The organism is Streptomyces sp. AM8-1-1 (assembly GCF_032229325.1).
GTDB classification, from domain to species: Bacteria; Actinomycetota; Actinomycetes; order Streptomycetales; family Streptomycetaceae; genus Streptomyces; species Streptomyces achmelvichensis.
This window is the reverse complement of record NZ_CP135086.1, coordinates 2912882-2970552: the sequence shown is the minus strand read 5'-3', so window position 1 is coordinate 2970552 and position 57671 is coordinate 2912882. Positions and strand designations below refer to the sequence as shown.

At 70.2% G+C, this 57671-nt stretch carries 50 protein-coding genes (2 of these 50 running past the window's edge); 34 read left to right on the top strand and 16 right to left on the bottom strand.

Annotation, left to right across the window (positions count from 1 at the left end):
* Positions 1-1199 carry the 5' portion of a glycosyl hydrolase family 95 catalytic domain-containing protein gene (locus RPQ07_RS13235; protein WP_313944330.1) on the bottom strand. 1369 nt of this gene lie to the left of the window's left edge, so 1199 of the gene's 2568 nt are visible here — the first part of the coding sequence; it begins with the start codon at positions 1197-1199; its stop codon lies beyond the left edge, outside the window.
* An 82-nt stretch (positions 1200-1281) separates the two neighbouring features.
* Here RPQ07_RS13235 and RPQ07_RS13230 point away from each other — a divergent pair, with 82 nt between their 5' ends.
* From RPQ07_RS13230 to RPQ07_RS13220, 3 genes are all read left to right on the top strand, one after another.
* Positions 1282-1767: a cupin domain-containing protein gene (locus RPQ07_RS13230; protein WP_313944329.1), complete on the top strand. Its 486-nt coding sequence runs from the start codon at positions 1282-1284 to the stop codon at positions 1765-1767.
* 451 nt (positions 1768-2218) lie between these two features.
* Positions 2219-3793 carry a S8 family peptidase gene (locus RPQ07_RS13225; protein ID WP_313944328.1) on the top strand — a complete coding sequence of 525 codons (1575 nt, stop codon included), beginning with the start codon at positions 2219-2221 and terminating at the stop codon, positions 3791-3793.
* Positions 3794-4023: 230 nt separating this feature from the next.
* Entirely contained in the window at positions 4024-5139 is a 1116-nt protein-coding gene (locus RPQ07_RS13220; protein WP_313944327.1) for a DUF4190 domain-containing protein, read from the top strand.
* A 135-nt stretch (positions 5140-5274) separates the two neighbouring features.
* Here the strand turns inward: RPQ07_RS13220 and RPQ07_RS13215 are convergent, their stop codons facing one another.
* A complete protein-coding gene (locus RPQ07_RS13215) occupies positions 5275-6627 on the bottom strand; it encodes a glycoside hydrolase family 18 protein (protein ID WP_313944326.1) in 1353 nt (450 codons plus the stop codon).
* A gap of 236 nt (positions 6628-6863) precedes the next feature.
* On the opposite strand from RPQ07_RS13215, the gene RPQ07_RS13210 reads away from it, so the two are divergent.
* From RPQ07_RS13210 to RPQ07_RS13185, 6 genes are all read left to right on the top strand, one after another.
* On the top strand, positions 6864-7616 hold the full coding sequence (locus tag RPQ07_RS13210) for a GntR family transcriptional regulator (RefSeq protein ID WP_313944325.1): 753 nt from the start codon (positions 6864-6866) through the stop codon (positions 7614-7616).
* A 169-nt stretch (positions 7617-7785) separates the two neighbouring features.
* On the top strand, positions 7786-9561 hold the full coding sequence (locus RPQ07_RS13205) for a hypothetical protein (RefSeq protein ID WP_313944324.1): 1776 nt from the start codon (positions 7786-7788) through the stop codon (positions 9559-9561).
* A 177-nt stretch (positions 9562-9738) separates the two neighbouring features.
* Positions 9739-9918, top strand: a complete 180-nt coding sequence (locus RPQ07_RS13200) for an SPOR domain-containing protein (RefSeq protein ID WP_313944323.1) — start codon at positions 9739-9741, stop codon at positions 9916-9918.
* Positions 9919-9952: 34 nt separating this feature from the next.
* On the top strand, positions 9953-10372 hold the full coding sequence (locus RPQ07_RS13195; protein ID WP_313944322.1) for a (deoxy)nucleoside triphosphate pyrophosphohydrolase: 420 nt from the start codon (positions 9953-9955) through the stop codon (positions 10370-10372).
* Positions 10373-10598: 226 nt separating this feature from the next.
* A complete protein-coding gene (locus RPQ07_RS13190; protein ID WP_313944321.1) occupies positions 10599-11015 on the top strand; it encodes an ATP-binding protein in 417 nt (138 codons plus the stop codon).
* Between the two features lie 148 nt (positions 11016-11163).
* Positions 11164-13794, top strand: coding sequence for a SpoIIE family protein phosphatase (locus tag RPQ07_RS13185; RefSeq protein ID WP_313944320.1), 2631 nt, complete (start codon positions 11164-11166; stop codon positions 13792-13794).
* 113 nt (positions 13795-13907) lie between these two features.
* On the opposite strand, the gene RPQ07_RS13180 is transcribed toward RPQ07_RS13185, so the two are convergent.
* The 6 genes from RPQ07_RS13180 to RPQ07_RS13155 all read right to left on the bottom strand — a co-directional run bounded on the left by RPQ07_RS13180 (position 13908) and on the right by RPQ07_RS13155 (position 20818).
* Complete coding sequence (locus tag RPQ07_RS13180) at positions 13908-14621, bottom strand: PspA/IM30 family protein (protein ID WP_313944319.1); 714 nt, start codon at positions 14619-14621, stop codon at positions 13908-13910.
* 62 nt (positions 14622-14683) lie between these two features.
* On the bottom strand, positions 14684-16798 hold the full coding sequence (locus tag RPQ07_RS13175; RefSeq protein WP_313944318.1) for a TPM domain-containing protein: 2115 nt from the start codon (positions 16796-16798) through the stop codon (positions 14684-14686).
* Between the two features lie 235 nt (positions 16799-17033).
* Positions 17034-17804 (bottom strand): succinate dehydrogenase/fumarate reductase iron-sulfur subunit, encoded by a 771-nt coding sequence (locus tag RPQ07_RS13170; protein WP_313944317.1) that lies wholly within the window; start codon positions 17802-17804, stop codon positions 17034-17036.
* The gene (locus RPQ07_RS13165; RefSeq protein WP_313944316.1) at positions 17801-19729 is read right to left on the bottom strand and encodes a fumarate reductase/succinate dehydrogenase flavoprotein subunit; all 1929 of its coding nucleotides are present in this window, start codon (positions 19727-19729) and stop codon (positions 17801-17803) included. Before RPQ07_RS13165 ends, RPQ07_RS13170 begins: the two co-directional genes overlap by 4 nt.
* 18 nt (positions 19730-19747) lie before the next feature.
* Complete coding sequence (locus RPQ07_RS13160; RefSeq protein ID WP_313944315.1) at positions 19748-20569, bottom strand: hypothetical protein; 822 nt, start codon at positions 20567-20569, stop codon at positions 19748-19750.
* 9 nt (positions 20570-20578) lie between these two features.
* A complete protein-coding gene (locus RPQ07_RS13155) occupies positions 20579-20818 on the bottom strand; it encodes a hypothetical protein (protein ID WP_313944314.1) in 240 nt (79 codons plus the stop codon).
* A 320-nt stretch (positions 20819-21138) separates the two neighbouring features.
* Between RPQ07_RS13155 and RPQ07_RS13150 the strand changes: the two genes are divergently transcribed.
* The 14 genes from RPQ07_RS13150 to RPQ07_RS13085 all read left to right on the top strand — a co-directional run bounded on the left by RPQ07_RS13150 (position 21139) and on the right by RPQ07_RS13085 (position 39985).
* Positions 21139-23379 carry an ABC transporter substrate-binding protein gene (locus tag RPQ07_RS13150; protein WP_313944313.1) on the top strand — a complete coding sequence of 747 codons (2241 nt, stop codon included), beginning with the start codon at positions 21139-21141 and terminating at the stop codon, positions 23377-23379.
* Positions 23380-23663: 284 nt separating this feature from the next.
* Positions 23664-25571, top strand: coding sequence for a translational GTPase TypA (typA, locus tag RPQ07_RS13145; protein WP_313944312.1), 1908 nt, complete (start codon positions 23664-23666; stop codon positions 25569-25571).
* 471 nt (positions 25572-26042) lie between these two features.
* On the top strand, positions 26043-27680 hold the full coding sequence (locus RPQ07_RS13140; RefSeq protein WP_313944311.1) for an ABC transporter substrate-binding protein: 1638 nt from the start codon (positions 26043-26045) through the stop codon (positions 27678-27680).
* A 169-nt stretch (positions 27681-27849) separates the two neighbouring features.
* Complete coding sequence (locus tag RPQ07_RS13135; RefSeq protein WP_313944310.1) at positions 27850-28782, top strand: ABC transporter permease; 933 nt, start codon at positions 27850-27852, stop codon at positions 28780-28782.
* On the top strand, positions 28775-29728 hold the full coding sequence (locus RPQ07_RS13130; protein WP_313944309.1) for an ABC transporter permease: 954 nt from the start codon (positions 28775-28777) through the stop codon (positions 29726-29728). The genes RPQ07_RS13135 and RPQ07_RS13130 overlap by 8 nt, the downstream gene beginning before the upstream one ends.
* A 14-nt stretch (positions 29729-29742) precedes the next feature.
* Positions 29743-30801 carry an ABC transporter ATP-binding protein gene (locus RPQ07_RS13125; RefSeq protein WP_313944308.1) on the top strand — a complete coding sequence of 353 codons (1059 nt, stop codon included), beginning with the start codon at positions 29743-29745 and terminating at the stop codon, positions 30799-30801.
* Complete coding sequence (locus RPQ07_RS13120) at positions 30794-31951, top strand: dipeptide ABC transporter ATP-binding protein (RefSeq protein WP_313944307.1); 1158 nt, start codon at positions 30794-30796, stop codon at positions 31949-31951. The genes RPQ07_RS13125 and RPQ07_RS13120 overlap by 8 nt, the downstream gene beginning before the upstream one ends.
* 191 nt (positions 31952-32142) lie before the next feature.
* A complete protein-coding gene (locus RPQ07_RS13115; protein ID WP_313944306.1) occupies positions 32143-33099 on the top strand; it encodes a GNAT family N-acetyltransferase in 957 nt (318 codons plus the stop codon).
* A gap of 68 nt (positions 33100-33167) precedes the next feature.
* On the top strand, positions 33168-34796 hold the full coding sequence (locus RPQ07_RS13110) for an ABC transporter substrate-binding protein (RefSeq protein ID WP_313944305.1): 1629 nt from the start codon (positions 33168-33170) through the stop codon (positions 34794-34796).
* A 71-nt stretch (positions 34797-34867) separates the two neighbouring features.
* A complete protein-coding gene (locus RPQ07_RS13105) occupies positions 34868-35791 on the top strand; it encodes an ABC transporter permease (RefSeq protein ID WP_313944304.1) in 924 nt (307 codons plus the stop codon).
* A complete protein-coding gene (locus RPQ07_RS13100) occupies positions 35784-36764 on the top strand; it encodes an ABC transporter permease (RefSeq protein ID WP_313944303.1) in 981 nt (326 codons plus the stop codon). Before RPQ07_RS13105 ends, RPQ07_RS13100 begins: the two co-directional genes overlap by 8 nt.
* Positions 36765-36773: 9 nt before the next feature.
* A complete protein-coding gene (locus RPQ07_RS13095; protein ID WP_313944302.1) occupies positions 36774-37775 on the top strand; it encodes an ABC transporter ATP-binding protein in 1002 nt (333 codons plus the stop codon).
* On the top strand, positions 37768-38793 hold the full coding sequence (locus RPQ07_RS13090; protein ID WP_313944301.1) for a dipeptide ABC transporter ATP-binding protein: 1026 nt from the start codon (positions 37768-37770) through the stop codon (positions 38791-38793). The genes RPQ07_RS13095 and RPQ07_RS13090 overlap by 8 nt, the downstream gene beginning before the upstream one ends.
* A 238-nt stretch (positions 38794-39031) precedes the next feature.
* Positions 39032-39985, top strand: coding sequence for a hypothetical protein (locus RPQ07_RS13085; RefSeq protein WP_313944300.1), 954 nt, complete (start codon positions 39032-39034; stop codon positions 39983-39985).
* A gap of 24 nt (positions 39986-40009) precedes the next feature.
* On the opposite strand, the gene RPQ07_RS13080 is transcribed toward RPQ07_RS13085, so the two are convergent.
* On the bottom strand, positions 40010-42145 hold the full coding sequence (locus RPQ07_RS13080) for a S9 family peptidase (RefSeq protein ID WP_313944299.1): 2136 nt from the start codon (positions 42143-42145) through the stop codon (positions 40010-40012).
* Positions 42146-42301: 156 nt separating this feature from the next.
* Between RPQ07_RS13080 and RPQ07_RS13075 the strand changes: the two genes are divergently transcribed.
* From RPQ07_RS13075 to RPQ07_RS13060, 4 genes are all read left to right on the top strand, one after another.
* Entirely contained in the window at positions 42302-42496 is a 195-nt protein-coding gene (locus tag RPQ07_RS13075; RefSeq protein ID WP_142213873.1) for a hypothetical protein, read from the top strand.
* Between the two features lie 139 nt (positions 42497-42635).
* Positions 42636-43526, top strand: a complete 891-nt coding sequence (gene mshB, locus RPQ07_RS13070) for an N-acetyl-1-D-myo-inositol-2-amino-2-deoxy-alpha-D-glucopyranoside deacetylase (RefSeq protein ID WP_313944298.1) — start codon at positions 42636-42638, stop codon at positions 43524-43526.
* The gene (locus RPQ07_RS13065) at positions 43523-43933 is read left to right on the top strand and encodes a DUF6113 family protein (RefSeq protein ID WP_313944297.1); all 411 of its coding nucleotides are present in this window, start codon (positions 43523-43525) and stop codon (positions 43931-43933) included. Before mshB ends, RPQ07_RS13065 begins: the two co-directional genes overlap by 4 nt.
* A gap of 235 nt (positions 43934-44168) precedes the next feature.
* Positions 44169-46331: a hypothetical protein gene (locus tag RPQ07_RS13060; RefSeq protein WP_313944296.1), complete on the top strand. Its 2163-nt coding sequence runs from the start codon at positions 44169-44171 to the stop codon at positions 46329-46331.
* Positions 46332-46533: 202 nt separating this feature from the next.
* Here RPQ07_RS13060 and RPQ07_RS13055 read toward each other — a convergent pair whose 3' ends face one another.
* Both RPQ07_RS13055 and RPQ07_RS13050 read right to left on the bottom strand, forming a co-directional pair.
* Positions 46534-47358, bottom strand: coding sequence for a transglutaminase-like domain-containing protein (locus tag RPQ07_RS13055; RefSeq protein ID WP_313944295.1), 825 nt, complete (start codon positions 47356-47358; stop codon positions 46534-46536).
* 17 nt (positions 47359-47375) lie between these two features.
* Positions 47376-48371 (bottom strand): GNAT family N-acetyltransferase, encoded by a 996-nt coding sequence (locus RPQ07_RS13050; RefSeq protein WP_313944294.1) that lies wholly within the window; start codon positions 48369-48371, stop codon positions 47376-47378.
* A gap of 114 nt (positions 48372-48485) precedes the next feature.
* Between RPQ07_RS13050 and fdxA the strand changes: the two genes are divergently transcribed.
* Positions 48486-48806 (top strand): ferredoxin, encoded by a 321-nt coding sequence (gene fdxA / locus RPQ07_RS13045; protein ID WP_018089397.1) that lies wholly within the window; start codon positions 48486-48488, stop codon positions 48804-48806.
* Positions 48807-48921: 115 nt separating this feature from the next.
* Positions 48922-50019 carry a bifunctional succinyldiaminopimelate transaminase/glutamate-prephenate aminotransferase gene (locus tag RPQ07_RS13040; protein ID WP_313944293.1) on the top strand — a complete coding sequence of 366 codons (1098 nt, stop codon included), beginning with the start codon at positions 48922-48924 and terminating at the stop codon, positions 50017-50019.
* 90 nt (positions 50020-50109) lie between these two features.
* Here RPQ07_RS13040 and RPQ07_RS13035 read toward each other — a convergent pair whose 3' ends face one another.
* On the bottom strand, positions 50110-50562 hold the full coding sequence (locus RPQ07_RS13035) for an ATP-binding protein (protein ID WP_313944292.1): 453 nt from the start codon (positions 50560-50562) through the stop codon (positions 50110-50112).
* A 307-nt stretch (positions 50563-50869) separates the two neighbouring features.
* The gene (locus tag RPQ07_RS13030; RefSeq protein ID WP_313944291.1) at positions 50870-51826 is read right to left on the bottom strand and encodes a hypothetical protein; all 957 of its coding nucleotides are present in this window, start codon (positions 51824-51826) and stop codon (positions 50870-50872) included.
* 38 nt (positions 51827-51864) lie between these two features.
* Here RPQ07_RS13030 and dapE point away from each other — a divergent pair, with 38 nt between their 5' ends.
* Together dapE and RPQ07_RS13020 are read left to right on the top strand one after the other, a co-directional pair.
* Entirely contained in the window at positions 51865-52944 is a 1080-nt protein-coding gene (gene dapE / locus RPQ07_RS13025) for a succinyl-diaminopimelate desuccinylase (protein WP_313944290.1), read from the top strand.
* Between the two features lie 79 nt (positions 52945-53023).
* Positions 53024-53773, top strand: coding sequence for a TIGR00730 family Rossman fold protein (locus RPQ07_RS13020; RefSeq protein ID WP_313944289.1), 750 nt, complete (start codon positions 53024-53026; stop codon positions 53771-53773).
* Positions 53774-53828: 55 nt separating this feature from the next.
* Here the strand turns inward: RPQ07_RS13020 and folP are convergent, their stop codons facing one another.
* Entirely contained in the window at positions 53829-54689 is an 861-nt protein-coding gene (gene folP / locus RPQ07_RS13015; protein WP_313944288.1) for a dihydropteroate synthase, read from the bottom strand.
* Between the two features lie 102 nt (positions 54690-54791).
* Here folP and RPQ07_RS13010 point away from each other — a divergent pair, with 102 nt between their 5' ends.
* Together RPQ07_RS13010 and RPQ07_RS13005 are read left to right on the top strand one after the other, a co-directional pair.
* Positions 54792-55226 (top strand): DivIVA domain-containing protein, encoded by a 435-nt coding sequence (locus RPQ07_RS13010; RefSeq protein WP_313944287.1) that lies wholly within the window; start codon positions 54792-54794, stop codon positions 55224-55226.
* On the top strand, positions 55223-55825 hold the full coding sequence (locus tag RPQ07_RS13005; RefSeq protein WP_313944286.1) for a DNA-3-methyladenine glycosylase I: 603 nt from the start codon (positions 55223-55225) through the stop codon (positions 55823-55825). The genes RPQ07_RS13010 and RPQ07_RS13005 overlap by 4 nt, the downstream gene beginning before the upstream one ends.
* A 9-nt stretch (positions 55826-55834) precedes the next feature.
* Here RPQ07_RS13005 and RPQ07_RS13000 read toward each other — a convergent pair whose 3' ends face one another.
* Positions 55835-56635 carry an enoyl-CoA hydratase/isomerase family protein gene (locus RPQ07_RS13000; protein WP_313944285.1) on the bottom strand — a complete coding sequence of 267 codons (801 nt, stop codon included), beginning with the start codon at positions 56633-56635 and terminating at the stop codon, positions 55835-55837.
* Positions 56636-56944: 309 nt separating this feature from the next.
* Here RPQ07_RS13000 and RPQ07_RS12995 point away from each other — a divergent pair, with 309 nt between their 5' ends.
* On the top strand, positions 56945-57112 hold the full coding sequence (locus tag RPQ07_RS12995) for a DUF3117 domain-containing protein (RefSeq protein WP_003966491.1): 168 nt from the start codon (positions 56945-56947) through the stop codon (positions 57110-57112).
* 188 nt (positions 57113-57300) lie between these two features.
* On the opposite strand, the gene RPQ07_RS12990 is transcribed toward RPQ07_RS12995, so the two are convergent.
* A protein-coding gene (locus RPQ07_RS12990) for an O-methyltransferase (RefSeq protein WP_313948879.1) crosses the window boundary here: on the bottom strand, positions 57301-57671 show its 3' portion. It continues 307 nt past the right edge of the window; only the last 371 of its 678 coding nucleotides appear in the window; its start codon lies off the right edge, out of view — the gene reads right to left on this strand; the stop codon is at positions 57301-57303.

Sequence of the window (57671 nt, the reverse complement as noted above, 5' to 3'; positions counted from 1 at the left end):
CCGCCGCTGGTCCAGGGGTAGAACAGGCCCTTGAAGCCGAGCTTCGCGGCGTTCTCGGCGGCTGCTTCTCGGGTGCGGTAGCGGTATTCGACGACCGGGCGTGCCAGCTCCGGGCGGGTGGCGAGCAGGCCGGGGTACATCCAGGTCTCCGCGTCCCAGAAGACCAGTCCCGCGTAATTGTCGCTCGTCAGACCGGTCGGGGCGAGGCTGTCGGAGGAACCTCGGCGAGAACTCGCCAGCAGGCCGTACTGCGCCGAGCGCAGCCAGGTCTGCAGCTCCGGCCGCCCGGGGGTGAGCACGTCCGCCGTCCACAGCGTCGACCAGGCCGCGGAGTTGGCGTCCATGAGCCGCTGCCAGCCGCGGTCGGCGGCCCGCCGCGCGGCGGCCCGTGCGGAGCGCCGGGGATCGGGCGAGGTGAGCGAGGTGTCCACGCCGACGTACTTCACGTACTCGCGGACGCCGCCGTGTCGCGTGCGGCGAAGGGCCGTGGCGACCGCGCCGTCCGTCGCCGTCCCGTCCGTGCGGAAGGTGTTCTCACCGGTGCGCGTGACCCGGCGGGCACCGCGCCAGTCGAGCCGGTCGGTGACCTCGGGCTCGCCGTCCCAGTGCGGCGTGAGCCGCAGCCGTACCGCCCCGGTGTGGGGATCGGACCGGTCGGTGACGACGTCGAGGACCATCTCGGTCGTCCGGCCGTCGGCGGTCGTCCAGGTCAGGGAGGTGCGCACGAGACCGCAGCGCCGGAAGACGGTCTGGCGGTAGCCGGAGATCCGCGAGGCCGGTCCGAAGGTCTCGTCGCCCACGCGTACGTCGAGCGTCGTCCAGGTGGGCAGGGCCGCGAGGACCTGACGGTCGGCCGTGGTGGCGGGGTTGTGCGCGTACAGACCGGCGGCGAAGGCACCGTCGTAGCGGGGCGTGAACAGCGGCCAGCCGGTCTTGGCCGCACTCTCGGCGTAGCCTGAACCGAGAGGCGGCACCCGGATGCCGAGGTAGCCGTTTCCGGTGTACGCGTGGTTGTCCCCGGCCGCCTCGGGCGTGGTGGACGTGGGTGCCCAGGCGGGATCGGTGTCGCTCTCGCAGGCCGCGGACGCGGGCCGGGCGGGCGCCGTGCCGGTCCCGGCGTGCGAGACGGCCGGGAAAGCCGTGGCGATCAGGGCGCTCGCGACCAGTGGTGCGAGGGGGGAGATCCGCGAGAGGGTCATCGCAGGACCCTATTTTTCGGACGGTCCCGAGCGGTGGAGGACGCGCTGGGCGACCGGTCGACCGTGAGGAGACGTGAGGGACATGTCGTACCCGGACCCGAAGTACCTGGGCGAGAAAGGCGAGATCTCCGCGACGTTCCGCCCCGTGGACACCGCCGCCGACGTGGTGTCCGGGAGCGGCAGCCGTACGCACTACCTCGCCACGGGCGCGGCCACCGGCGGTGAGTTCGGGCTCTACAGGATGGACATGGCGCCGAGGGGCGGCGGTCCGCGGACGCACTTCCACAAGTCGATCTCGGAGTCGTTCTTCGTCATCTCGGGGACGGTGCGGCTGTTCAACGGCGAGAGCTGGATCGACGGGACGGCCGGTGACTTTCTCTACGTCCCGCAGGGCGGACTGCACGCCTTCCGCAACGAGTCGGACGATCCGGCGTCGATGCTGATCCTGTTCACGCCGGGGGCGCCGCGCGAGGAGTACTTCGAGAAGGTCGCGGAGGTGGCGACCGAGTGGTCGCCGGAGGATCAGGCGGAGTTCTACTTCCGGCACGACACGTTCTGGACGGAATGAACCGGACGGGACTGCGGACGGAATGAACAGGCGGCAGGAACAGGCGAGCTGAACAGACGGCGTGAACAGCCGGACTGAACAGCCCGACTGAACCGGCCCACTGAACTCACGATCGGGACAAGCTCGGGGGCGGGCAGGGGTGTTGCCCCGCCCGCCCCCGGTCGTGTGCGTCCGGCGCCACCGGGCTCGTGCCGCAGGCCCGCCGCCCACCCCCCGCCACATGGCGCGCACATGAGGTCCGACGGCGTTGCGTGGCAGGCATGTGTGCCCCAACGGCGTTGTGTGGCGCGCGTGTTACGTCCCTCCGTGAACTCTTGTGGGGACTCCTGCGGGTCCGACAATCTTTCGCTCGGCAGGCGGCACATCGGCACAGGGGATTCAGCAGCCGGTGATTGTCATGTGCCTGCCCGACCCCCACAGCAGCGCACCACCAATGAGGAGGACCCCTCACATGTCAGTGATGCGTCATTCGCGTCGAAGACTCGCCGCGGTCAGTGCGACAGCCGTCGCGGCACTCGCGTTCGGCACCGTCTCCGCCCTCCCGGCCGGTGCGGCCGAGCCGGCGCCGTCAGGTGTCATCCAGAACGCGGGCGCCCCCGGCGCCGTCAAGGGCAGCTACATCGTCACGCTGCACGAATCCGTGGCCGAGGCCGGCTCCACCGCCGGCAGGGCGCTCGCCGCCGAGTACGGCGCGAAGATCCGCAAGACCTACAGCGCCGCGCTGAACGGCTACTCCGTCCAGCTCTCCGAGGCGCAGGCCCGGAAGTTCGCCGCGGACCCGGCCGTTGAGTCCGTCGTACAGAACCGCGTCTTCAAGGCGACCGCCACCCAGCCCAACCCGCCGTCCTGGGGCCTGGACCGGATCGACCAGCGCGCCCTGCCGGTCAACCGGAGCTACACCTACCCGGACACCGCGGGTGAGGGCGTGACCGCGTACATCATCGACACCGGTGTACGGATCACCCACAGCGACTTCGGCGGCCGGGCGTCGTACGGCTTCGACGCCATCGACAACGACAACACCGCGCAGGACGGCAACGGTCACGGCACACACGTCGCCGGGACCGTCGCGGGTACCGCCCACGGTGTGGCCAAGAAGGCCAGGATCGTCGGCGTGCGCGTGCTGGACAACAGCGGCTCGGGCACGACCGAGCAGGTCGTCGCCGGCATCGACTGGGTGACGCGCAACGCCGTCAAGCCGGCTGTCGCCAACCTGAGCCTGGGCGGCGGCGTCGACCCCGCCCTCGACACCGCGGTGCGCAACTCCATAGCCTCCGGCGTCACCTATGCCATCGCGGCGGGCAACGACGGTGCCAACGCCTCGAACTACTCGCCCGCACGCGTCACCGAGGCCATCACCGTCGGCTCCACCACCAGCACCGACGCGCGCTCCAGCTTCTCCAACTACGGCACGGTGCTGGACATCTTCGCGCCGGGCTCGTCCATCACCTCGTCCTGGAACACCGGTGACGCGGCGACGAACACCATCTCCGGCACCTCGATGGCCACTCCGCATGTCGCCGGCGCGGCCGCGCTGTACCTCGCGGCCAACCGGACCGCGACCCCGGCCCAGGTCTCCACGGCCCTGACCACCGCCGCCACCAGCGGTGTGGTGGGCAGCCCGGGCACGGGTTCGCCGAACCGCCTGCTGTACGTGGGCGGCACCGACACCCCGCCCCCGGGGAAGAAGTTCGAGAACACCGCCGACTACACGATCACCGACAACGCCACGGTCGAGTCGCCCGTCACGGTCAGCGGCGTCACCGGCAACGCGCCCGCGGCGCTGAGCGTTCCGGTCGACATCAAGCACACGTACATCGGTGACCTGCGCATCGACCTGGTCGCACCCGACGGCACGGTCTACAACCTCAAGGCGTACGGCACGGGCGGCAGCGCGGACAACGTGATCACCACGTACACCGTGAACGCGTCGTCGGAGGTCGCCAACGGCACCTGGAAGCTCCGGGTCGGCGACAACGCCGCCCAGGACGTCGGCAAGATCGACTCGTGGGCCCTGCAGTTCTGACGCCGTGACGCCGGCACGCGCCGCGGTTGTGACGCGGTGACGTTGCGACGCTCGTCCGACAGATCCGCAGTCCGGTACGACGGCCCCTGAGGGGCCGGCAGGGGCGGTCGCCACGGCGGCCGCCCCTTTCCGTCGCCCGCATTCCGTACGCCCTCCCGAGCCACGTATGATCCGCACGCCCGTTCGCACGGACCGGCCGAGGTCGACGCATCCCGAGGAGCACCGCAGCCGTGTACCCATCGCAGCAGGGCGGCGGGCAGCCGTACCAGCCGTACGGGGGGCAGCCGCCCCACCAGCAGTTCCCCGGGTATCCGGTGCCGCCGGCCGTGCAGCCGGTCAACGGCCTGTCCATCGCCTCCCTCGTGCTCGGCCTCGTCTGCTGTCTGCCGCCGCTCGGCATGATCTTCGGCTTCATCGCCCTGGCCCAGATCAGGAAGAAGGGTGAACGCGGGAAGGGCATGGCGATCGCGGGCACCGGCCTCTCCGCCGTCAGCACCCTGCTGCTCGTGGTCGTACTCGCCACCGGCGGGATCGGCGAAACGTGGGACGGCGTCAAGAAGGGCGTGGATCAGGCGTCCCGGCACCGCAGCACCCTGGATCTGCGCAAGGGCGACTGCTTCAACCTCCCCGGCGCCGCGGTGCCGGAGGAAGAGGAGACCTCGGGCGTCGAGGTCGTCGACTGCGAGCTGAAGCACGAGGCGGAGGTGTCCGGCGGCTTCGAAGTGACGGGCTTCGACGACTACCCGGGGGAGAGCCGCCTCGACACCCTGGCCGTGAAGCGCTGTCAGGAGATCAACGATGCCTACGCCCTGGACGCCTGGGACCGCCCCAAGGGCATGGAGGCGTACTACTACCTGCCGACCGACGAGAGCTGGCGGCTCGGCGACTCCGCGGTGACCTGCAGTTTCGCCTCCGTCAGCGGTGCGAAGGTGACCGGTTCGCTCCGACGCGACGCGACGAGCCTGAACCCTCATCAACTCGCCTATCTGAAGGCCGAGTCTGCCGTCACCGGGCGGTCGGCGAGCGAACCCGATGAGGAGTTCCCCGAGAACGCCCAGGGTCACCGGGACTGGGCCCGGCAGACGTCCGCCACACTCGCCGCGCAGGCACGCGCCCTGCGGGAGCACGCGTGGCCCGCTGCCGTCGCGACGGCAGCGGAGCGGCGGGCGGGGGAGTTCGACCGGGCACGCGCCCACTGGGACAGGGCCGCCCGCGCCCAGGAGGAGGACTCCTTCTGGGACCACGCCCTGCAGGGCGAGGACACACTGGTCCGGGCGACCGAGGTCTCGGTACGGCGTGCTCTCGGGCTGACGTCGGTGCCGCCGCCGGACGATCCGGGGGCGTGACACCGGGCGGCAGCCGGCCGGCCGGGACGACGAACCATGACGCACCACGATGAACCCGGCCGACGCGAGCACGAAGCCGGCGCCCGGACCGCCATGGCCCGGGCGCCGGCTTCCGCGTGTTCCGCCTGCGCGCCGCTAGCGGCGCGAGAGCCCGCGGTCGACGGCCGTCATCAGCTCGCCGTTCGCGGTGTCCCCGTCCAGGGACCAGAACATGGCGCCACCCAGACCCCTGTCACGGATGTACGAGGACTTGGTCCGCAGTACCTGCGGGTCGTCGTACGTCCACAGGGTGGTGCCGTCGAAGAGCCAGGCATGCCCGCCGCGCCGGTCGCGGTGCACGGTGTACGTGCCCGCGTCGGCCAGCTTCTTGAGGGCCTTGTAGTCCTCGTACCCGGCGGCCCAGGTCGCGGGCGCGGGAGCGGTCGCCGGCTGGTTCAGGCCGTCACCGCCGCCCGTCACGCCCGTCCAGCCCTGGCCGTAGAACGGCATGCCCACCACCAGCTTGCGGGCCGGAGCACCGCGCCGCTGCCAGTCGCGCACCGTCTGGTCGACGCTGAAGTCGTTCCTGGCGAACAGCGCGGACTGCTGCGCCGTGGTCTTCTCCCCGGACACATGGAAGTCGTATCCCTGGAGGTTGACGAAGTCGAAGTCCCGCATGATCTTGTGGACCTCGAAGCCCGCGTCGATTTTCTCGGGCGCGGTCGGCACGAAGGCGCTCAGCTCGTAGTGCTTGCGCTTCTTCTGCGTCTTGGCGTACGCGTCCAGCTGGGTCCTGAACTCATGCACCAGGGCGGTGAAGTTCCGCTTGTCCTGCGGGCGGTAGACCGTGTCGGTGTCGCCCGCCGATCCGGGCCACTCCCAGTCGAGGTCGATGCCGTCGAAGAGCCCGGCCGCCGCGCCCGCGCCGCCGCGCGCGCCGTCCACCGGCAGATTGCCCTTGATGTAGAGGTCGATGCAGGAGGAGACGAACGCCTTGCGGGAGGCGGGTGTGAGGGCCGCGTCGGAGAAGTGGGTGGACCAGCTCCAGCCGCCCAGGGAGATCATCACCTTGAGGCCGGGGTGCTTGGCCTTGAGCTCCCGCAGCTGGTTGAAGTTGCCCGCGAGCGGCTGTTCGGCGGTGTCGGCGACGCCGTCCACCGAGTTCTCCGCGTCGAGCGGGCGGGCGTAGTCCGCCCAGGCGTCGGCCTCGCCGGGGATGTTCCCGGTGAAGCACCTGCCTTCGGCGTTCACGTTGCCGAAGGCGTAGTTGATGTGCGTGAGCTTGGCGGCCTGGCCGCTGGTGTCCATGTCCTGGACCTGGAAGTCCCGGCCGTAGACGCCCCATTGGGTGAAGTAGCCGACGCGCTTGTACGAGGGGCCGCCGTGGCTCTGGCCGGCCGCGGCCGGCGCCGATGTGCTGGTGCCGGCCGACGCGGCGGGGGCGAGCGCCGCGAGGAGTGAGAGCGAACAGGCTGCAACAGCCGTCCGGACAAAGGTTCTTCGACGCATGGGACTCATTCCTGTGCGTGTGCCGGAAGGTTCCGTGAACGGAGTTGTGCTGCCAGGAACGTATTGGTCTGGACCATTGTGGTCAATGGGTTGGCACGGAATGATCGGCCCCTGTCCGCGACAAACCGCGATGCACCGGCGACTCATCACTTCGAGTGAATCTTTGGCCCACAGTTGCGGTCAACAACCGTCGGTTGCGAGGCTGTTGCTGTCTGTCAATGCGATGGGAGTGGCCAGTGACATTCGGTGAGCAGCCCGCGTATCTCCGCGTTGCGGGCGATCTCCGCCAGAAGATCGTCAGCGGCTCGCTGCCGCCGCACACCCGGCTCCCTTCGCAGGCCCGTATCCGCGAGGAGTACGGGGTGTCCGACACGGTCGCCCTGGAGGCGCGCAAGGTCCTGATGGCGGAAGGTCTGGTCGAAGGCCGCTCCGGCTCCGGGACGTACGTCCGCGAGCGGCCCGTGCCGCGCCGCATCTCCCGCTCGGGCTACCGCCCGCCCGTGGGTGCGAACCCCTTCCGTCAGGAACAGGCGGCGGACGGCACCCGCGGCACCTGGGAGTCCAGCAGCGAACAGGAGGGCGCGAGCCCGGAGATCGCCGAGCGGCTCGGTATCGAGCCGGGCGCCCGGGTGATGCGGACCCGCTATGTGTTCCGCGACGCCGGTGAGGTCACCATGCTCTCCACCTCCTGGGAACCGCTCGAAGTGACCGGGCGCACCCCGGTGATGCTGCCGGAGGAGGGGCCGCTGGGCGGCTGCGGTGTCGTGGAGCGGATGGCGGCCATCGACATCGTCGTGGACAACGTGGCGGAGCAGGTCGGTGCGCGCCCGGGGCTGGCGGAGGAGCTCCTGGCGCTCGGCGGTGTGCCCGGCCATGTGGTCATGGTCGTGGAGCGGACCTACTACGCCTCGGGGCGGGCGGTCGAGACGGCCGATGTGGTCGTCCCTGCCGACCGCTTCCGGATCGCATACCACCTGCCGGTGAAGTGACCGCTACCCGAACAGACCGTCCGGGGTCCGTGATCACGAGTTAACGCCGCCCGCCGTGCCGTAACCACCGGGCAATCGCCCCCTGCTCCGCCCTGTCATGTCCGGCTCCTACCTTCCCGTCCGTGCACCGCATGTATCCGCACACGGACCGACGGACGGGAAGCCATCGATGACGGACACCGCCACATCTGTCACCAGGACGCCGGACGAAGGGGGTCGACCGGCGGCCGACGCGGGAGGAGCGGTCGCCGAGGGGCCGGGACCCCGCCGCAGCTACGCGAGACTGGCCGCCGACGAGAGCCGTGAGGACTACTCGCTGCGCTATGCGCCGCACTCGTTCCGGCGCTGGTCGCCCTCGATGGTCGCCGGCACCGCACTCGGCGGTATCGCGTATCTCGCCGACTTCGCCATCGGTGCGTCGATCGTCTTCACCTACGGCTTCACGAGCGGACTCGCCTCCATCCTCACGGCCGCGGCGATCATCTTCCTCACGGGGATCCCGATCGCGCGGGCGTGCGCGAAGTACGGCCTGGACATGGACCTCGTCACGCGCGGCGCCGGATTCGGCTACTTCGGCTCGACGCTGACCTCCCTGATCTACGCCTCCTTCACCTTCATCTTCTTCGCGCTCGAAGGCTCGATCATGGCCCAGGCGATGCACCAGGCCGTCGGGCTGCCGGTCGAGATCGGCTATCTCGTCACCACGCTGATCGTCATCCCGATCGTCTTCCGGGGCATGGGCGCGCTGGCGAAGGTGCAGGCGTGGACCCAGCCCATCTGGATCATCGGGATGGTGCTGCCCTTCGTGGTGCTGGCCTTCGAAGCCCCGGACGCCTGGGGCGCGTTCGGCTCCTTCGGCGGTACGGAGGGGGCCGGGTCGGGCTTCTCCTGGATCGGCTTCGGTCTGGGCACTGGAGTGGCGCTCTCGCTGATCGCCCAGATCGGTGAACAGGCCGACTACCTCCGGTTCATGCCGGCCAAGACCGAGCAGAACAGGCGGCGTTGGAATCTGGCCGTTCTCGCGGCCGGTCCGGGCTGGGTGATCATCGGCGCCGCCAAGCAGATCGGCGGCGCGTTCCTCGCCTTCGTCGCGCTGGAGGCCGTCGGCAAGACGCACGCCCTGGAGCCGATCGCGCCACAACTGGAGGCGCTGAAGCCCTGGCTGGGGTCGGTGGCGCTGCCCGCGGCCGCGCTCTTCGTCATCGTCTCGCAGATCAAGATCAATGTGACCAACGCCTACAGCGGCTCACTGTCCTGGTCGAACTTCTTCTCCCGGATCACCCACCGCCACCCGGGCCGGGTCTGGTACATCTTCCTCAATCTCGCCATCGCGCTGACGCTGATGGAGATGAACATGTTCGCCGCCCTGGGCAAGCTGCTCGGCTTCTACTCGAACGTGGGCATCGCCTGGATCGCGGCCGTGGCCGCCGACCTGGTCATCAACAAGCGGATCGGACTCAGCCCGCCGTACATCGAGTTCAAACGGGCCTATCTCCGCTCCGTCAATCCGGCCGGCTTCGGCGCGATGGTCATCGCCTCCACCGTCTCGATCCTCGCGTTCTTCGGACTCTTCGGCCGGTACGCCGAGGCCTTCTCCACCTTCATCGCCGCCGGACTCGCGCTCGTGCTGTGCCCGTTGATCGCCTGGGCGACGAAGGGCCGGTACTACCTCGCCCGGCCGAACCCGGTGAACGGCCCCGGCGTGGAGGTCGGGGACATCACCGCGACCCACACCTGCGGGGTGTGCGAGACGGCGTACGAACTCCCGGACATCGCCGACTGCCCGGTGCAGTCCGGCCCGATCTGCTCGCTGTGCTGCTCCCTGGACGCCGAGTGCGGTGACGTCTGCCGCAAGGACCCGGCGTCCGGACCGGTCCTGATGCCGGTGCCGACGGTCCGGCGAGCCCTGGCGGCGGTGCCGGCCGGTCCGTCCGCGGGTGCGTAGGACCTGCCGGAAACCAGCCGGAAGGGGGCGCATCCACGCCGGATGCGCCCCTCTTTCTTATCTCTTTGTGTAAACACGTATCCGCTGAGTAAAGGTCAGGCGTACGCTCGGGCATATGCGTAGTGCGGTTTCCTGGCGATCGTTACAGACACACCGACCCACCGAGGGAGGGGCGCGATGAACGACGGCGGCCCCGTGCTCCCGTGGCTGGTCATACGACAGGACGACAACGGCAACCGCTATCGCGTCGGCCGGTACGCCACGCAGGACGAGGCCCAGCACATCGCCGACACGCTCGACGGCAAGGGTCACAGGCAGCTCTACTGGGTCGAGCGTATCGGGCAGACCACGCGCTGACCGCCGGTTCGCACAGCGCAGTACGCTCCGGCGCATGACTGATCGTGTCGTGGTGGCCGGAGCCCTGTACGACGGGGGGCGCCTGCTGGCGGCCCGCCGCAGCGCCCCTGTCGAACTCGCCGGCCGCTGGGAACTGCCCGGCGGCAAGCTCGAACCGGGTGAGCTGCCCGAGGAGGCGCTGGTCCGCGAGCTGCGCGAGGAGCTCGGCGTCGAGACGGAGCCGCTGGCGCGCATCCCGGGGGAGTGGCCCCTGAAGCCGGGATATGTCCTGCACGTCTGGACGGCCCGGCTGGTCTCCGGGGAACCCCGGCCGCTGGAGGACCACGACGCGCTGCGCTGGCTGGGCCCGGACGAGACCGACACCGTCGACTGGCTCGACCAGGACCGCCCGGCGGTCGCGGAGGCGGCCCGTCTGCTGCGCGAGAGCGGCGGCCGTGTCGGTCGCCGGCTGTGACGGTGACATCGGTGGCGCCGGCGTCGGTGGTCGTGACCGTGGCATCGGTGGCCGAACCCGGCGAGGCGGTGGCGCGGGCATCTCGGCAGGCAGCGCACGGGAGTGATCTGTACGCCGTTCGTGCCACGGTGCACCCATTGCTGTCCCGAGTGGGATATCTCGGTTCGAATATCGGGTATGTGCTGATTAACCCCCCGAAATAGGGCGCCTGCTGCTGGTCTGGGAAGTGAGCGGCGTGATCGACACCGACGGCGACTGTGCCGAGTGGACCTTCCCTGCCGAGCCCAACGCCGTCCGTACCGCCCGTCATGCCGTCAGGGACACCCTGCGCGCCTGGGGACTGGACCACGCGACCGAGGACATGACGGTGCTGCTGGTCAGTGAGCTGGTGACGAACTCCCTGCGCCACGCATCAGGTCCGATCGGGGTGCGGCTCATCCGTCTCGAGCCCGCCGGCAGCGCTCCTTCGCTGCTGGTGGAGGTGTCCGACCCCGTTCCCGATCCGCCCACCGAGCGGTCGGCCACCACCGACGACGAGGGCGGACGCGGGCTCCAACTGGTGGCCGTCAGTGCCCGACGCTGGGGCACCCGCCGTGGCAGAACGGGCAAGACCGTGTGGTTCGAGCTGCCTCTCGCTGGTTAAAAGTCCGAAGGGACGACGATCACGGACCCCCTCGGCTCAAAATGAACGAGACCGGGCTGTGATCGTGAACGCCGTGTGCGTCAGGGCCGTAGTGCTGAATACTGCGGTCATGGCCGGTCCGGTGCGGTGAGCTGGAGGGGACGGTCGCGTGAGCGAAATACCTGAGACGACGAGCGATGTCGTATGGCAGAGCAGTCCGCCTGGCTCGATCTATGACTACATCAAGGTCGCTTCCTTCTCGATCGGCCCCGACGGCCTGGTCGACCAGTGGAGCCGGCGTGCGGTGGACCTCTTCGGCATGACATCGGCCGAGGTCAGGGGCAAGGACCCGGTCGAGGTCTTCATGCCCACCGAGCTCCGTCCGCGCGGGCACCGCCAGGTGGCGGAGATCCTCGACGGCAAGGAGTGGACGGGGCTCGTCCCGTTCCGCATGCCGGGGGAGGGCGGCGCGCACGGCGTCGCCGAGGTCTATGTGATGCCGAGTGAGACGGAGAGTGGCGAGAGGGCCGCGCTCTGCATCGTCGTCGACGTCCGCGCGCTGCGCGGGATTGAGACCGATCTGGCCGCATCGCAGGCGATTTTCGGCCAATCTCCTTTCGGGTTCCTCCTCTTCGGCACCGACCTCAAGGTGCAGCGCACCAACGAGCGGTTCGCCACGGTCTTCGGCGGCACCGCCGACGAGCACCGCGGACGGACCGTCCACGACTATCTGTCCCGCCCCGAGGCGGAACGGATGAATGCCTCGCTGCGCCGGGTGCTGGAGACCGGCGAGGCCGCGATCGATCTCCAGATCGTCGGGGCGGCACCGAACAGCACCGACCGTCGGCACTGGTCGATCAACCTCTACCGGGTGCACAGCGGATCCGGCCGGCCCATCGGGGTGGCCGGAATCGGTACCGATGTGACGCGCCGCCACGTCGCCGCCCGCGAGGCCGCCAGCGCCCGTCGCAATCTCGCCCTGCTGAACGAGGCCAGCGCCCGCATCGGCAACTCCCTGGACCTGGAGACCACCGCACGCGAACTCCTCGACGTGGCCGTGCCCGGCTTCTGCGACCTCGCGTCCGTCGACCTCTACCAGGGGCTGCTCACCGGTGACGAGGCACCGCCCGGACGCTGGGACGCGCCCCACCCGGAGAGCTACGGGGGAGGCAGCGCCGAACTGCGCCGCGTCGCCTTCGCCAGCGCCGTCTCCGACGCCCCCCTGATCACCACACCGGGCTGCAGCAAGCAGGACGGCACCCCCACCGCGGTCGGCGAGGTGCACCGCTACTCCTTCAACTCGCCCTGCTCGACAGCCCTGCGGAGCGCCCGGGTGCAGGCGATACCCGGCGAGGAGGGCACGCTCGTCCAGTCCACGCTCGCCGTGCCGATGGTCGCGCACGACACCGTCGTCGGGCTGGTGCAGTTCTCCCGGACCAAGGGGAGCGAGCCCTTCGGCGAGCGGGACCAGGCACTCGCCGTCGAACTCGCCGCGCGCGCCGCGGTCTGTATGGACAACGCCCGCCTCTACCGCAGGGAGCACGAGCGGGCCCTCATCCTCCAGCGCAGCCTGCTGCCGCCGGGCGACCCGGAGGCCGCCGGCCTCGACATCGCGTGTCGCTATCTCCCCGGGAACACCGCCACCGAGGTGGGCGGTGACTGGTTCGACGTCATCGAACTCCCCGGTCACCGCACCGCCCTGGTCGTCGGTGACGTGATGGGCCGAGGACTGCGCGCCGCGGTCGCCATGGGTGAACTGCGCACCGCGGTACGCACCTTGGCGCTGCTGGACCTGGAACCGGCCGAGGTGCTCTCGGCACTCGACGAGATCGCCCGCGGTCTCGGCAGCCCCAGCGGGACCCAGCAGGCCTCGCGCGTCGCCCACAAGTCCCGCGAGGCGGACCTCTCCGAGGTCTATCTCGCCACCTGCGTCTACGCCGTCTACGACCCGGTCACCCGGCGCTGCACCTTCGCCAACGCCGGTCATCTGCCCCCCGTCCTGGTCGAACCGGGCGAGGAGGCACTGCTCCTCGACGTCCCGCCCGGGATGCCGCTCGGCGTCGGCGGCGAGCCCTTCGAGGAGGTCGAGGTCGAACTCCCCGAGGGCGCGCTCCTCGCGCTCTACACCGACGGGCTCGTCGAGTCGCGGGACCACCCCCTCGACGAAGGCCTGCGGGCCTTCCGCTCGGCGCTAACCGACCCGGCCCGCACGGGACCCGGCCCGCACAGCTCTCCGGCGCTGCGCCCCGACGCGCCGCCCGCGATCGGCGCGGTCCGCTCGCTCGAGGACGTCTGCGACCACGTACTGACGACTCTGGACACCCGCCACGGCGAGGACGACATCGCCCTCCTGATGGCCCGGATACAGGGGCTGCCGCTGGAGGCGGTGGGCGACTGGCGGCTGCCGCGCGAGCCCCGTTCCGTGGGCAGGGCCCGCGAGCTGGCCCGGGCCCAGCTGGTTTCCTGGGACCTGGAAGCGCTCGTGGACACGGTCGAGCTGCTGGTGAGCGAACTGGTCACCAACGCCCTGCGGTACGGCGAGGGCGAGATCCGTCTGCGGCTGCTGCGGGACCGCACCCTCGTCTGCGAGGTCTGGGACGCGGGCCTCGTCCAGCCGCGCCGCCGGCGGGCACGCGACACCGACGAGGGAGGCCGCGGACTCCAGCTGGTCGGGCTGCTGAGCGCGGCCTGGGGGTCGCGCCGGACCCCGCGCGGCAAGACGGTCTGGTTCGAACTCCCGCTGCCCGACGGGGACTCGACCGCCGAGCCGACCGTGGAGCAGCTGCTCAGCATGTTCTGACAGCGGTGCGGGGACGCACGCCCCCGACAAGCGTGCCGGTGCGGGGACGCGCATGCCGGACCAAGGCGCAGGTGCCGGGACGCGCGCTCCCCGGAGGAGCCCACGTCCCGCCCTCAGGACGCGGCCTTCAGTGCCGCCAGCCGTGCCTCGACCTCCGCCGTGTCCCCCAGGCTGTCCAGCTGCTCGAACTGCGCGTCCAGCGAGGACGCCGCCAGCTCCTGCTTCCCCATGGCCCTGGCCTCCTCCCGGCGGACCTTGTCCTCGAAGCGGGACAGATCGCTCGTCGGGTCGAGGACATTGATGTTCTTCACCGCGTCCAGCATCTGGTTCTGCGCCTGCGCCGACTTCGCCCGCGCCACCAGTTCGTCGCGCTTGGCCTTCAACTCGGTGAGCTTGGTCTTCATCTGCTCCAGTCCGCTCTTGAGCTTGTCCACGATCTCCGTCTGGGAGGCGATCGTCGGCTCGGCGGTCTTCGCCTCCTTCTCGGACTGGAGCTGTCGCTGAAGGGCCACCTTGGCGAGATTGTCGAAGGTGTCCGCCTCCGCGCTCCGGCCGGCCGACCTCAGCTCGTCGGCCTTCCGGCTCGCCGCGAGCGCCTTGGTGCCCCACTCCTTCGCGGCGGCGACGTCCTCCCGGTGGTCCTCCTCCATCAGCCGCAGATTGCCGATGGTGCCCGCCACCGCCTGCTCCGCCTCGTTGATGTTGTTCGTGTAGTCCCTGATCAGCTGGTCGAGCATCTTCTGCGGGTCCTCGGCCTGGTCGAGGAGGGCATTGATGTTGGCCTTGGCCAGCTGGGTGACCCGGCCGAGAATCGTCTGCTTCGTCATCGCACTTCTCCTTGTGAGGGCTGATGTCAGGGATGCGCGCGCCGCACGCACCGGAAACCACGTCAGAACCGGCCACCACCCCTGCGGCCGCGCGTGCCCCCGCCGCCGAAACTGCCGGGCCCGCCGCCGAAGCCGCCACCCCCGAAACCCCCGCCGAATCCGCCCCCGAGGCCTCCGCCTCCGTAACCCCCGCCATACCCTCCGCCCCTTCCTCCGCCGAACAGTCCGCCGAGGATGATCCCGCCGAGCACCGCGCCCCCGAGCCCACCCCCCGCACTTCCCGCTCCTTGTACACCGCCCGGCCCGAACGGGTTCCCGAATCCGCGCACGTCCTCCTCGGCCAGGCTCTGCGCCTGCCGTGCCAGTGCGTCCGCCTGCTGCGCCTCGGCCAGCGCGCCCTGCACGTCGCCCGACGCGGCCAGCTCCTCCGAGCGGGCCAGCCTCCGCTGCGCCTCCGCCAGCCGGGTCCTCGCCTCGCTGCCCACCGCCCCGCGGTGCGTGGTGATGTAGTCGGCGGCCGCGCCGACGGACGACCGGGCACCGAGCGCCGCCCGGTCGAGCAGCGCGCCCGCCCGGCGTACCCCCTGCTCGTTCTCCCGGGCACCGGCGAGGGCCTCGTCGAGCGCGGCATCCGCCTCCTCGATCCGGCGCAGGGCGTCGATCGGGTCGTAAGGCCCCGTCTCCGTCTCCCGGCGCACCTCGCCGGCCACCGTCTCGGCGCGGGCGACGCTGCCCTGGAGACCGGCCGTCGACACCCCGGCCGACGTCCCCTTCAGCAGTCCCCGCGCCTCCGCCAGGTCCGCGTCCGTCTCCGTCAGCGCGCCCGGCAGCTTGCCGGCCGCCTCCGCGAGCTCCTGCGCCCGCCGGTCCACGGCCTCGATCAGTTGGCGCGCCTGGGCCAGAGCGCCCTCCGCCGCCCTTACGTGCACGGCCGCCCTGGCGTGGTCGGAGGCTGCGACGGCCTGGTCCGCCTCGTCGAGCCCCGCCCCGGCGAAACGCAGCCGGTCCCTGGCCTGTTCGACGCTGTTCGCGACGGGAGCGGCGGCGGAGGGGGCGTACCGCTCGCGCATCACCGTGAGCGTGGCCTCGGTCGTGACCAGTCGGCCCTCGAGGTCGTCGAAGGCCGTCCGGGCGGTGGCGAGGGCCTGGGGTGCGTTCTCTTCCAGGGCACGCAGCCGGTCGAAGTCCTCCGACTCGGCGTCGAGGCGCCGGTCGGCCTCCGTGCACCGGGAGACGATCTCGTCGAGCATCCGCCGACGGGTGGCGTCGTCCTCGGGATGGGCGTCGTCGAGCTGATGGCGGAGCCTGAACGCGGCCGTCAGCTCGCTCCGTGCGTGCTCGACCGCGTCCCGGAACGGCTTCGCCGCCTCGTCGCCGAACTGGGCTGTGGCGAAGCCGAGTTCCTCCTCGCTGGTGCGCAGCGCGTCGTCGGTGTCCACGAGTGCCTGCTTGGACCGGGCGTCCAGCGCGGGCAGCGGCACCGGCGACTGCGCCCCGTCACCCCAGCCCGCCCTGCCGCCCTGGGGCGTGGTGCGGGTGGCCGTGCGCCTGCGGCGTCTGACGAGGGCGAACGCCCCGATCGCGGCCGCGCCGCCGACCACCACGACCGGCAGGACCAGGTCGCCCGCGCCCGTCGCGTCGGATCCTCCGGGGTCGGGGTCGCCCGGCGTGAGGGCCGGCGCGGGCACCGGCCGCCCGTTCAGGACCGCGCCGTATCCGTCCGCCGCGCCGATCGCCGCGCCCGCCCAGTCGTTCTCCCGCAGCGCGGGCTCGACGGCCGTGCGCGCCACGTCCGCGAGCTGGGCGTCCGTCAGCGGGGAGGCGGCGTCGACGAAGTATGCGTACTGCCGGTCGTGCGTGGCGACGGCGAGCAGGATGTCGTTCTGGCCGAGGCCGTTCTTCTGCGCGGTGGCCTCGGCCCAGTCCTGCGCGGAGCGGCCGGAGAAGTCCCGTACGTACACGACGAAGAGCTGCTGCCGTGTCGTGTCGTAGAGCCGGTCGAGAGCCTGGACGACCGCCTGCTCGCGGTCGCCGAGCGCGTCCACCCGGTCGGTGATCTGGCCGTCGCGGGACAGGCTGACGGGCTCGTCGGCCAGGGCGTCGCGGGCGGCGGGCACGGCCAGCCACCACGTCGCCACCAGCACCGCCAGGAGCACTCGGGTGGCTATTCGCGTCACATGGGGAGGTTATGTCCGGCCTTGTCCTGGCGCGACCGGACCGCTACGCACGGTGCATGACCATCGCTGTCAGTGGCCGCGTCTACGGTCGAGGCGTACGGCGGTGCCTGCTGACCGTCCGGCCCACCCGCGCGGCCGCCCGGACGCCACCGAACAGCCATGCACCCCGCCCGCCGATCACCGGCACCTGCCCGTGCTGTGGGTGTCCGCGCGTGCGGACACCCACAGGACCCGGTCAGTCCTTCCGGCGGCCGATCTTGCTGCCCAGCCAGACCAGCGGGTCGTACTTCCGGTCGACCGCCCGTTCCTTCAGCGGGATCAGGGCGTTGTCCGTGATCTTGATGCCCTCCGGGCACACCTCCGTACAGCACTTGGTGATGTTGCAGTAGCCGAGACCGTGCTCGTCCTGGGCCGTCTTCTTGCGGTCCAGCCCCGCCTCGGACGCCGCGTCGAGAGGGTGCATGTCCAGCTCCGCCACCCGCATCAGGAAGCGCGGGCCGGCGAAGGCCGTCTTGTTCTCCTCGTGGTCGCGCACCACATGGCAGGTGTCCTGGCACAGGAAGCACTCGATGCACTTGCGGAACTCCTGCGAGCGGTCCACATCGACCTGCTGCATGCGGTACTCACCGGCGGCGACCCCCGGCGGCGGAACGAAGGACGGCACCTCCCGCGCCTTCGTGTAGTTGAAGTTCACGTCCGTCACGAGGTCGCGCACCACGGGGAACGCCCGCAGCGGGGTCACCGTGATCGTCTCCTCGCGGGTGAAGACGGACATCCGCGTCATGCACATCAGCCGCGGCCGGCCGTTGATCTCCGCGCTGCACGAACCGCACTTGCCCGCCTTGCAGTTCCAGCGGACCGCGAGGTCGGACGCCTGGGTGGCCTGGAGGCGGTGGATGATGTCGAGCACGACCTCGCCGTCGTTGACCTCGACGGAGAAGTCCTCCAGCCCGCCCCTGTCCTTGTCGCCGCGCCACACCCTGAAGCCGGCTTGGTACGAACTCACTCGTAGAGCTCCTCTTCGGCGAGGTACTTGACCAGCTCCTCCTTGTCGAACAGAGCGAGCAGGTCCGGACGGATGGGATCGGTCGTCCTGCGTTCCAGCGCGATCTGGCCGCGTACCGGATCGGTCGCCGCCAGTCCGCCGGTGGGGTCGACCAGCCGGCACATCAGATTGACCGGCCGCCAGTCGCGCTCCATCGCGGGGCAGTCCTCACGGGTGTGCCCGCCGCGGCTCTCGGTGCGTTCCAGCGCCGCCCGCGCGATGCACTCGCTGACCAGCAGCATGTTCCGCAGATCCAGCGAGAGGTGCCAGCCCGGGTTGAACTGCCGGTGGCCCTCGACACCCGCGCGCCGTGCGCGGACCCGGAGGTCGGCCAGCTTCTCCAGCGCCTGTTCCATCTCGCCCGCGCGCCGGATGATGCCGACGAGGTCGTTCATCGTCTGCTGGAGCTCCTGATGGAGGGTGTACGGATTCTCCGGCTGTGCGCCCTCCTCGGGACCCTCCGCGCTGAAGGGGCGCAGGGCCTCCGCCGCGGCCGCGTCGATCTGTGCCTCGTCGACAGCGGGCCGTACCGCGAGCCCCGCCGCGTGCTCGGCCGCGTACAGCCCCGCGCGCCGGCCGAAGACCAGCAGGTCGGAGAGCGAGTTGCCGCCGAGCCTGTTGGAGCCGTGCATCCCGCCGGCGACCTCGCCGGCCGCGAACAGACCGGGCACCCCCACGGCGGACGCGCTGTCGGACTCGACGGCGATGCCGCCCATCACGTAGTGGCAGGTCGGTCCGACCTCCATGGCCTCGGCCGTGATGTCGACGTCCGCCAGTTCCTTGAACTGGTGGTACATCGACGGCAGTCGGCGCCGGATCACCTCGGCGGGCATCCGCGTCGACACGTCCAGGAACACCCCGCCGTGCGGGGAGCCGCGACCCGCCTTCACCTCGGCGTTGATGGCACGGGCCACCTCGTCACGCGGCAGCAGCTCGGGGGGACGCCGGTTGTTGTCCGGGTCCTCGTACCAGCGGTCGCCCTCCTCCTCCGACTGCGCGTACTTCTCCTTGAAGACGTCGGGGATGTAGTCGAACATGAACCGCTTGCCCTCGGAGTTGCGCAGCACCCCGCCGTCGCCGCGCACGGACTCGGTGACGAGGATCCCCTTCACCGACGGCGGCCAGACCATGCCGGTCGGGTGGAACTGCACGAACTCCATGTTGAGCAGCGGTGCCCCGGCGAGCAGCGCCAGCGCGTGGCCGTCGCCGGTGTACTCCCAGGAGTTCGACGTCACCTTGAAGGACTTGCCGATGCCGCCGGTGGAGAGCACCACCGCGGGGGCTTCGAGGACGAAGAACCGTCCGGACTCGCGTTCGTAGCAGAACGTGCCGGAGACCCGGTCCCCGTCCTTGAGGACCCGGGTGACGGTGCACTCCTGGAAGACCTTCAGCCGGGACTCGTAGTCCCCGGTCTCCTTGAAGTCCTCCTGCTGGAGCGAGACGATCTTCTGCTGAAGGGTGCGGATCAGCTCCAGGCCGGTCCGGTCACCGACGTGCGCCAGCCGGGGGTACTCGTGCCCGCCGAAGTTGCGCTGCGAGATCTTTCCGTCGGCGGTGCGGTCGAAGAGCGCGCCCCAGGTCTCCAGCTCCCAGACGCGGTCCGGCGCCTCGCGCGCGTGGAGTTCCGCCATCCGCCACTGGTTGAGGAACTTGCCGCCGCGCATGGTGTCGCGGAAGTGGACCTGCCAGTTGTCCCCGGAGTTCACGTTGCCCATGGAGGCGGCGATGCCGCCCTCCGCCATCACCGTGTGGGCCTTGCCGAACAGGGACTTGCAGATGACCGCCGTACGGGCGCCCTTCTCGCGGGCCTCGATGGCGGCGCGCAGGCCCGCGCCGCCCGCGCCCACCACCACGACGTCCCACTGCTGGCGTTCGAGCTCTGTCATGTCAGGCGCCTTCCCTTGTCAAAACAGCCTCGGATCGTCGAAGGCGCCGGACGCGACGAGATAGACGTAGAAGTCCGCGAGCGCGACGCTGATGAGGGACGCCCATGCGAGCACCATGTGGCGCTCGTTCAGCCTGCCGACCCAGCCCCACAGCCGGTAGCGCACCGGGTGCTTGGAGAAGTGCTTGAGCCGCCCGCCGATGATGTGCCGGCAGGAGTGGCAGGAGAGGGTGTACGCCCAGATCAGCACGATGTTGATCAGGAAGACGATCGTGCCGAGGCCCATGTGGCCCCACGCGTAGTTCTCGTCGCGGAACGAGAGCACGGTGTCGTACGTGAGGATTCCGGCGACCGGCAGCGCGGCGTAGAAGAAGTACCGGTGGATGTTCTGCAGGATCAGCGGGAAGCGGGTCTCGCCCGTGTACTTCTTGTGCGGTTCCGCCACCGCGCAGGCCGGGGGAGAGGCCCAGAAGCCGCGGTAGTACGCCTTGCGGTAGTAGTAGCAGGTCAGCCGGAAGCCCAGCGGGAAGATCAGGATGAGGAGGGCGGGGGACAGGCCCCACCAGCTGCCGAAGATCTCCCAGTTGGGCCCGGACCGCATCGGCTCGCAGTTCTCGGCGAGACAGGGCGAGTAGAACGGCGAGACGTACGGCGCCGCGTAGTAGTCGGCGTTGGAGAACGCCCGCCAGGTCGAGTACACGATGAAGGCGAGCAGTCCGCCGGCGGTCAGGGCCGGCGCAAGCCACCATCGGTCCGTCCGCAGATGGCGGGGGCCGATGGCGGCTCGCGTCGCGCCGTGCACGCCTGTATTGATTTGTGGTGGTTCGGTGCCAGTGGCCAACGAGGTCTCCTAGGGAGCGTGCCGGTCTCGGACGCCCAGTCCCTCGTCGTCCGAGTCCGTCCACAGCGCGTTGTTGTACGGGACATCGGGGATGGTGACCAGCTCAGGGCGGTCCGGTGACTTCCGCGCGGCTTGCGCGGCCGGTCCGGCGCCACGCAGCTGATCAACGGTTCGCTCCAGCTCCCCGACCCGCTGGACCAGCTCGTCGAGGCGGTGTCGAATCGCTGTCAGTTCTTCCTGCTCGGACATGACTTGCCCTCACTTCCGCAGGGGGCGGTGGCGTCGCTCATGCGCCTGCGAGTGTTGCGCGTCACATCCCCGCTTGTGAAGGGACGTGCAGGGATTGCCGGTGCATGCGCTGGGAGCGCGCCCCTCCTGAGTCGGATCTCACTCCCCCCATTTTCCCCCTTTTCGCCCGGTTATGGGCGCTGCTCCATTGGGCCGAGCGGGTGGCATTCCAGCGGTTTGCGCCGTGTCTCCGCCCCCGGGCGCGCCCTTTCCACTTCAGTGGACCGGAATCGGTGTGATCATCTCCAAATTCCGCCAAACAGGACGAAGAGGTACCACTCATGTCCCAGGTCGACGCGCCACGCGGGAGGACCTGCTCCCGAACGCTCCGATCCGTTGCGCTGCTCACCAGCGGGGTTCTGGCCCTGCCGGCCCTGGCGGCCTGCAGCGCGGACGAGTCCGAGCGCACGGGGAAGGCCGCAGCCCCGGACATCGCCGCTGCCGCCCGGGACAAGGTCGCCGACGGGGGGACCCTTCGCTGGGCGATCGACGCGATGCCGACGACGCTGAACGCCTTCCAGGCGGACGCCGACGCCGCCACCACGCGCATCGCCGGGGCCGTACTGCCCTCCCTCTTCACGCTCGACAAGAGCGGCCGGCCGCAGCGCAACGCCGACTTCGTGGAATCCGCCGAGATCGTCGACCGCGAGCCCAAGCAGGTCGTGCTCTACAAGCTCAACCAGAAGGCCGTCTGGAGCGACGGCCGGGAGATCGGCGCACCCGACTTCGTCGCCCAGTGGCGCGCGCTCAGCGGCAAGGACAGTGCGTACTGGACGGCGCGCAACGCCGGGTACGAGCGGATCGAGGAGATCCAGAAGGGCGCCAGCGACCTCGAGGTCAAGGTCACCTTCACCAAGCCGTACGCCGACTGGCAGTCCCTCTTCACCCCGCTGTACCCGAAGGACGTGACCTCCGCACCGAACGCCTTCAACGACGGCGCGCGCGACGGCCTCAAGGCCACTGCAGGACCGTTCCGCCTGGGTCCGCTGGACCGCAAGGCCGGCACCGCCACGCTGGTGCGCAACCCGCGCTGGTGGGGCGAGCAGGCCAAGCTGGAGAACCTGGTCTTCACCGCCGTGCCGCGGGACAAGCGTGCGGACGCCCTGGCGGCGGGCCGGGTCGACATCGCCGAGATCGACCGGGGCACGGCGACCCGTATCGCCGGCGCCGCGGGCCCCCGGCACGCGAGCGGGCAGCCGAGCTCCCCGGCCGCCGGCCGGACCCCCTCCAGCGCCCTGAAGGGCGAGGCCGTGCCCCACGGCTCGGGTGACGGCAAGGCCCTGGCCGCCCGCAGCCGGTCCGTCTCGGCGTACGTCGCCGCACAGACCGCGCTGAAGGGCTATGTGGTCCGGAAGTCCCTGGAGCCCGCCTACACCCAGCTCGCGCTGAACGGAGAGTCGGGCCCGCTCGCCGACGCCCGGGTCCGCCGCGCCGTGGCGCGTGCGCTCGACCGCAAGGAGCTCGCCGAGACCGTGCTGTCGCCGCTCGGGCTGCCCGCCGACCCGCCCGGCAGCCATCTCGCCCTGGCGGGCCAGAGCGCGTACACCGACAACAGCGGCGCGCTCGGCGAGCAGAACACCGAGGAGGCGCAGGCGCTGCTGGCCGACGCCGGCTGGACACCGGGCGGACTGAAGAAGCCCGCTCCGGCCAAGGCGGGCAGCGAGGCGGGCGCGAGCGCGTCCCCCAAGGCCTCCGGGTTCCCCTCGTCCGCACCCTCGGGCCGGAAGGCCGGGGAGGGCGACGCCGCCTCCGACGACGGGCTCTACATCGTCGGCGACGACAAGCCCGCGAGCGCCGTGCACGGACCCGAGTCGGGCGGTACGCGCATCCTCGCGCCGGCTCCCGCCGCCGCCGGCCGGGAACTGGCCCTGCCGGGCCGCCCCGGCTCGGACGACGAGGCCCGCGGTGCGGGGACCCAGGACAAGAAGGGTGAGGTCGCCGGAGCGTATGCCCCGCGCGGCACGGCCGCCCCGGTCGTGGCCGGCGCGGTGGGCAAGAACGGCAAGCCGCTCTCCCTGCGCTTCGTCCTGCCGTCCGGCCCGGGCTCCGAGCCGCTGCGCGCGGTCGGCGCGAAGGTCGCGCGGATGCTGGACCGGGTCGGCATCCGTACCGAGATCACCAAGGTCGCCGACGCCGGCTACTTCAAGGACCACATCGCGTCGGGCAACTACGACCTGGCGCTCTACTCCTGGCCCGCCACCGCCTACCCCGCGACCGACGCGCGGCCGATCTTCGCCAAGCCCGAGCCCGCGTCCGACGGCTCGCTGCTGGTGGAGCAGAACTACACCCGGGTCGGCACCGACTACATCAACCAGCTCTTCGACCAGGCGGCCGCCGAGCTCGACCAGGACGCCGCCCGTGAGCTGGTCCGCAAGGCCGACGCCCGGATCTGGGCCGCGGCCGGGTCCATCCCGCTCTACCAGCGCCCCGAGCTGGTGGCGGCCAAGCCCACCGTCCTCAACGCCGGTGCGTTCGGTTTCGCCGCACCCCGGTACCAGGACATCGGGTTCAAGAAGGGGTAAACCCGCAAGACTACCGTGAGGCGCTCGCGCACAACCTCAGAACTGCCTCAAGTCCCTTGCCCGCCGGCGTCGCCGGCGGGCAAGATCATGACCACCCTTGACCCGGTTCTCCGCACCCCAGCGCACCCCGCGCCCCCAGCAGTGACTGCCTCTCGATCAGCCCGGGAAGCCCCGCACCCGGCGGCCCCGTACCATGGGACGAGCCGTGGCGTGTCCGCCCGGCGGGCGGACGAGGCCATGACGGTCAGACGCCTGATCCCCGATCGAGAGAAGCGCCAGCCAGCATGCCCACGCGCCACGACATCCGTAACGTTGCCATCGTCGCCCACGTCGACCATGGCAAGACCACCCTGGTCGACGCCATGCTGAAGCAGGCCGGCGCCTTCGCCGCGCACGCCGCCGAGCACCTCGACGACCGCATGATGGACTCGAACGACCTGGAGCGTGAGAAGGGCATCACGATCCTGGCGAAGAACACCGCCGTGAAGTACCACCCCAAGGCCGGCGGCGCCCCGATCACCATCAACATCATCGACACCCCCGGTCACGCCGACTTCGGCGGCGAGGTCGAGCGCGGTCTGTCGATGGTCGACGCGGTCGTCCTGCTCGTGGACGCCTCCGAGGGCCCTCTCCCGCAGACCCGCTTCGTGCTCCGCAAGGCCCTTCAGGCCCGGATGCCCGTCATCCTCTGCATCAACAAGACGGACCGCCCGGACTCCCGGATCGCCGAGGTCGTCGACGAGACCTACGACCTGTTCCTGGACCTGGACGCGGACGAGGACCAGATCGAGTTCCCGATCGTCTACGCCTGCGCCCGTGACGGCGTCGCCTCGCTGACCAAGCCGGAGGACGGCACCGTCCCCACGGACAGCGACAACCTCGAGCCGTTCTTCACCACCATCCTCGAGCACGTCCCGGCGCCCGAGTACGACGAGACCGCGCCGCTCCAGGCCCACGTCACCAACCTGGACGCCGACAACTTCCTCGGCCGTATCGCGCTGCTCCGTGTCGAGCAGGGCGAGCTGCGCAAGGGCCAGACCGTGGCCTGGATCAAGCGGGACGGCACCATCGCCAACGTCCGCATCAGCGAGCTGATGATGACCGAGGCGCTCACCCGCAAGCCGGCCGAGATGGCGGGCCCCGGTGACATCTGCGCCGTCGCCGGTATCCCCGACATCATGATCGGCGAGACGCTGGCCGACCCGGAGAACCCGATCGCGCTGCCGCTGATCACGGTCGACGAGCCCGCGATCTCCATGACGGTGGGCACGAACACCTCGCCGCTGGTCGGCCGCGGCGGTACCGGCAAGGGCGCGGACGCCAAGTCCGCGGTCAAGGACCGCAAGGTCACGGCCCGCCAGGTCAAGGACCGCCTCGACCGCGAGCTCGTCGGTAACGTCTCGCTGCGCGTCCTGGACACCGAGCGCCCCGACGCCTGGGAGGTGCAGGGCCGCGGTGAGCTGGCGCTGGCCATCCTGGTCGAGCAGATGCGCCGTGAGGGCTTCGAGCTGACCATCGGCAAGCCGCAGGTCGTCACCAAGGAGGTCGACGGCAAGGTCCACGAGCCCGTCGAGCGCATGACGATCGACGTGCCCGAGGAGCACATGGGCGCGGTCACGCAGCTCATGGGCGTCCGCAAGGGCCGGATGGACAACATGTCGAACCACGGCTCCGGCTGGGTCCGCATGGAGTTCGTCGTCCCGTCCCGTGGCCTCATCGGCTTCCGTACGGAGTTCCTGACGGGCACTCGCGGCACCGGCATCGCCCACTCCATCCACGAGGGCCACGAGCCCTGGTTCGGCCCTCTGACGACCCGTAACAACGGCTCGCTGGTCGCCGACCGCTCCGGTGCCGTCACCGCGTTCGCGATGACCAACCTCCAGGAGCGCGGTGTGCTGTTCACCGAGCCCGGCACCGAGGTGTACGAGGGCATGATCGTCGGCGAGAACTCGCGCTCCGACGACATGGACGTGAACATCACCAAGGAGAAGAAGCTCACGAACATGCGGTCCTCCTCGGCCGACTCGTTCGAGGCGATCGTCCCGCCGCGCAAGCTCTCCCTGGAGCAGTCGCTGGAGTTCTGCCGCGACGACGAGTGCGTCGAGGTGACCCCGGAGTCCATTCGCATCCGCAAGGTGAAGCTCGACGGCCGCGAGCGCGCCCGTGCGGCCTCGCGCGCCAAGCACGGCTGATCGACGGGGCGCGGACGGGCAGCGGTGACGCCGGACTCCGGCGGGCCGCCCGCGGCGCCCTGACACCGCGTCAGTGACACGGCCCGGACCTCCGCAGAATCTGTGGAGGTCCGGGCCGTTCGTCAATCGGATTTCTGAGGGCTTTGAGGTCCCGAGTGTCCGTTTATCGGCCACCGCTCTCCGGAACATGTGTTAACGGTCCGTTTCGCGGGTGTCTGTCTGTGCTCGCTTTGTCCGGATTTCGGGCATCCACGGTCGGCTGATGTTGTCAAAACGAGACCCTTTAAGTGTGGTTTACGGCCCGGTCGTACTTAATAGTTGGCTCCATTGAGCTCGGGTCAATGGGTCATGCGCTGTGGGGAGCGCCGACTCACGAGCACACTCGGGGCATTGAGCGAGCGCCGTCAGGGGTGTCGGCGCACCTACCTTTGCCCTTCTCGTAGTGACAAGTGGACTCATGAGGAGGAACCCATGCGCGGTGCCAAGAGCGCCAAGTGGGTAGCGGGTGCGATAGTCGTCGCTCTGGCAGCGACCGCCTGTGGTGGCGGTGGCGACAGCGGCTCCGACGCCAAGGGTGAAGTGGACCCAAACGGGATCTTCTCCGTCGAGCTGGGTGAGCCGGAGAAGCTCCTGCACACCGGCGACACGATGGAGTCCAACGGCTCTGCTGTCATGGCCGGCCTGTTCTCGACCCTGGTCGACTACAAGGCCGATGGCTCGCTGGAGATGATCAACGCCGAGTCGGTGGAGACCACCGACTCCAAGACGTGGACCGTCAAGCTCAAGAAGGGCTGGGCATTCCACGACGGCACCCCGGTGACCGCCAAGTCCTATGTGGACGCGTGGAACTGGAACGCCAACATCACCAACGCCCAGGGGCTGTCCTCCTGGTTCGCGGACATCAAGGGCTTCGAAGCCCTGCACCCGGAGAAGGAAGGCGCCAAGCCGACCGCCAAGGCCATGGAGGGCCTGAAGGTCGTCGACGACAGCACCTTCACCATCGAGCTGAAGAGCGCGGTCCCGGCCTTCGGTCACAAGCTCGCCTACATCGTCTTCGCGCCGCTGCCCGCGTCGTTCTACGCGAACCCGAAGGCCGCAGGCGAGAAGCCGGTCGGAAACGGTCCCTACAAGTTCGAGAGCTGGGACCACAAGAAGCAGATCAAGATCGTCCGTTACGACGACTACAAGGGCCCGAACAAGGCGAAGAACGGTGGTGTGCTCTTCAAGAACTACACCACCCTCGAGGCCGCCTACGAGGACCTGAAGTCCGGCAACGTCGACGTCCTGCGTCAGATCGGCCCGAAGGACCTCCCGGTCTACCGCGACGACCTCGGCGACCGCGCCGTCGACCAGCCGTACTCCGCGATCCAGACGCTGGCCATCGCCTTCTACGCGGACCAGTGGAAGAAGCCGAAGCAGGTCGACCCGAAGGTCGTCCAGGGTCTGTCCATGGCCATCGACCGCGCCACCATCACCAAGACGGTGCTGCAGGGTACGCGTGAGCCGGCCACGGGCTGGGTCGCCAAGGGTGTCGTGGGCTATCAGGACAACGCCGCGGGCGACGTCACCAAGTTCGACCCCGCCAAGGCCAAGGCGCTCATCAAGGCCGGTGGCGGCGTCCCGAAGAACGAGATCTTCATCCAGTTCAACGCCGACGGCGGCCACAAGGAGTGGGTCGACGCGGTCTGCAACAGCATCACCCAGGCCACCGGTGTCAAGTGCACCGGTGACAGCAAGCCGGACTTCCAGGCCGACCTGACCGCTCGTAAGAGCAAGCAGGTCAAGTCGATCTACCGTTCCGGCTGGGTGCTGGACTACCCCGTCAACTCCAACTTCATCAGCGACCTGTTCCGTACGGGCGCGGCGGGCAACCAGGGTGACTTCTCCAACAAGGCGCTGGACGCCAAGATCGCGGCTGCTGACAGCGCGGCGACGCTCGACGACTCGGTGAAGCAGTTCCAGGCCATCGAGAAGGACCTGGTCAACTACATGCCGTCGATCCCGCTCTGGTACTACAAGACCAACGCGGGCTACTCGGAGAAGGTTTCCGGCGTGAAGTACGGCCAGGACGGTGACCCGATCCTGACCGGCGTCGAGGTCAGGAAGTAATCACCCAGGCGTAGTCCGATAGCCGTTGCGGGCCTGACGAATCGCCAGTCCGCAACGGCGCCTTACGCAGCGGCCGGGGGGCCCTTCCACGACATTCGCGTACCCGCTGGGGCGCGGTTGTCGGGGGAGGGCCCGTTGGTTGCGGCTGTCATATTTCAACGGAGGCATGATGGGGCGCTATGTCGCACGACGACTGCTCCAGATGATCCCGGTATTCCTCGGGACAACCTTTCTGATCTTCTTCATGGTCTACAGCCTGCCTGGCGACCCCGTGGCGGGTCTGTTCGGCGACAAGGGTGTCGACCCCGCGACTCTCGCCGCGAAGAGACATGAGCTGGGGCTGGACCTCCCGCTCTGGGAGCAGTACTGGAACTACATGACCAATATCGTCCTGCACTTCGACTTCGGTAACCAGATCCGCAACGGGCGGCCGGTCACCGAAGTGCTGGGCGACGCGTTCCCCATCACGCTGCAACTCGCGGCGCTGGCCTTCGCCTTCGAGCTCATCTTCGGCATCGGCCTCGGTGTCATCGCCGGTCTGCGGGCCGGGCGCCTCGCCGACAACGCGATCCTGATCTTCACTCTGCTGATCATCTCGATCCCGGTCTTCGTCCTCGGCTTCATCATCAAGATGGTCTTCGCCTTCGAGCTGGGCTGGATGGCGCCGAACGTCAGCAACGAGCAGAAGTGGTCCGAGCTGATCGCGCCCGCCATCGTGCTCGGTGGCCTGTCGCTCGCGTACGTCGCCCGGCTCACCCGCACCTCGATGGCGGAGAACCTGCGCGCCGACTACATGCGCACGGCCGTGGCCAAGGGTCTGCCCAAGAGGCGGGTCATCGGTGTCCACCTGATGCGCAACTCGATGATCCCCGTCGTCACCTTCCTCGGCACCGACGTCGGCGCTCTGATGGGCGGCGCGGTGGTCACCGAAGGCATCTTCAACGTCAAGGGCATCGGCGGCGTCATCTACGAGTCGATCAGCCGACGTGAGGGCACGACCCTGGTCGGACTCGTCACCATCCTGGTGCTCGTCTACCTCGCCACCAGCCTGCTCATCGACCTGCTGTATGCGGTCCTGGACCCGAGGATCCGTTATGCCTGACGTGACCAAGACCGCGGTTTCCGCGACCGAGGACGCCATCGCGCCGCCCTCCGCAGCCGAGCCCGCGCCCCAGAAGCGTGACAAGGCGCGCAGCCTGTGGGGAGACGCCTGGCAGGACCTCCGCCGCAACCCCTATTTCCTGGTCGCGTCCGTCCTGATCTTCTTCCTTCTGGTCATCACGGCCTTCCCGAGCTGGTTCACCAGCGCCTCGCCCACCGTCGGCGACCTGGTGCACCACTATCTCGGCAAACCTGACCTGGGCAGCGTCGGCTCGGAGGGCTGGCTCGGCTATGACGGCCAGGGCCGCTCCGTGTATGCCCGCCTCATCCACGGCACCCGTGCCTCGGTCATCGTGGGCATCTGCGTCACCCTGATCGTCACCATCGTCGGCAGCATCATGGGCATGGTCGCCGGCTACTTCGGCGGCATCACGGACGCGATTCTCTCCCGGGTCACCGACATCTTCTTCGGTATCCCGTTCCTGCTCGGTGCCATGGTCGTGCTGCAGTCCTTCACCGAGCGCACCATCTGGGTGGTCGTCTTCGCCCTCGCGTTCCTCGGCTGGACCCAGATCACCCGTGTCATGCGCGGTGCGGTGATCACCATCAAGCAGGCCGACTACGTCCAGGCCGCCAAGGCCCTTGGTGCCGGCACCACCCGGATCCTGTTGCGGCACATTCTGCCGAACGCCATGGCGCCGGTCATCGTCGTCGCGACCATCGCGCTCGGTGGCTACATCTCGGCCGAGGCGACCCTGTCGTACCTCGGTCTGGGCCTCTCCTCGCCCATCGTTTCCTGGGGCGTCGACATCTCCACCGGTGTCCAGCAGATCCGTACGGCGCAGCACATTCTGCTGTACCCGTCGATCATGCTGAGCATCACCGTTCTGGCGTTCATCATGCTCGGCGAAGCCGTGCGCAACGCCCTCGATCCCAAGCTGCGCTGAGGAGGGCGTAAGACATGACCATCATCGACAAGACCGCGTCTGTCCCCGCCCCGCGCGACGGCGACGACTACGATGGCTCGCTGCTCGAAGTCCGCGACCTGCATGTGGAGTTCCACACCCGCGAAGGTGTGGCCAAGGCGGTCAACGGTGTCAACTACAGCGTGAACGCCGGTGAGACGCTCGCGGTGCTCGGCGAGTCCGGCTCCGGCAAGTCCGTGACCGCGCAGGCGATCATGGGCATCCTCGACATGCCGCCCGGCAAGATCCCGCAGGGCGAGATCTTCTTCCGCGGCCAGGACATGCTCACGATGTCCTACGAGGAGCGCAGGCAGATCCGTGGCCGCAAGATCGCCATGATCTTCCAGGACGCGCTCTCCTCGCTGAACCCGGTCCTCACCGTGGGCTACCAGCTCGGCGAGATGTTCCGGGTCCACCAGGGCCTGTCCAAGAAGGACGCCAAGGCCAAGGCCATCGAGCTGATGGACAAGGTCAAGATCCCCGCCGCCAAGGCCCGGGTCAACGACTACGCGCACCAGTTCTCGGGCGGTATGCGCCAGCGCATCATGATCGCGATGGCGCTCGCCCTGGAACCGGACCTGATCATCGCCGATGAGCCCACGACCGCGCTCGACGTCACCGTCCAGGCCCAGGTCATGGAGCTGCTCGCGGAGTTGCAGCGCGAGTACAACATGGGCTTGATCCTGATCACCCACGACCTCGGCGTGGTTGCCGACGTCGCGGACAAGATCGCGGTCATGTACGCGGGCCGGATCGTCGAGACCGCCCCGGTGCACGAGCTGTACAAGCGCCCCGCGCACCCGTACACCCGGGGCCTTCTCGACTCCATTCCGCGCCTGGACCAGAAGGGCCAGGAGCTGTTTGCCATCAAGGGCCTGCCGCCCAACCTGCTGCGCGTACCGTCCGGTTGTGCGTTCAACCCGCGCTGCACCAAGGCGGAGGACATCTGCCGCTCCGAGATCCCGGCACTGCTTCCGGTCACCGAGCAGGACGGCACGGAACTGGTCGGCCGCGGCAGCGCGTGCCATTACTGGAAGGAGACGATCCATGGCTGAGCTCAAGAAGACCGACGAGCCGACGGACGCCGTGGACGCCACCCCGAACGTCACCGATGTCGATACCTTCGACGCCGCCACCGAGGCCGAGGCCGTTGCCGCCATCGAGGCGCCCGTCTCTCAGGGTGAGCCGATCCTTCAGGTCCGCAACCTGGTCAAGCACTTCCCGCTGACCCAGGGCATCCTCTTCAAGAAGAAGGTCGGCGCGGTCAAGGCCGTGGACGGGATCTCCTTCGACCTCTACCAGGGCGAGACCCTCGGCATCGTCGGCGAGTCCGGCTGTGGCAAGTCCACCGTCGCCAAGCTGCTGATGACGCTGGAAACAGCGACCGCCGGCGAGGTGTTCTACAAGGGCCAGGACATCACCCGGCTCTCCGGCCGGGCGCTCAAAGCCGTACGCCGCAACATCCAGATGGTGTTCCAGGACCCGTACACCTCGCTCAACCCCCGTATGACGGTCGGCGACATCATCGGGGAGCCTTTCGACATCCACCCGGAGGTGGCACCCAAGGGCGACCGCCGCCGCAAGGTCCAGGAGCTCCTGGACGTCGTGGGCCTCAACCCGGAGTACATCAACCGGTACCCGCACCAGTTCTCCGGCGGTCAGCGCCAGCGCATCGGCATCGCCCGTGGCCTGGCGCTCAACCCGGACATCATCATCTGCGACGAGCCGGTCTCGGCCCTGGACGTCTCCGTCCAGGCACAGGTCATCAACCTGATGGAGAACCTGCAGGACGAGTTCAACCTCTCCTACATCTTCATCGCCCACGACCTGTCGATCGTCCGGCACATCTCGGACCGGGTCGGCGTGATGTACCTCGGCAAGATGGCCGAGATCGGCACGGACACGCAGATCTACGACCACCCGACGCACCCCTATACCCAGGCGCTGCTCTCCGCGGTCCCGGTCCCCGACCCGGAGGCCCGCGAGAGGCGCGAGCGGATCATCCTGACCGGTGACGTCCCGTCGCCGGCGAACCCGCCGTCGGGCTGCCGCTTCCGCACCCGTTGCTGGAAGGCCCAGGACAAGTGCGCCGAGGAGGTGCCGCTGCTGGCGATCCCCGAGCCCTTCAAGGGGTTGGACTCCCCGGTGGCGCACGAGTCGGCGTGCCACTTCGCGGAGGAGAAGGACGTCGTCCACGCCGTGTAGCGCGCACCGCGGATGAACGAAGGCGCCCGGACCGAACGGTCCGGGCGCCTTCGTCGTCCTGGGGCAACGCAGGACCGCGGACACCGCGAGAACTCCGGACCACCGCATGAGCCTGGTACCACCGCGCGGGCCTCGTACCACCGCGCGAAAACGCGTTGCGCCGCGCCGGACGCGGCCCCGACAGTGGCCCGATGGATGACCTGACCGTGCGGCCGGCGACGCTCGCCGACGCCCCCGCCGTCTGCGCCCTGCTCAACGCCGTCGACCTCGTCGAGATCGGCCGCGCCGAGACCGATCTGCACACCGTCGAGGCGGACCTCGCCCACTGTGACCTCGACCTCGTCCGTGACACCTGGCTGGTGTCCGAGGGCCGTGACCTGGTCGCGTTCGGGATGCTCTGGAGCGACTCCGGCGACGGGGACATAGGCGTCGACCACTACGTCCTGCCCGGCCGGTCCGCGGCCGCGGTCGTCCTGCTGGAGCTGATCGAGGCCCGGGCGGCGCAGAAGGCCGCGGAGGACGGTGCCGAGCGGGCCGTGCTGCATCTTCAGCTCAACACGAGACCGGCCGTCGACACGGCACTGCTCGAACGCCGCGGCTGGCGGACCGTGCGTCGCTATCAGGTCATGACGCGCCCGCTGGCCGTCGCGGACGACCTCCCGCCCGAGCCGCCCACCGGGCTGACGCTGCGCGACTGCCGCGCGGAGGCCGACCGCCGGCTGGCGCACGCCCTGGTGGAGGAGACCTTCGCCGAGCACTTCGACCATCACGCCCGCGGCTACGAGCAGTGGCTGGACGACGTCCACGGCACCCGGCTGGACTGGTCGTTGGTCTGGATCGCCTCGCTCGCCGACGAGGGCGACGTCGCGGTGATGCTGACCCGGGACGACCGCGAGGCCATGGGCTGGATCCGCAACATCGGTGTGCTGAAGTCCGCCCGGGGCCGCGGGGTCGGCGGACATCTGCTCCGTCATGCCTTCGCCACGTACGCCGCCCGTGGCCGCGACACCATCGGCCTCGGAGTCGACACCCGGAACGAGTCGAAGGCCCTCGCTCTCTACGAAGCACACGGCATGACCTCGCACTACGCCGTCGACACCTGGGAGGTCACCCGCCCGGCAGCAGCCCTGCCCGGCCGGATGCCCTGAAAGTGCGTTAGATCCTGGATGGGGTGATATTTGGGCCACAGTACGACCCAGATCTCGGGAGGCACCCCATGCGTCGAGCCACGCACGTCCCCTGGGCCGCATGTGCGATGGCCCTCGCCCTCGCGGCCACGGCCTGCGGCGGTGGCAGCGACAGCGGCGGCAGCGGCGCCGACGGGATCGTGTCCTCCTCCTGGGGCGATCCGCAGAATCCGCTCGAGCCCGCCAACACCAACGAGGTGCAGGGCGGCAAGGTCCTCGACATGCTCTTCCGCGGTCTGAAGAGGTACGACCCGAAGACCGGCGAGGCCCAGGACATGATCGCCTCGAAGATCGACACCACCGACTCGGTGAACTTCACGATCACCATCAAGGACGGCTGGAACTTCAGCAACGGGGAGAAGGTGACCGCCCAGTCGTTCGTCGACGCCTGGAACTACGGCGCGAACCTGAAGAACAATCAGAAGAACGCCTACTTCTTCGGTTACATCGACGGCTACGCCGCGGTCCACCCCGAGTCGGGCGCGCCCACCGCCCAGACCCTGTCCGGCCTCAAGGTCGTGAGCCCCACGACCTTCACCGTGAAGCTCTCCCAGAAGTTCTCCACCTGGCCCGACACCCTCGGCTACGCCGCTTTCGCACCGCTGCCCAAGGCCTTCTTCGACGACCACGACGCGTGGATCGCCAAGCCGATCGGCAACGGCCCGTACGCCGTCGACTCGTACGCCAAGGGCTCGAAGATGGCCATGCGCCGATGGGACGGGTACAAGGGGCCCGACAAGGCGCAGAACGGCGGTGTCGACCTCAACGTCTACACCGACAACAACACCGCCTACACCGACCTGACCGCCGGCAACCTCGACCTCGTCGACGACGTGCCCGCCTCCCAGCTCAAGAACGTGGAGGCGGACCTCGGCGGCCGGTACATCAACACGCCCGCCGGCATCATCCAGACGCTCGCCTTCCCGTACTACGACAAGGCCTGGAACACGCCGAACGGCGCAAAGGTCCGCACCGGTCTGTCCATGGCGATCAACCGGGAACAGATCACCGACACCATCTTCCAGAAGACCCGTACACCCGCGAAGGACTGGACCTCCCCGGTGCTCGGCGCGGACGGCGGCTTCAGCGAGACCCTGTGCGGCAAGGCCTGCGAGTACAACGCCGCCGAGGCGAAGAAGTTGGTCGCCGAGGGCGGCGGCATCCCCGGCGGCCAGATGAAGCTCACGTACAACGCGGACACCGGCTCGCACAAGGACTGGATCGACGCCGTCTGCAACAGCATCAACAACGCGCTCGGCAACGACCGGGCCTGCGTCGGCAATCCCGTCGGCACCTTCGCCGACTTCCGCAACCAGATCACCCAGCTGAAGATGCGCGGCCCGTTCCGCGCCGGCTGGCAGATGGACTACCCGCTCATCCAGAACTTCCTCCAGCCGCTCTACTACACCAACGCCTCGTCCAACGACGGCAAGTGGACCAACAAGGAGTTCGACAAGCTCGTCGACCAGGCCAACGCGGAGACGGACGTCGCCAAGGCCGTCGAGACCTTCCAGCAGGCCGAGGAGGTCGTACGGGACCAGATGGCGGCCATCCCGCTCTGGTACCAGAACGGCAGCGCCGGCTACTCGGAGCGCATCTCCAACGTCTCGCTGAACCCCTTCAGCGTCCCCGTCTACAACGAGATCAAGGTCAACTGACGCCGGAAGTGCCGGCCCGGCGTGTCCCACGCGCCGGGCCGCGTTCCTTCCCACGACCCCCGGAGACCTTCATGGGACGTTATGTGATCCGGCGTCTGCTCCAGATGATCCCGGTCTTCTTCGGCGCGACCCTGCTGATCTTTCTCATGGTCAACGTGATGGGAGACCCCATCGCGGGCCTGTGCGGCGACCGGCAGTGCGACCCGGCGACCTCGGCCCAGCTGCGAGCGGAGTTCGGCCTCGACAAGCCCGTGTGGCAGCAATACCTCATCTACATGGGCAACGTCTTCACCGGCGACTTCGGGACCGCCTTCAACGGTCAGAAGGTCACCGAGCTGATGGCCGAGGCCTTCCCGGTGACCATCCGGCTCACCATCGTGGCGATCGTCTTCGAGATCGTCATCGGCATCACGCTCGGGGTGATCACCGGGCTGCGCCGCGGCCGGCCCGTCGACACCGGAGTCCTGCTGCTGACCCTGGTCGTGATCTCGGTCCCGACCTTCGTCACCGGTCTGCTCCTCCAGCTGCTGCTGGGCGTCGAGTGGGGTCTGATCAAACCGGCCGTCTCGCCCGAGGCGCCGCTCGACGAACTGCTGATCCCCGGTCTCGTCCTCGCCTCCGTCTCACTGGCGTACGTCACCCGCCTCACCCGCACGTCCATCGCCGAGAACGCCCGCTCCGACTACGTCCGCACCGCGAAGGCCAAGGGCCTGCCCCGGGGCCGGGTGATCAGCCGTCATCTGCTGCGCAACTCGCTGATCCCGGTGGTCACCTTCATCGGCACCGACATCGGCGCCCTGATGGGCGGGGCGATCGTCACCGAGCGCATCTTCAACATCCACGGCGTCGGCTACCAGCTGTACCAGGGCATCCTCCGCCAGAACACCCAGACCGTCGTCGGCTTCGTGACCGTCCTGGTGCTGGTCTTCCTGGTGGCGAATCTCATCGTCGACCTGCTCTACGCCGTACTCGACCCGAGGATCCGCTATGCCTGAGCCGCGCTACGACGACGGGGGAGCGATCGCGTCGACGGGCGCGGGTGGCGCCACCGACCTGGCCATGAGCGAGGCCGAGACGCTGGAGAAGACACCGGGAGGCCCGCAGGGCACCGGCCCGTCCGGCAAACCGCGCAGCCTCTGGTCGGACGCCTGGCGCGACCTGCGCCGCAATCCCGTCTTCATCATCTCCGCGCTGGTCATCCTGTTCCTGGTCGTCATCTCCATCTGGCCGTCGCTGATCGCCTCGGGCAACCCGCTCCAGTGCGACCTCGCCAAGGCGCAGGAGGGCTCCCAGCCGGGCCATCCCTTCGGCTTCAACGGCCAGGGCTGCGACGTCTACACCCGGACCGTCTACGGCGCCCGCGCGTCGGTCACCGTGGGCGTCTGCGCCACGCTCGGCGTCGCTCTGATCGGCTCCGTCCTCGGCGGGCTCGCCGGCTTCTTCGGCGGGGCGTCGGACGCGATCCTGTCCCGCGTCACCGACATCTTCTTCGGCATCCCGGTCGTCCTCGGCGGACTCGTCCTGCTGTCCGTCGTCACCAGCACCACCGTGTGGCCGGTCGTCGGCTTCATGGTGCTGCTCGGCTGGCCGCAGCTCTCCCGCATCGCGCGCGGCTCGGTCATCACCGCGCGGCAGAACGACTACGTCCAGGCGGCGCGGGCGCTGGGGGCGTCGAATGCGCGGATGCTGCTGCGCCACATCGCGCCCAACGCCGTCGCCCCCGTCATCGTGGTCGCCACCATCGCCCTCGGCACCTACATCTCCCTGGAGGCGACCCTCTCGTTCCTCGGCGTCGGCCTGAAACCGCCGACCGTCTCCTGGGGCATCGACATCTCGTCCGCCTCGCCCTACATCCGCAACGCCCCGCACATGCTGCTCTGGCCGGCGGGCGCGCTGGCGATCACGGTGCTGGCGTTCATCATGCTCGGCGACGCGGTGCGCGACGCCCTCGACCCCAAGCTGCGCTGAGGAGCCGTCATGACCGTCGAGACCCGGGCCGCCGCGCCGCTGCTCGAAGTGCGCGACCTGCACGTGGAGTTCCACACCCGCGACGGTGTGGCCAAGGCCGTCAACGGCGTCGCCTTCACGGTCGCCGAGGGCGAGACGCTCGCCGTGCTCGGCGAGTCCGGCTCGGGGAAGTCCGTCACCGCACAGGCCGTCATGGGCATCCTGGACGTCCCTCCGGGAAAGATCACAGGCGGCGAGATCCTCTTCCGCGGACAGGACCTGCTGACGCTCAAGGAGGACGAGCGGCGGAAGATCCGCGGGGCCGGGATGGCCATGATCTTCCAGGACGCGCTCTCCTCGCTGAACCCGGTGCTCAGCGTCGGCGACCAGCTCGGCGAGATGTTCGTCGTGCACCGCGGGATGAAACGCAAAGAGGCCCGGGCGAAGGCCGTCGAACTGATGGAGCGGGTCGGCATCCCGGGGGCGAAGGAGCGGGTGGGTCAGTACCCGCACCAGTTCTCCGGCGGTATGCGCCAGCGCATCATGATCGCCATGGCCCTGGCGCTCGAACCGGCCCTGATCATCGCCGACGAACCCACGACCGCGCTCGATGTCACCGTCCAGGCCCAGGTGATGGACCTGCTGGCCACGCTCCAGAGCGAACTTGCGATGGGACTCGTCCTGATCACCCACGACCTCGGGGTGGTGGCCGACGTCGCGGACAGGATCGCCGTGATGTACGCGGGCCGGATCGTCGAGACGGCCCCCGTCCACGACATCTACAAGGCTCCTGCCCACCCGTACACCAAGGGCCTGCTGGAGTCGATCCCGCGCCTGGACCAGAAGGGCCGTGAGCTGTACGCGATCAAGGGCCTGCCGCCGAACCTGATGGACATCCCGCCCGGCTGCGCCTTCAACCCGCGCTGTCCGATGGCGCGGGACATCTGCCGCAGGGACGTACCGCCGCTGTACGAGGTGTCACCGGAGCGCAGAAGCGCCTGCCACTTCTGGGAGGAGACTCTCCATGGCTGAGCCGATCCTGGAGGTGCGTGACCTCGTCAAGCATTACCCGCTCACGCAGGGCGTCCTGTTCAAGAAGCAGGTGGGCGCGGTCAAGGCGGTCGACGGTGTCGATCTCGACCTGACGGCGGGCGAGACGCTCGGCATCGTGGGGGAGTCCGGCTGCGGGAAATCCACCCTCGCCAGGATGCTGGTCCATCTGGAACGGCCGACGGCCGGGGTGATCCGCTACCGCGGCGAGGACATCACCAAGCTGTCCGGGCGTGCGCTGAAGGCGGTGCGCCGGAACATCCAGATGGTGTTCCAGGACCCGTACACCTCGCTCAACCCGCGGATGACGGTCGGCGACATCATCGGGGAGCCGTACGAGATCCACCCGGAGGTCGCGCCGAAGGGCGACCGGCGCCGCAAGGTGCAGGACCTGCTGGACGTCGTCGGGCTCAACCCCGAGTACATCAATCGCTATCCCCACCAGTTCTCCGGTGGCCAGCGGCAGCGGATCGGCATCGCGCGAGGGCTCGCCCTCCAGCCGGAGATCATCGTCGCCGACGAGCCCGTCTCCGCCCTCGACGTGTCCGTGCAGGCGCAGGTCATCAATCTGCTGGCCACGCTGCAGAGAGAGTTCAGCCTCAGCTATGTGTTCATCGCCCACGACCTCTCGATCGTCCGGCACATCTCGGACCGGGTCGGCGTGATGTACCTGGGGCGGGTGGTGGAGATCGGCAGGGACGAGGAGATCTACGACCACCCGACGCATCCGTACACCCAGGCCCTGCTGTCCGCGGTCCCGGTGCCGGACCCGGATGCGCGTGAGCACCGGGAGCGGATCATCCTCGGCGGTGACGTGCCCTCCCCGGCGAACATCCCGTCCGGCTGCCGCTTCCGCACGCGCTGCTGGAAGGCGCAGGAGCGCTGCGCTCTGGAGGTCCCGCTGCTGGAGGTGCCGGCGGAGTTCCGCTCGGCCGAGGGGCCGGCGAGGCACCCGTCCGCGTGCCATTTCGCCGAGGAGAAGCACGTGGTGCCGTCCTGAGGCATGTCCCGGCGAGAGCCGGAACCGAGCGACATAAGTGGATGAATGCCCATCAACTTCTTTAACATGCAGGCAACTTGACCGTCGCATCTCCGATATACGAACGGGCCAGGCTCGACAGCGTACGGCCGTGCGGGTGCCGTAGGCCGGCCGGGGTTCGCCATGTGGCCCCGGCCGGTCGCAAGGGCCGCGCGTGGCGCCCTTGTTCACCTCTGCGTGCACATGCAGGATCGAATGCGTGACGCTTACGCGGGGGGCCAGGATCATCGGAGCGGTGCTGTGCGCCGCGCTCGCGGTGATCGTGGGCGGATGGATCGTCCGTGACCTCGGCGTGCTCGACGACCCCCTCGGACTGTGGCGGTTCTGGACCGGAGGGGGGCACCGCGGTGCCCCTTCCGCCCGGCTCGCGACCACCCTCGAAACCCTGCTCCTGCTGGTTGTGTACGTGTGTGTCGGCGCGGCCGCGCTGCGTCCGCATGCCGGCGCGGCGGCCCCGGCCGTCGCCGGGATCGTCACGCTCGCCCTGTGGATCCCGGGGCTGTGGGTCCTCAGCTCCTCCTGGATGGACCTGCGCGCCACGGGCGATCTGCGCACGCGCGCCCTGTACTGCGTCTTCGCGGCGACGGGACTCGGCGTCGGGCTGCTGATCGTGGCGGCGGCGGGCCGGCAGGTGCCCTCGCTGCCGCTGCGGCCGCAGCGGGGTTCGGGACTGCTGGCCGCCGTGCTGCTGGGTGCGTCCGCGGTGGTGCTCGCGGGCTGGGAGATCCGCGCGGCCGCCCGGTCCGGCGGCGGAACCTATCTCGACCGCTTCACCGGCAGTGAATCTGTCATGCTCCCGCCACTCGGGACGCCTCCCGGCTGGCTGGCGGCGGTGACCGCGCTTCTGGCCGTGGTGGCGGGCAGTGCCGCGCTGAGCCAGGCGGCCTTCGCCCGGCCGCTCGGGCTGGTGTCCGCGCTCCTGATCCTCGGCCAGGGTGCGCGCGGCGTCGACGCCGCCGTACGGGGCGACCTCGTGCCCCGGCTGGGGGAGTTGTCCGGCCTCGACCAACTGCTGGTGCTGTCCTGGCTGTTCCAGGCGGCGGCGGGAGTGCTTCTGCTGGTGGTGCTCGCCCGCCGGGAGCCCGTGGCGCAGCCGGTCTACGGCTGGGCGCCCGGCCCGCCACCGCCGTCGAGACCCCCGCCGGGCTGGTGAGGGGTCCGGGGGAGCGCGTCTTCGCTACCGCATTCCCAGTGACCTCTTCAGGAAGTCCACCTGGAGAAGCAGCAGGTTCTCCGCGATCTGCTCCTGCGGGGTCATGTGCGTCACCCCGGTCAGCGGCAGCACCTCATGTGGCCTGCCCGCCGCCAGCAGGGCGGACGACAGACGCAGCGTGTGTGCCACCACCACATTGTCGTCCACCAGCCCATGGATGATCATCAGCGGCCTCGCCGGGTTCTCCAGTGCGGTCAAACCGTCCTTCGTCACCAGTGAGTTCGCCGCGTAGACCTCCGGCCGCTCGGCCGGATCGCCGAGATACCGCTCCGTGTAGTGGGTGTCGTACAGCTGCATGTCACTCACCGGAGCCCCCGCCACCGCCGCGTGGAAGACATCCGGCCGCCGCAGCACGGCGAGCGCCGCCAGATAGCCGCCGTACGACCAGCCCCGGATGCCCACCCGCTCCAGGTCGAGCGGGAAGGACGAGGCGAGTCCGTGCAGGGCCTCGATCTGATCCTCCAGCGTCAGCGGGAAGTTGTCCTTGATCGCCTTCTCCCAGCCGGGGGAGCGGCCCGGCGATCCCCGCCCGTCCGCGACGATCACCGCGAAGCCCTGGTCCGCGAACCACTGCGAGGTGAGATAGGGGTTGTGCGCGGCGAACACCCGCTGTCCGTGCGGCCCTCCGTACGGGTCCATCAGCACCGGAAGCGGTCCGTCCGACTCCCGGTACCCGGTCGGCAGCAGGACGGCGCAGGGAATCCTCCGTGCGCCCGCCTCGCACAACCGCGGGTGCGCGGTGAGCACCGGTTGCTCGGCGTGCGACGCCACGGTGGCGACCGGCTTGCCCTCCCGCAGCACCTGGACCGTCGTCCCGGGGGCATCCGGACGGGACGAGGCGAGCACCGTCACCGGACCCGAGCGCACGGCCGAGTGCACCCCCGCGCCCTCCGAGATCCGCTCCGTACCGAGCTCGTTGACCCGGTAGACATGGATCTCGCCGATCTCCGGGTCCGCGGCGTCCTCGCCGGCCACCGCGGAGACCAGGACGTCGTTCTCGCCGATGTCGAGGACGGCCCGCAGCTGGAGCCCGGCCCCGGTCAGGGTCCGGTCGCCGACCGCCAGCACACGTGCGCCGCCCTCGTCCGCGATGCGTACGAGCCGCCCGTCCGGCGCCCAGGCGGGGACGCCGGGGAAGAGATCCAGCCACACCGGGTCCTCGTCCACGTGCACCGTTCGGGTGGTGCCGCTCTCCGTGTCCACCGCCAGATGTACTTGTGTGCGCTGGTCGCGCGACTGGACGAGCATCAGCGGTGCGCCCGCGTCCGACCAGTGGACCCGTGCCAGATAGGGGTAGCGCGCTCGGTCCCACGTCACCTCCGTGCGCTCCCCCTGCAGTGTGACGAGGAACAGGCGGACTTCGGCGTTGGGCGTACCGGCCGCGGGATAGGCCACCTGCGCCGGCTCCCGGTCCGGATGCGCCGGATCGGAGATCCACCAGCGCCGCACGTCGCGCTCGTCCACGCGCGCGACGAGCAGCCGGTCCGATTCCGGTGACCACCAGAAACCGCGCAGCCGGTCCATCTCCTCGGCCGCGATGAACTCCGCGAGGCCGTACGTGACGTCCTCGTCCTTCGGCTCGGCGAGCGCCCGGTCGTCCTCGCCCTCGGCGCCGGTCACCCGCAACGCGCCCTGGGCCGCGTAGGCGATCCAGCGCCCGTCGGGGGACGGGCGCGGGTCGATCACCGGTCCGGGTACGGGCAGTTCACGCGCGGTCCCGGCGCGCAGCTCGGCCGTGTGGAGCCGGCCGGAGAGCGTGAAGGCCGCCAACTCGACCGCACGGTCCACCGCGTAGGTGACGATCCCCGCCGATCCCTCACGGCTGCGCTCGCGCCGTGCGCGCTCCTCGGAGGACAGCTTCTCGTCCGCTCCGCCGAGCAGCGCGGCCGCATCGGCGGCCACCCGTTCCTGCGGCCGTCCGGCCTCCTGGTCGAGATCCAGCACCCACAGCCGGCCGGACCGGTCGGTGCCGGACGAAGACCTGATGAACACCACTCGGGAACCGTCGGGAGACACCGTGAAGGCGCGCGGTGCGCCGAGCGTGAAGCGCTGGGTCCTGGCGTACTGGCGCGGGAAGGAGAGCTGTTGCCTCGTGGTCATGCGACCGAACCTAGCGGTCGTGCGCCCCCGCGTGCTGCTGTGCACCGATCGATGCGTTGGTACGGATAGTTATGATCCGTAGCGCGAGGTGGGTATGACCCCCCTGGCACATGCAACCTGCCCGTCCCGACCGAATATCTGTGGAGGTGAACCGCCGTGGCACTCTCGATTTCGGCGGTGGTGCTGCTGGCGATCGTCGTCTTCCTGCTGGTCCGGAAGTCCGGGCTCAAGGGTGGGCATGCGGCGGTCTGCGTGTTGCTCGGGTTCTATCTCGCAAGCTCGTCCATCGCCCCCACCATCAACGAACTGACCACGAACGTGGCGGGGATGATCGGCGGTATCAAGTTCTAGGGATCGCGGTACCACGTTCCAGGGATCACCTTCCGGTGGTCGCCTTCCAGGGATCACGTGCCAGAGCCTGATCCGGGCGACGGGCCCGGGTCGCGCCCACGGACCCCGGGGCCGCACCCGGCCTCGTAGTCTGTCCCGTATGAAGGATCTTCCCGCCCGTCGTCTTCTCCTTGTGCACGCGCACCCGGACGACGAGTCGATCAACAACGGCGCGACGATGGCCCTGTACGCGGCCGCCGGCGCCCAGGTCACCCTGGTGACCTGCACCCTCGGGGAAGAAGGCGAGGTCATTCCGGCCGACCTCGCCCACCTCGGACCCGACCGCGAGGACCGTCTCGGCGCCCATCGCATCGGCGAGCTCGCCGCGGCGATGAAGGAGCTCGGTGTCCTTGACCACCGCTTCCTCGGCGGCCCCGGCCGCTTCCGGGACTCCGGGATGATGGGCCTCCCGCAGAACCGCCGCGAGGGCGCCTTCTGGAACACCCCCGTCGACGACGCGGCGTTGTACCTCGTCGACATCATCCGTTCGGTGCGCCCCCAGGTCCTGGTGACCTATGACCCGAACGGGGGTTACGGGCACCCCGACCACATCCAGGCCCACCGCGTCGCCATGCGCGCCGCCGAACTCGCCGGCGAGCGGGCCTTCCGGCGCGACCTCGGCGACGCGCACACCGTCTCCAAGATCTACTGGAACCGGGTGCCGCGGTCCGTCGCCGAGGAAGGCTTCGCCCGCCTACGGGCCGCGAGCGGAACGCACTTCCCCGGCATCGCCGAGATCGACGACATTCCGGGCGTGGTCGACGATTCCGAGATCACCACGGAGATCGACGGCACGGCCCACGCGGAACGGAAGGCGGCGGCCATGCGCGCCCATGCCACCCAAATCGCCGTGGACGGCCCCTTCTTCGCACTCTCCAACGATCTGGGACAACCGATCTTCGCCACCGAGTACTACCAGTTGGTGCAGGGCGCATCGGGCGCGCCGTCCGGCGAGCGCGAGCACGACCTCTTCGCGGGAGTGAGCACATGAGCCAGGACCACACGCCGGGCCTCTGGTTCGCGGGGCCGGTGAAGCCCGGACGCATCGCCGCGTACCTCGGTCTCGCCGTCCTCGGCGCCGTCGTCGGCGCGGCGGGTTCGCTGGTCCAAGGGGCCTGGTTCCCGGGCGGGTTGCTGCTGTCGCTGGCCGGCTCGGCCGGTCTGTTCTACGGCGCTCTGCGGGCCACGGGCACCCAGCTCGGCGCGGTCGCGCCGGCCGCCGGCTGGCTGGCCGCCATCGTGCTGCTGAGCATCGGACGGCCGGAGGGCGACGGGATGTTCTCCGCGGGGATCGGGCCGCTCGTCTACATGCTCGGTGGTCTGGCGGCGGCTGTGATGTGTGCCACCATGTCGCGTCCCGTGCAACCGGGCGGCACCACCGGCCGACTTGGCAGATAAAGGACGCTCGGCACCCCCGGCAGGCAGCCGGTTCCCGGGACCCCTAGGGTGGGTCGCCGCGGAGGGTGGCAGGCCGCAGGACCGACCGTGCGCGCACGGTCTGCGGAATGATGCTTTCCACAGTCACGGGGCGTGTGTCCGCGGCGGCCAGTATGGTGGTGCGCGCCGCCGAGCCGCCCACAGCAGTAGCTATCCAGTAAGAAACGGGCGGCGGAGCCAACCGGGAGAACCTGCTTTGAGTCGTGAAACTGACAGTTCGTCCGCCGGCCCCCAGGGGCGCGGTGGAGCCGCGTATCCCTCCGGGACACCGCCGTACGGATCGCGCCAGTATCCGTCGCTGCATCCCCAGCAGGACGCTCCGGCCGACGCGTCGGCCGACCGGGCCCCCGAGGCCCAGTCGGACGAGCCGAGGACCGAGACCACGCTGACGACGCGCATCCGGATCAACATCCCGGGCTCGCGGCCGATTCCGCCGGTCGTGATGCGTACGCCGATGAGCGACGTCGACGCCTCCACGCGTGCCTCCGCGACGGCCGCTGCGGCGGAGAAGGAGAGCGAGCGCACGGGCAGCACACCGCGGCCCGAGGCGGCTCAGGCTCCCGCTCCCGCGGCGGAGCCGCAGGCCGACGAGAAGGCGCCGACGAGCGACTGGTTCGCTCCGCGCAAGACCGCGGTCCCCGCTCCGTCTCCGCCCGTCTCGGGCGGCACGCCCGGTGCCGGCACGGCGGGCCCCGCGCCCTCCGGGGGCAGCAACGGCAGCGGCATCCCGTACTTCTCCGACTCCCCGCAGGCCGGTCAGCCGCGCAGTGCGCTCAGCGATCTGGCGGCGAGCACGGACAGCCCGCCGTCCGGCGGTTCCAACGGCTTCGCGCCCGGCGGCGGCACGCCCCCGCCCGGGGCACGCCAGCCCGCCGGACCGACCGGCGGTCCGGTCAAGGGCAGCATGCCGGTCCGTCCGCGCCCCGGTGGCAACCAGGGTGCTCCCGGCCCCGGCGGCGGTGTTCCGGGCGGTCCCGGCGCCGGCGGTCCGCACGGTCCGGGTGTTCCCGGCCCGGGCATCGGCGGGCCTGGTGGTCCGGGCGGTCCCGGTGGCCCGCGGATGTCCGACGACACCGCCGTGCTCACCCCGCAGAACCCGGTCGGCGATCCGCTCGCCAACCCCGCGCCCGGTCCCGGCGGCCATGTCTCCGGCGACACCCTCACCAGTGGCATCCCGGTCGTTCCCGGCGACCACCGCTCGCCCTTCCCACCGCTCGGCGCAGGCGGCGTGGGCCCCGGGCCGAATCCGCTCGCGCCCCCGATCCCCGGACCGCACGAGACCGGGGAGTTCTCCGCACCCGAGTTCCCCGCGGGCCCGGGCGGCGGTCCCGCCGGTCCCGTCGTGCCCACCCCCGGAGCGGACGCGGCACCCCGGCCCGCCCAGCCCCGGCCCGCCGCGGCCAAGCCCGTCAAGAAGGGTCGGTCGAAGCTGGTGCTCGCGGGCGCCGGTGTGGTCGGTCTGCTCGGCGTCGCCTACGGCGCCGGACTGCTGATGAACCACTCCGAGGTGCCCAAGAGCACCACGGTGCTCGGCGTCGACATCGGCGGCGGCTCCACGGAGCAGGGCGTCAACAAACTGGAGGCCGCCCTCGGCAAGCGTGCGGCCTCGCCGCTCCAGCTCTCGGTCGGCGGCAAGAAGGAGCAGCTCGCGCCGGACAAGGCCGGTCTCTCCCTCGACAGCCAGGCCACCGTGCGCAATGCGGCCGGCAGCGACTACAACCCGGTGTCGGTGATCGGTTCCCTCCTCGGCGGCGAGCGTGTCGCCGAGCCGGTGATCCTCGTCGACGAGGAGAAGCTGAGCGTCGCGCTCACGGACCTGGCCGGCGTGTCCGGCTCGGCCACCGAGGGCACGATCAGGTTCGAGCCGGACAAGGTCGTCCCGGTACCGGGGAAGGCGGGCCAGGCTCTGGACGTCGGCCGTTCCATGATCTCGGTCAAGGACGCGTACCGCGCCCAGGTCGAGACGGGCCGGCCGAACCTCGTGGAACTGCCCGTCGCCGCCCGCCAGCCGACCATCACCCAGGCCGAGATCGACCGGGCGATGAAGGACTTCGCGGAGCCCGCGATGTCCGGCCTGATCACCATCAAGGCAGGCGGCAAGCAGATCCAGTTCGGCCCCGCGCGGTCACTGCCGAAGATCCTGTCGATGAAGGCGATCGACGGGAAGCTCGTGGAGGTCTACGACAAGAAGGCGATCGACGAGCTGCTCGACGGCGTCTTCGACGGTGTGCTGATCACCAAGGGCGACGGCAAGAAGCACCAGCTCAACGCCGACGACGTGGCCCAGGCGATGGGGACGGCGCTGCGAGGCACCACCCCGGCCGAGCGGACCGCCGAGATCGCACTCGACCCGAGCTGACGACGGCCCGCGACCGTCATCGGCGAAGCCCCCGACCCACCGGTCGGGGGCTTCGTCGATGACCGCGTCAGGCCGCCGGCTTCCGCGCCAGGGGTGCCGACTGCCGGCTGCCGGCGAGGGGAACGCCGAACGGGCGGTCCCGATTCCGCACAGGGGCGCACGCCTGGGCGTCGTCAACGGCCGTCGGTCGCGGGAGCGAGCCTCAGTTCAGCCGCGACCGCGCCGCCCGCGCCCGTCCCCGGATCGCTTCCGCCGTCGCCGGCTCGACCGTCGCGACCACGTCCGCGTACGCGTCCAGCTCGGCCGCGCCCGTCATGAACTCGCCGCGCTGCACGAGCAGCTGGGCCCGCTCATAGCGCAGCCGCGCGGGATGCGAGGGCAGGAGCAGGGAGAGCTCCACGGCCCACAGGGCGACCGACGACTGTTCCGGGCGGGCAGCCGCCCAGGCGCGGATGTTGTTGAGGATGCGCAGCACCACGTCGAGCGGGCTCGCCGGAGTCAGCATGGAGGCGTCCAGAGGGGCCCCTGTCGCCCCCGCGACCAGCAGCTCGGCGTCGGTCCCGGTCAGCGGCCGCCCGCCGGCGAACGGGTCGGCCAGGACCTGTTCGCCCGGCTCGCCGAAGCCGACGACGAAGTGGCCGGGCAGGGCGACCCCGTACACCGGCGCGCCCGCACGCCGTGCCACCTCGATCCACACCACCGACAGCAGGATCGGCAGACCGCGGCGCCGCCGGAGCACCTCGTGCAGCAGGGAGGACTCGAGCCGCTGGTAGTCGCCGGGGGACCCGCGGAAGTCGCAGCGTCCGCCGAGCAGGGCGGCCAGCGCGGCCGCCCAGGCACGGGGGCTCTTCGCGCCGTAGGGAAGCAGGCCGGCGAGACGGTCCAGTTCGATCTGGGCCGCGTCCAGGCCGGCCTCGTCCAGGCCGGGGTCCGCCTCCGTGCCGATCAGCAGGCACAGCAGGGCGAGATCGGGCCGCTCGGAGCGTGCCTCGTCCGTGAACCGCCGCCGCCAGGGATCGTCGTGCATACGCCAGTCGTACCCGTCTACGCCGATCGGAAGTGGTGATAGCGGTACAGGGTCGTGAACCCCATGCCCTCGTACAGCGCTCCCGCCCCCGCGTTGTCCTCCTCCACCTGGAGCCACGCGGCGGAGGCGCCCTCCTCCAGGGCACGCCGTGCGAGGGAGGTCATCACCGCCGTCGCGAGTCCCTGGCGCCGGTAGGCGGGATCCACCTCCACCGCCATGAAGCCCGCCCAGCGTCCGTCGACCACACACCGTCCGATCGCCGCCGGCACCGTGCCCTCGCTGCCCACGGAGGCGAACCACACGGACGGGCCGCTTCCCAGGACCTTGAGCACATGGCTGCCGGGCACACCGGTCCGCTGGTAGCGCTGGAGCCAGGACTCGTCGAAGGTGCGCGCCAGCCGGACCCGTTCGACGTCCGCGTCGAGGTCGGCGATGGGTGCCAGCGCGCCGATCCGCAGGTCCGCCGACACCTCGCGCGCCCAGCCGCGCGCCGCCAGCTGGGCGCCCAGCTGCTCCTGCGCCCCGGCCGCACCGGTCGCCGTCTGCACATACGCGGGCAGTCCCCGCTCCTCGTACCAGGCACGCACCCGGTCCAGTGCGTCGTCGAGCGGCAGTCCGGGGTCGCCGAGCGGCAGCACCGAGTTGGCGCGCCGGGTGAAGCCGGACGCGGCCCGCAGCTCCCAGTCGCCGAGCCGTTCGCGCTCCACCGGCTGCCAGGCCCGTGCCGTCACCCGGGCCAGCTCGTGGAAGTCCGCCGCGGGACCGCGTCGGCGGGCCGGCGCCGCGGGTACCACCTTGCCCGCGACCAGCGACGATTCCGGGATACGGACACTCTCACCGGTCCGCCGTGTGATCAGCAGCACACCCGCGTCCCATGATGTGAGAACACCAACCGTGTCGGTGAACTTCTCGCCCCCCGGGGTTGCCTCCGTGAGGCGCCGGACAGACACTCGTTTGCCCACGTCAGCGGGTGTAATACGGACTTCGAGGCGTCCGCCGCCGGTGATTTCCACAGCTCTGCCAGCCCCTCCTGTTCGGATCGTGCCCAGGAACGGAGATACTAGGGGCGGGCATCGACGACGCCGCGCTCCCGCGCAATGCCAGCCCTACCGAGGAGGAACGACAGCGTGACCTACGTCATCGCGCAGCCTTGTGTCGACGTCAAGGACAAGGCGTGCATCGAGGAGTGCCCCGTCGACTGCATCTACGAGGGTTCCCGGTCCTTGTACATCCACCCCGACGAATGCGTCGACTGCGGTGCTTGTGAGCCGGTCTGCCCCGTCGAGGCGATCTTCTACGAGGACGACACTCCGGAAGAGTGGAAGGACTACTACAAGGCGAACGTCGAGTTCTTCGACGAGCTCGGTTCGCCCGGTGGTGCCTCCAAGCTCGGTCTGATCGAGCGTGACCACCCCTTCATCGCCGCCCTGCCGCCGCAGAACCAGTAGCAGCCGGCTCGGCAGCTGTCGCCGTCCCCGGTCCCGTACGGTCGTCGTCCGTACGGGACCGAGGCGTTTGTCCCCACCCGGCCGCCGGCCCCACGAACGAGAAAGAGAAGCCCTCGTGTCCGCAGTCTCTTCGCGCCTTCCGACCTTCCCCTGGGACAAGCTCGAGCCGTACAAGACGACGGCCGCGGCCCACCCGGACGGCATCGTGGACCTCTCGGTCGGCACCCCGGTCGACTCCGTGCCGGAACTGATCCGGAAGGCCCTCGTGGAGGCCGCCGACTCGCCGGGCTACCCCACGGTCTGGGGCACGTCCGAGCTGCGGGACGCACTCACCGGCTGGGTGGAGCGCCGGCTCGGCGCCGTCGATGTCGCGCACACCAACGTGCTGCCGGTCGTCGGCTCCAAGGAGCTCGTGGCCTGGCTGCCGACCCAGCTCGGGCTCGGCGCCGGCGACAAGGTGGCGTACCCCCGACTGGCCTACCCGACCTACGAGGTCGGCGCCCGGCTGTGCGGCGCCACGCCCGTCGTGTACGACGACCCCACCGAGCTCGACCCGCGGGGACTGCGACTCCTCTGGCTCAACTCGCCGTCGAATCCGACCGGGCGGGTCCTCGCCAAGGACGAGCTGGTCCGCATCGTCGCCTGGGCGCGCGAGCACGGGATCCTGGTCTTCAGCGACGAGTGCTACCTGGAGCTGGGCTGGGAGGCCGAGCCGGTCTCGGTGCTGCACCCGGACGTCTGCGGCGGGACCTACGAGGGTGTCGTCGCGGTGCACTCGCTCTCCAAGCGCTCGAACCTGGCGGGATACCGCGCCGCCTTCATCGCCGGCGACGACGCGGTACTCGGTGAGCTGCTCCAGATCCGCAAGCACGGCGGAATGATGACGCCGGCGCCGGTGCAGGCCGCGACGATCGCCGCCCTCGGCGACGACACGCACGTCTCGGAGCAGCGGGCCCGCTACGCCGCCCGGCGCACCGCGCTGCGGGCGGCGCTGGAGGCCCACGGCTTCCGCATCGAGCACAGCGAGGCCAGCCTCTACCTGTGGGCGACGCGCGACGAGGCGTGCTGGGACACGGTCGCGCACCTGGCGGACCTCGGCATTCTGGTCGCGCCCGGTGACTTCTACGGGCCGGCCGGCGAGCGGTTCGTCCGGGTGGCCCTCACGGCCACGGACGAGCGCGTGGCCGCCGCGGTCAAGCGTCTGGGCGGCTGAGGTCTGCCGTCCGGCACGGCAGGGAGGGGCCCCGGGAGTTCGTGCTCCCGGGGCCCCTCCGTCGTTCGGCCCCGCGTCGTGGTGCGGTGATCAGCCGAGCGGCAGGTCCTTCACCGGCAGCTGGTCGGTGGGCAGGCCGCCACCGGCGAGCGCGTCCGTCGGCAGGCCGCCGCCGCCCAGGGAGTCGGTGGCTCCGCCGGCCGTCTCACCGAGGACGTCGCCCGCGCTGCCCGCCTCGTCACCGGCGGCCTTCTGGGCAACCGGGGTCGCCGCCTTGCCGGTCTTGCCGACGGTCTTGCCCGCGGCCGGGACGGCCTTCTTCACGGCGGAGCCACCTGTCTGGCCGGCCACCTCGGTGGACTTCTGGGTGGCACCCTCGAGGGTGCCGGTGACGCCCTCGGCGTCGAGAGCGGTCAGGCTGCCGACCGGAGCCTGCGGAAGGTCCACGGCGCTTGCGGAGCCGGCCGCACCGACCACGGGGGCTGCACCCGCCGCGATGAGCAGCGCGGCACGGGCGATCCGACGGGTCAGGGGGAGGGACATGATGCTCCTTGAGACGAGAAGGACGGTGTGGTTGTGCCTGTCCGGCGCCGCTTCCGGCACTCGGACGCAGTGACAACCGTTCGGGGGGAGGGGGAAGTTGCGGTACGCGAAGGTAAAGAGTTAGTAATGTGTCGCATTATCAGTCCCGGATAAAGACGGGCAAACATTCCATTGCGCAAGGGGTCGCCGAACCGTCACTTCGCCGTGGCCGCAAGGGATTTCCCGCAAGGGTGATGGTGAGTGCAAACGCCCGGGTCACACCCTGGTGTGAGCGTCCGGGCGTTCCCCTTCCGGGGGAGCGCTCGTATCAGCGTGCGATGCGAATTCGAACTTCACCCGGGTCGGCATCCGTGCCGGATTCCTGGCGCGAATTCCCCGCCGCACCGGCCGCGGACGCCGCGGCGGAATGCCAGCCCCTGCCGGACTCCTTCGCGCTCCACACCTTGCCGCCGTACGACACTTCCTCGATCCGCAGACCGTCCGCCCGGGCCACCGCCCAGTGCGCCAGCTCCCAGCCCTGCCGGGACGCTCCGCCGCCGTCCGCGGCGACCGTGGACGCCACCGGTACGGACACCTCGCCGGCGCCCGGAGCCCCCGCAGCGGCAGGGGACTTCGGCGTGACCCCGGGCCCGAACGCGCGCACCAGTTCGGCGCGCACCCTGGCCGGGTCGCCGGCTTCCGTGGACGTGCCCGGGTCGCACGTCAACGCGCCGCTCGTGCGCCCGGTGAGTGCGGCGGCCAGCAGGGTGGCGTCCGGCTCGTGCTTGGCGTACGCCTGCGGGAAGCCGCTGCGCTGCACGCGCTGCGCGGCGACGGTCAGCGGGAGGCGCGAGTAGCCGGGGACCTCCGCGAGGTGGGCGTAGAACTTCCCCGCCGAGTACACCGGGTCGAGGATCTGGGCCGTCGTGCCCCATCCCTTGGACGGACGCTGCTGGAACAGGCCGAGCGAGTCACGGTCGCCGTGCTCGATGTTGCGCAGCCCCGACTCCTGAAGTGCGGTCGCGAGCGCGATGGTGACCGCGCGCTCCGGCATGCCGCGGGTGGTGCCCACGGCGGAGATGGTCGCGGCGTTCGCGGCCTGCTCGGTGGTGAGTTCATAGCTCGGACCGTCCGAGCCCGAGGCGGCGCGCACGGTGCAGCGGGGGGTGCCCCCGCTGGACACGTACTGCACGGCGACATAACCGGCCACTGCCAGCAGCACGGCGAACGCGGCCGCGAAGCGCGGGAGGCGGCCGCGCCGGAGGGGGGAGGCGGTCTCGGGCACGTGCCCACCGTACTGGAGCCCGCGCTAGGGTCGGAGGCATGCCTGAAACCGTGCTTGACCTCACTCTTGATGCCCCGGCGCTGACCGCCGCACTGGTCGATTTCCGCTCCGTCAGCGGCGAGGAGAAGCCCCTCGCGGACGCCATCGAGCAGGCATTGCGCGCCTTCCCGCACCTCACGGTCGACCGGCACGGCAACAACGTGGTGGCGCGCACGAACCTCGGGCACACCGAGCGGGTCATCCTCGCCGGTCACATCGACACGGTCCCGATCGCCGACAACGTGCCCTCACGGCTCGACGACGACGGCATCCTCTGGGGCTGCGGCACCAGCGACATGAAGTCGGGTGTGGCGCTCCAGCTGCGGATGGCCGCGACCGTCCCCGAGCCCAACCGCGATCTCACCTTCGTCTTCTACGACAACGAAGAGGTCGCCGCCCACCTCAACGGTCTGGGACATGTGGCCGAGGCCCACCCCGAGTGGCTGCGGGGCGACTTCGCCATCCTGCTGGAGCCGTCGTACGGCGAGGTCGAGGGCGGCTGCCAGGGGACCCTGCGGGTCCACCTCCGTACGGCGGGGGAGCGGGCCCACTCCGCGCGCAGCTGGATGGGGTCCAACGCCATCCACGCGGCGGCGCCGATCCTGGCCCGCCTCGCCGCGTACGAGCCGCGCCGGCCGGTGATCGACGGACTGGAGTACCACGAGGGCCTCAACGCGGTGGGGATCGAGGGCGGCGTCGCCACCAACGTCATCCCGGACGCGTGCACGGTCGTCGTCAACTACCGGTACGCGCCGGACCGCAGCGAGGAGGAGGCCGTGGCCCACGTCCGCGAGGTCTTCGCCGGCTGCGGTGTCGCGGAGTTCGTGGTGGACGACCACACCGGCGGTGCGCTGCCCGGACTCTCCCACCCTGCCGCCGCCGCGTTCATGGAGGCCGTGGGCGGGAGCGCGCGACCGAAGTTCGGGTGGACCGACGTGTCCCGTTTCAGCGCGCTGGGCGTCCCGGCGGTCAATTACGGACCGGGCGACCCGCTCTACGCGCACAAGCGGGACGAGCACGTCGAGGTGGACAAGATCGTGCACTGCGAGCAGCGGCTGCGTGACTGGCTCACCTCCTGACCGCCGGGATTTCACATTTCGTAACGTTCTCCGACCTACCCTGACCCAAAGCAACGATGTTCGGCGGAGGGAGCAGGTCATGGGCAACCCCGAGGGTTTGCAGGCGCTGGAGGAGCAGCGACTGGGGCCGGTGCTGCGCCGCAGGGACCAGGTGCAGCCCGGCACCACCGACCAGCGGCTGCTGGACACCGAGGGCGACTCCCAGTGGGTGCACACCGATCCCTGGCGGGTCATGCGCATCCAGTCGGAGTTCGTGGAGGGCTTCGGCGCGCTCGCCGAACTGCCCAGCGCGATCAGTGTCTTCGGCTCCGCCCGCACGGCGCCCGGCTCACCCGAGTACGAGGCGGGCATCCGGATCGGGAAGGCGCTGGTCGAGGCCGGTTTCGCGGTGATCACGGGCGGCGGCCCGGGGGCGATGGAGGCCGCGAATCGCGGTGCGCGGGAGGCCAAGGGCATCTCGGTGGGCCTCGGCATCGAGCTCCCCTACGAGCAGGGCCTCAACCCGCACGTCGACATCGGCGTGAACTTCCGCTACTTCTTCGTCCGCAAGACGATGTTCGTGAAGTACGCCTCGGGCTTCGTGGTCCTGCCGGGCGGCCTGGGCACGCTGGACGAACTGTTCGAGGCGCTGACCCTCGTCCAGACGGGCAAGGTGACCCGCTTCCCGATCGTGCTCTTCGGCACGGAGTACTGGAGCGGCCTGGTGGACTGGCTGCGCCACACGGTCGTGGCGCAGGGGAAGGCGTCGGAGAAGGACCTGGTGCTGTTCCACGTGACGGACGACGTGGAGGAGGCCGTGTCCCTGGTGACGAAGGAGACGGGTCACTAGACACCGCCCCCTCGGACCTCGGTCGCCGGACGCCCCGTCCGGCGACCGACAAGTCCTAGGCCAGGCCCCTGCGGGCCACCGCCGGCGGCCGGTGGCCCGCGATCGTGGCCACCATGTCCAGCACCTGGCGGGTCTCCGCCACCTCGTGGACCCGGTACACCTGCGCCCCCAGCCATGCCGACACGGCGGTCGTCGCCAGCGTCCCGATCACGCGCTCCTTCACCGGGCGGTCCAGCGTCTCCCCGACGAAGTCCTTGTTGGACAGCGAGACCAGCACGGGCCAGCCCGTCTCCACCATCTCGCCGAGCCGTCGCGTCGCCTCCAGCGAATGGCGCGTGTTCTTCCCGAAGTCGTGTCCGGGGTCGATCATGATCGCGTCGCGCCGTACGCCCAGCTCCACAGCCTGCTCCGCCAGTGACAGCGTCACCCGCAGGATGTCCGCGACGACGTCGTCGTACGCGATCCGGTGCGGGCGCGTACGCGGCTCGGCGCCGCCCGCGTGCGTGCACACCAGACCGGCGCCGTACCGCGCCGCGACCTCGGCCAGCTTGGGGTCGACCCCGCCCCACGCGTCGTTCAGCAGGTCCGCTCCCGCCTCGCAGACGGCCTCGCCGACGTCGTGCCGCCAGGTGTCGACGCTGATCACCACGTCCGGGAACCGCTTGCGCACCTCGGCCACGAAGCCGACCGTCCGCCGCGCCTCCTCCTCGGCGGTGACCTCGGCGCCGGGCCCGGCCTTCACCCCGCCGATGTCGATGATCGCGGCCCCCTCGGCCACCGCCTGCTCGACCCGGGCGAGCGCGGGCTCGTCGCGGAACGTCGCGCCCTGGTCGTAGAAGGAGTCGGGCGTACGGTTCACGATCGCCATGATCACCGGCTCGTGCGCGTCGAATTCGCGCTGGCCCAGCCGCAGCATCAGCTGTTTCCTCCTCGGTTCGTCCGCCTGCGACCCTAACCGCCGGACGGTCGTGGCACGATCAGCAGCGGACAGATTCCGTTCGGTGGAGAGGGTTCGCCCGTGTTCTTGTTCTTGCTGATCGCGATGGTCGTGGTGGTCGCCGCGGTCACGCTCGCCGTGGTCGGCGGCGGCGACAGCGCGGCGCTGCCCGAGGCCGCGCCCGAGCAGCTGGTCGATCCCCTTCCCGAGTCCCGGCCCGTCGGCCGCGCGGACGTGGAGGCGCTGCGGCTGCCGGTGGGCATGCGCGGCTACCGGATGGCGGACGTGGACGACGTGCTGGGCCGCCTCGGGGCGGAGCTCGCCGAGCGCGACGCCCGTATCGCCGAGCTGGAGTCCGCCCTGGCGGGTGCGCAGGCGACCGCGGTCGGCACGGCGGACCTCTTCTCCGGACCCGGCGACCCCTTCGCCAAGCCCGGTGACCGATTCCGGCGCGGAGACCGCTTCGACGAGCCCGAGGACCGCTTCGGCAAGCCCGACGAGGACTCCGAGCAGTGACCGGCGGGGCGGTGGCGGGGCCCGACGGACGGCTGCGCTGCCCCTGGGGACTGTCCACCGAGGACTACGTCAGGTACCACGACGAGGAGTGGGGCCGGCCGGTCCACGGCGACGACGCGCTCTTCGAGCGGCTGTGCCTGGAGGCCTTCCAGTCCGGACTGTCCTGGATCACGATCCTGCGCCGGCGCGAGGGCTTCCGCCGGGCCTTCGACGACTTCGCGATCGCGGCGGTCGCGCAGTACACCGACGCGGACAAGGAGCGCCTCCTCGCGGACGAGGGGATCATCCGCAACCGCGCCAAGATCGAGGCGACCCTCGCCAACGCGCGGGTGCTCGCCGGGCGGCCGCCCGGCGAGCTGGATGCGCTCATCTGGTCGTACGCACCCGACCCGGCTTCCCGGCCGGCGCCGCGGACCGTCGCCGACGTCCCTGCCGTCACCGACGAGTCCACGGCGCTCGCCAAGGCCCTCAAGAAGCAGGGCCTGCGTTTCATCGGACCCACGACGGCCTACGCCCTGATGCAGGCGTGCGGCCTGGTCGACGACCACTTGGCCGACTGCATGGCCAGAGGCTCCGCCTCGGGCGGCCGGGCCACCTGACGAGAGGCCTTAACGGCCCAGGTACTTCGGCTTCTCCTTGGCGACGAAGGCCTGCACCGCGATGGTGTGGTCCTCCGACGCGCCCGCCAGCGTCTGGAGCTCGTCCTCCTTCTCCAGCGTCTCGTCGAGCGTGTGCCCGGCGCCGTAGGCGAGCGACTCCTTGAGCGCGGCGTAGGCCACGGTCGGCCCGTCCGCCAGCGCGCGGGCCACCGCCGCGGCCTCCGCGGCCAGCTGGTCCGCCGGGACGAGCTTGTTCGCGATGCCCAGCTCGTACGCCTCCTGCGCGGAGAAGGACCGCGGGAAGAGCAGCAGGTCGGCGGCCCGGCTCTGGCCGATCAGCCGCGGCAGCGTCCAGGAGACGCCGGAGTCCGCCGTCAGCGCCACCCCCGCGAACGAGGTCGTGAAGGAGGCGGTGTCGGCGACGACCCGGTAGTCCGCGGCGAGTGCGAAGCCGAGGCCGGCCCCGGCGGCCACGCCGTTGATCCCCGCGACGACGGGCTTCGGCATCCCGGTCAGCGCACGCACGACGGGGTTGTAGTGCTCCCGGACCGTGTTCATGGTGTGGCCGCTGCCCGAGGCCTTGTCCTCGGCGAGCAGCGAGATGTGCTCCTTGAGGTCCTGGCCCACGCAGAACGCGCGCCCGGTCGCCGTCAGCAGAACCGCCCGTACGGCAGGATCGGCGGCGGCTGCCTCTGCCGAATCCCTCAGAGCGACTTTCGCCTCGGTGTTCATCGCGTTCATGGCCTCGGGCCGGTTGATCGTGATCGTCGCGAGTCCGTCGCTCACCTCGTACAGCACGGAGTCGGCCATGGCAGGTCCCCTTTACGGCTCAGCGGTGGTGTCCAGGGCCAGCATGGCGGAGATCGCGGTGGGTGGGCATGTGACCTGCGTCTAACAATCTTCCGGCAATCTCGAGCGGCTTCGGTGCGGAGGGCGGCGAAGTATCGCAGGCGGATCGCCGAATTGAGTGGTTTTGCGCGAGCGCGTTGCCTAAGCGATGCCGACTGATGTTGGTCATCGGGTCCCGCCATGCGGGATAATGACCTGGAAGCACTGTGTTCGATGCCGGTGACACCTGGGTTGTCGGCCGATGAGCTGGTTTCAGGAAGGGGAACGAGCATGGCGGCCATGAAGCCGCGGACGGGCGACGGCCCGCTCGAGGTGACCAAGGAGGGGCGGGGCATCGTCATGCGCGTTCCGCTCGAAGGCGGCGGTCGGCTTGTTGTCGAGCTGACACCGGACGAAGCCGATGCTCTCGGCGACGCCCTGAAGAAGGTCGTCGGCTGACGCGGAAGCCCCACACTTTTCACTGCCCCGGCACGCTTGGTGCCGGGGCAGTGTGGTTTCCGAACGACGCGAGCCGGTCGGACCGTCGACGGGCTCAGGGACGAGGGGGGCGGAACTCGCGGACGGGGAATCGCGAGGGTGAGCGTCGCGGGACGGTGTCGCGTGCCGGGCGCTGCGGTCGGGCGGGGTCAGCCCCGGCGGACCGCGCAGAGCAGACCGTCGCCCACCGGCAGCAGGGACGGAAGCAGCTCCTGGCTCTCCCGGACCGCGCGCAGCAGTTCGCGCAGGCGCAGCACCTCCGCCGGCTGGGCCGCGGAGTCGACCGTGCGGCCGTCCGCGAAGACGCCTTCGAAGCACACAAGACCCCCAGGTCGGAGCAGGCGCAACGATTCAGCGAGACAGTCCAGCGACTCCATACGGTCGCCGTCGCAGAACACGAGGTCGTAGCCCCCGTCCGCGAGGCGGGGGAGGACGTCGAGGGCACGGCCGGGGATGAAGCGGGCGCGGTTGCCCGCGAACCCCGCCGCGCGGAAGGCCTGCTTCGCGAACTGCTGCCGGT

Excerpts from the sequence above, each read along its gene's own strand:
- dapE (WP_313944290.1), top strand. The coding sequence starts at position 51,865 with ATGCCTGAAACCGTGCTTGACCTCACTCTTGATGCCCCGGCGCTGACC.
- RPQ07_RS13115 (WP_313944306.1), top strand. The coding sequence starts at position 32,143 with ATGGATGACCTGACCGTGCGGCCGGCGACGCTCGCCGACGCCCCCGCC.
- RPQ07_RS13180 (WP_313944319.1), bottom strand. The coding sequence starts at position 14,621 with ATGACGAAGCAGACGATTCTCGGCCGGGTCACCCAGCTGGCCAAGGCC.
- RPQ07_RS13105 (WP_313944304.1), top strand. The coding sequence starts at position 34,868 with ATGGGACGTTATGTGATCCGGCGTCTGCTCCAGATGATCCCGGTCTTC.
- RPQ07_RS13195 (WP_313944322.1), top strand. The coding sequence starts at position 9,953 with ATGACTGATCGTGTCGTGGTGGCCGGAGCCCTGTACGACGGGGGGCGC.
- RPQ07_RS13100 (WP_313944303.1), top strand. The coding sequence starts at position 35,784 with ATGCCTGAGCCGCGCTACGACGACGGGGGAGCGATCGCGTCGACGGGC.
- RPQ07_RS13000 (WP_313944285.1), bottom strand. The coding sequence starts at position 56,635 with ATGGCCGACTCCGTGCTGTACGAGGTGAGCGACGGACTCGCGACGATC.
- folP (WP_313944288.1), bottom strand. The coding sequence starts at position 54,689 with ATGCTGCGGCTGGGCCAGCGCGAATTCGACGCGCACGAGCCGGTGATC.
- RPQ07_RS13215 (WP_313944326.1), bottom strand. The coding sequence starts at position 6,627 with ATGCGTCGAAGAACCTTTGTCCGGACGGCTGTTGCAGCCTGTTCGCTC.
- RPQ07_RS13130 (WP_313944309.1), top strand. The coding sequence starts at position 28,775 with ATGCCTGACGTGACCAAGACCGCGGTTTCCGCGACCGAGGACGCCATC.
- typA (WP_313944312.1), top strand. The coding sequence starts at position 23,664 with ATGCCCACGCGCCACGACATCCGTAACGTTGCCATCGTCGCCCACGTC.
- RPQ07_RS13055 (WP_313944295.1), bottom strand. The coding sequence starts at position 47,358 with ATGCACGACGATCCCTGGCGGCGGCGGTTCACGGACGAGGCACGCTCC.
- RPQ07_RS13155 (WP_313944314.1), bottom strand. The coding sequence starts at position 20,818 with ATGTCCGAGCAGGAAGAACTGACAGCGATTCGACACCGCCTCGACGAG.
- RPQ07_RS13140 (WP_313944311.1), top strand. The coding sequence starts at position 26,043 with ATGCGCGGTGCCAAGAGCGCCAAGTGGGTAGCGGGTGCGATAGTCGTC.
- RPQ07_RS13110 (WP_313944305.1), top strand. The coding sequence starts at position 33,168 with ATGCGTCGAGCCACGCACGTCCCCTGGGCCGCATGTGCGATGGCCCTC.
- RPQ07_RS13020 (WP_313944289.1), top strand. The coding sequence starts at position 53,024 with ATGGGCAACCCCGAGGGTTTGCAGGCGCTGGAGGAGCAGCGACTGGGG.
- RPQ07_RS13135 (WP_313944310.1), top strand. The coding sequence starts at position 27,850 with ATGGGGCGCTATGTCGCACGACGACTGCTCCAGATGATCCCGGTATTC.
- RPQ07_RS13065 (WP_313944297.1), top strand. The coding sequence starts at position 43,523 with ATGAGCCAGGACCACACGCCGGGCCTCTGGTTCGCGGGGCCGGTGAAG.
- RPQ07_RS12995 (WP_003966491.1), top strand. The coding sequence starts at position 56,945 with ATGGCGGCCATGAAGCCGCGGACGGGCGACGGCCCGCTCGAGGTGACC.
- RPQ07_RS13095 (WP_313944302.1), top strand. The coding sequence starts at position 36,774 with ATGACCGTCGAGACCCGGGCCGCCGCGCCGCTGCTCGAAGTGCGCGAC.
- RPQ07_RS13080 (WP_313944299.1), bottom strand. The coding sequence starts at position 42,145 with ATGACCACGAGGCAACAGCTCTCCTTCCCGCGCCAGTACGCCAGGACC.
- RPQ07_RS13120 (WP_313944307.1), top strand. The coding sequence starts at position 30,794 with ATGGCTGAGCTCAAGAAGACCGACGAGCCGACGGACGCCGTGGACGCC.
- RPQ07_RS13125 (WP_313944308.1), top strand. The coding sequence starts at position 29,743 with ATGACCATCATCGACAAGACCGCGTCTGTCCCCGCCCCGCGCGACGGC.
- RPQ07_RS13035 (WP_313944292.1), bottom strand. The coding sequence starts at position 50,562 with ATGTCCCTCCCCCTGACCCGTCGGATCGCCCGTGCCGCGCTGCTCATC.
- RPQ07_RS13225 (WP_313944328.1), top strand. The coding sequence starts at position 2,219 with ATGTCAGTGATGCGTCATTCGCGTCGAAGACTCGCCGCGGTCAGTGCG.
- RPQ07_RS13150 (WP_313944313.1), top strand. The coding sequence starts at position 21,139 with ATGTCCCAGGTCGACGCGCCACGCGGGAGGACCTGCTCCCGAACGCTC.
- RPQ07_RS13090 (WP_313944301.1), top strand. The coding sequence starts at position 37,768 with ATGGCTGAGCCGATCCTGGAGGTGCGTGACCTCGTCAAGCATTACCCG.
- RPQ07_RS13205 (WP_313944324.1), top strand. The coding sequence starts at position 7,786 with ATGACGGACACCGCCACATCTGTCACCAGGACGCCGGACGAAGGGGGT.
- RPQ07_RS13200 (WP_313944323.1), top strand. The coding sequence starts at position 9,739 with ATGAACGACGGCGGCCCCGTGCTCCCGTGGCTGGTCATACGACAGGAC.
- RPQ07_RS13230 (WP_313944329.1), top strand. The coding sequence starts at position 1,282 with ATGTCGTACCCGGACCCGAAGTACCTGGGCGAGAAAGGCGAGATCTCC.
- mshB (WP_313944298.1), top strand. The coding sequence starts at position 42,636 with ATGAAGGATCTTCCCGCCCGTCGTCTTCTCCTTGTGCACGCGCACCCG.
- RPQ07_RS13165 (WP_313944316.1), bottom strand. The coding sequence starts at position 19,729 with ATGACAGAGCTCGAACGCCAGCAGTGGGACGTCGTGGTGGTGGGCGCG.